The organism is Bradyrhizobium australafricanum (assembly GCF_020329495.1).
In the GTDB taxonomy this organism is placed as follows: Bacteria; Pseudomonadota; Alphaproteobacteria; order Rhizobiales; family Xanthobacteraceae; genus Bradyrhizobium; species Bradyrhizobium australafricanum.
The window spans coordinates 1-55124 of record NZ_JAGKJL010000040.1; the positions used below are offsets into that span (position 1 = coordinate 1).

The window sequence follows — 55124 nt, forward strand, 5'->3', positions numbered from 1 at the left end:
CGCAGATCCTTCGTCTGCCAGCCGTCAGTTTGTGAGATGGGCACGCCTGTCAGGCTCCCTCCCCCGCTAGCGGGAGAGGGAGCCTGACAGGCGTGCCCATCTCACAAACTGACGGCTGGCAGACGAAGGATCTGCGTCGCGCGTCGTAACAGCCCCGATTATCAACCTCTACCGGACAATCCTTCCAGTCTTTCTCGGATTATCGAAACCGGCCGCCTAATACATCTTGTGCAGCAAGGACGACCTCGATGACCGCACTTCAGCCCACAGCCGACGCAGCGAACGCCGCCGCGCTCCCCGGCCCCGCAGCGCCGGCGGCGCCTGCGATCCCCACGAAAACCTGGATCGCGGTGATCGGGGCGACGCTCGGCGCGTTCATGGCCGTGCTCAATATCCAGATCGTCAACGCCTCGCTCGCCGATGTGCAAGGCGCGATCGGCGCCGGGATCGACGACGGCGGCTGGATCTCGACCTCCTATCTGATCGCCGAGATCGTGGTGATCCCGCTCTCCGGCTGGCTCGCGCAGGTGTTCTCGGTGCGCATCTATCTGCTCACCAACGCGTTCCTGTTCCTGGTGTTCTCGGCGGCGTGCGCGCTGGCACAGGACCTGCCGCAGATGATCGCGCTGCGCGCCGTGCAGGGTTTTACGGGCGGCGTGCTGATCCCGATGGCGTTCACGCTGATCATCACGTTGCTGCCGAAGGCCAAGCAGCCGATCGGGCTCGCGCTGTTCGCGCTGTCGGCGACGTTCGCGCCCGCGATCGGCCCGACCATCGGCGGCTACCTCACCGAGAACTGGGGCTGGCAGTACATCTTCTATGTCAACCTGGTGCCGGGCGCCGTGATGATCGCGATGCTCTACGTCTCGCTCGATCCGAGCCCGATGAAGCTGTCGCTGATCCGCCAGGGCGACTGGCTCGGCATCATCACTATGGCGATCGGCCTCGCCGCGCTGCAGACCGTGCTGGAGGAAGGCAACAAGGGCGACTGGTTCGGCTCGCCCTTCATCGTCCGCCTGTCGGTGATCGCCGCCGTCGCGCTGGCCGCCTTCCTGATCGTCGAGTTCACCGTGGAGAAGCCGCTGCTCAATCTGCGCCTGCTCGCCCGCCGCAATTTCGGCTTCGGCATGCTGGCCAACTTCCTGCTTGGCATCGCGCTGTACGGCTCGGTGTTCATCCTGCCGCAGTACCTCGCGCGCATCCAGGGCTACAATGCCGAGCAGATCGGCATGGTGCTGGCCTGGACCGGGCTGCCGCAGCTCGTGCTGATCCCGCTGGTGCCGCGGCTGATGCAGCGCTTCGACCCCCGCATCATCATCGGCGTCGGCTTCGCGCTGTTCGCCGGCTCCAACTTCATGAACATCTTCATGACCAACGACTACGCCACCGACCAGCTGTTCTGGCCCAACATCGTCCGCGCCATCGGCCAGGCGCTGGTGATGGCGCCGCTGTCTGCGGTTGCGACCGCGGGCATCGAGCTGGGGAATGCGGGCTCGGCCTCCGCGCTGTTCAACATGATGCGCAACCTCGGCGGCGCGGTCGGCATCGCCGTGCTGCAGACGCTGCTGACCAAGCGCGAGCAATATCACTCCAACGTGCTGATGCAGTCGGTCTCGCTGCTGGAACAGGCCACGCGCAACCGGATTGAGCAGCTGACGCAGTATTTCATGAACCACGGCGTCGCCGACCAGGCCGCGGCCGCCCACCGCGCAATCGCGGCGATCGGCAAGGTCGTGCAGAAGCAGGCCTACATCCTCGCCTTCAGTGATACCTTCTATCTGCTCGGCGTCGCGCTGATCATCGCACTCGCGGCGACACTCTTCCTGAAGAAGCCGGGCCAGCTCGCTGGCGGCGGTGCGCACTAACCCAAGCCACAACCACGGAGAACGACCATGAAGCCCCGCATGAACTTCTACCAGGCCGCACCCGAGACCATCAAAGCGCTGGTCGCGGTCGAAAACCAGATCGCTGCGAGCGGCCTCGAGCAATCGCTGATCGAGCTGGTCAAGACCCGCGCCTCGCAGATCAACGGCTGCGCCTACTGCATCAACATGCACACCGAGGATGCCCGCAAGCACGGCGAGACCGAGCAGCGGCTCTATTTGCTCAACGCCTGGCGCGAATCCCCGCTCTACAGCGAGCGCGAGCGCGCGGCACTGGCCTGGACCGAAGCGTTGACGCTGGTGTCAGAGACGCATGCGCCCGACGCCGACTATGAGGCCGTGCGCGCCCAATTCTCGGACAGCGAGCTGGTCAACCTGACCACGCTGATCGGCGCGATCAACGCCTGGAACCGGATCGCCATCGGCTTCCGCGCGGTGCATCCGGTGAAGGCGAAGGCGGCGGCGTGAGCAGCGCGGACGATCCATCCCCGTCATCCTGAGGAGCCTGCGCAGCAGGCGTCTCGAAGGATGCACGGCCACAGACGGGCCGTCGACCCTTCGAGGGCCGCTGAAGAAGCGGCCACCTCAGGGTGACGGTGCCAAGGCGATGCGCAGACCGTAGGGTGGGTTAGCCGAAGACGTAACCCACCATTCTCTCCGCGGTGAGCAAAGTCGGTGGGTTACGCTGCGCTAACCCACCCTAGGCAGTGTCAAACCGCCGTCGCGCGGGCGAACTCGACGTAGATCTCGCGCAGGCGGTCGGTGATCGGGCCGACCTTGCCGCCTCCGACCTTCTTGCCGTCGATCGCGACCACGCCCTGCACGAACACGGAAGCGCTGGTGATGAAGGCTTCCTTGGCGGCGAGCGCTTCCTCGATCGTGAAGGCGCGCTCCTCGATGCGCAGCTGGCGTTCCTCGGCGAGCTTGACCACCGCCTTGCGGGTGCAGCCGGGCAGGATCTCGTTGCCGTTCTGCCGGGTCACGATGACATCGTCCTGGGTGACGATGAAGGACGAGGACGAGCCGCCCTCGGTGACCTTGCCGTCCTCGATCATCCAGGCTTCGCCGGCGCCGGCCGCGGCGGCCGCCTGCTTGGCCAGCACCTGCGCCAGCAGCGCCACGCTCTTGATGTCGCGCCGCTCCCAGCGAATGTCAGGCACCGTGATGACGTTGATGCCGGTCTTGGCCGAGGGCGCGTTGATGATGTCCTTTTCCGAGGTGAACATCACGAGCGTCGGCTTGACGTCGGCTTTCGGGAAGGCGAAGTCGCGCCCCTTGTCGGCGCCGCGGGTGACCTCGAGATAGACCATGCCGTTGACGAGGTCGTTGCGCGCAACCAGCTCCTTCTGGATCTCCTCGATCCGCTCCAGCGTCTCCGGCAGCGCGAGCTGGATCTCGCCGACCGAACGGTTGAGCCGCGCCAGATGCGAGGCGTTGTCGATCAGCTTGCCCTCGAGCACCGCCGCCACCTCGTAGATGCCATCGGCGAACAGGAATCCGCGGTCGAAGACCGAGACCTTGGCCTCCGAATGCGGCACGAACGAGCCGTTGACGTAAGCGATCTTTTCCACGCGAGTTCTCCTGCGGACGAAGGGGGTTTCAGGCCTTCGTATACGCAAATTGTTAACGGGGGAAAACCCTCCCGACGGCGCCCGTGAACTGCGTAAATCCACTACCGTCACCCTGAGGAGTGCGCCCTTGCGCGCGTCTCGAAGGGTCGACGGCCCGGCTGGTGGCCGTGCATCCTTCGAGACGCGCTACGCGCTCCTCAGGATGACGGGTTTGGCCAATGCGCCGCCCCTCAGTGCTGCAAGATCTTCGACAAGAACTTCTGCGCGCGGTCGCTGCGCGGCGTGCCGAAGAAGTCGGCCTTCTTGGCGTCCTCGACGATCTCGCCGCGGTCCATGAAGATGACGCGGTCGGCGACCTTGTTGGCGAAGCCCATTTCGTGGGTCACGACCATCATGGTCATGCCCTCGCGGGCGAGGTCGACCATGACGTCGAGCACCTCGCTGATCATCTCCGGATCGAGCGCCGAGGTCGGCTCGTCGAACAGCATGGCGATCGGGTCCATTGCCAGCGCACGGGCGATCGCGACGCGCTGCTGCTGGCCGCCGGACAGCTCGGCGGGAAACTTCTTCGCGTGATCCTTCAGCCCGACGCGCTCCAGAAGCTTCATGCCCTTGGCGGTGGCGTCCTCAGACTTGCGGCCGAGCACCTTCTCCTGCGCGAGGCGGAGATTGTCGATGATGCGCAGATGCGGAAACAGCTCGAAATGCTGGAACACCATGCCGACGCGCGAACGCAGCTTCGGCAGGTCGGTCTTGGGATCGTTGACCTTGACGCCGTCGAGCGTGATGTCGCCGCCCTGGATCGGCTCCAGCGCATTGACGCATTTGATCAGGGTCGACTTGCCCGAGCCGGACGGGCCGCAGACCACCACCACCTCGCCCTTGGCGACGCTGGTGGTGCAGTCCTTCAGCACCTGGAAGCTCGGCCCGTACCATTTGTTGACGTGGTTGATCTCGATCATGATGGCTCAGCTTTTTTGTTTAGGCATGACCTTGTCGGAAAACCGGTTCCCACTTTTCCGGGTCATGCCTCAGCGAACGATGGCAATGCGCGCCTGCAGGCGGCGAACGCCGTAGGACGCGATACAGGAAATGACGAAGTAGACCAGCGCGGCGAACAGATACATTTCGACCAGGCGGCCGTCGCGCTGCGCGACCTTGCTGGCGGCGCCGAGGAAATCCGGGATCGACAGCACGTAGACCAGCGAGGTGTCCTGGAACAGCACGATGGTCTGCGTCAGCAGCACCGGCAGCATGTTGCGGAACGCCTGCGGCAGCACGACGTAGCGCATCGACTGCGCGTAGGTCAGGCCGAGCGCGCTGGCCGCGGCCGGCTGGCCCTTCGAGATCGACTGGATGCCGGCGCGCATGATCTCGGAGAAATACGCCGCCTCGAACGCAATAAAGGTGATCAGCGAGGAGGCGAAGGCGCCGACCGTGATCGGCCGCGACGCGCCGGTCAGCCACTGCCCGATATACGGCACCAGGAAGTAGAACCAGAAGATCACCAGCACCAGCGGCAGCGAGCGGATGAAGTCGACATAGAAGCCCGCGATGCGCCCGAGCACCTTGTAGCTCGACAGCCGCATCAGGGCGATCAGGGTGCCGAACACCAGGCCGCCGAACGCTGCGAGCGCGGTCAAGGTCAGCGTGAAGCGCATGCCCTCCAGGAACAGGTAGGGCAGCGAGCGGCGGATGACGTCGAAATCGAAACTGCCGATCATCGTCATTTGCCCGTGATGTAGCCGGGGATCGCGACATAGCGCTCGAGGAAGCGCATCGCGGTCACCACGACGAAATTGAGGAGCAGGTAGAGCACGGTCGCCGCCGTGAAAGCTTCGAACACCTGGAACGAGAATTCCTGCATCGAGCGGGCCTGGCCGGTCAGTTCGATCAGGCCGATGGTGATGGCGACCGCACTGTTCTTGATGGTGTTGAGGAATTCGGAGGTCAGCGGCGGCAGGATGATGCGGAATGCCATCGGCAGCAGCACGTAGCGATAGGTCTGCACCGTGGTGAGGCCGAGCGCGGTCGAGGCCTGCTTCTGCCCGCGCGGCAGCGAGGTGATGCCGGCCTGCAATTGCACGGCGACGCGCGCCGACATGAAGAAGCCGACGCCGATCGCGGCGGTCCAGAACGGCGCATTCGGCAGTTGCTTCAGCCAGAGCCCGGCCGACCGCGGCAACAATTCGGGCAGCACGAAGAACCACAGGAACAGCTGCACCAAGAGCGGCATGTTGCGGAAGAACTCGACCCAGCAGAAACCGATCCACGACGCGGTCCGCGACGGCAGCGTGCGCAGCACGCCGATCACCGAGCCGGACACCAGCGCGATGATCCAGGCCAGCACCGACACCTTGACGGTGACCACCAGCCCCGACAGCAACAGGTCGAGATAGGTGCCGGTCCCCATCGGGTTCGGCTCAAGGAAAATGTGCCAGTTCCAATTGTAGTTCACAGGTCCCCCACGCGGCCGTGCCGGTCACGCCATTACGCCGGCATCGCGCGCGGCGTCTATGCAAATGTCCGGCCATTCTCCTCCAAAAATGGCCGGACATGCTAACTTTCAGGACCCCCTCCCAAAAGGGGCGACGGGTCATACGCAGCGGTCAGTTGACCAGATAGGCATCCGGATCCGGAGAGTCCGACGGCTTCGCAAACTGCTTCTTCATCTCCGGTCCAGCCGGCGAGTTGAGATTGAGGCCCTTCGGCGGGATCTTTTGGGTGAACCACTTGTCATAGATCTTCTGGCCCTCGCCGCTGGTGTAGAGCGCGGCGGTTGCGGCGTCGACGACCTTCTTGAACGGCGCGTCGTCCTTGCGCAGCATGATGCCGTAGGGCTCGGGCTTGGAGAAGGCGTCCTTGGAGATCACGTAGTCATCCGGCGACTTCGAGCCGGCGACGAGGCTCGCGAGCAGGATGTCGTCCATCACGAAGGCGACCGCGCGATCGGTCTCGACCATCAGGAAGGCCTCGGCATGATCCTTGGCCGGGATGATATTGACGCTCAGCCCGCGCGCGAGGTTGGCCTCGGTCAGCTGCTTGATGTTGGTGGTGCCGGCGGTCGAGACCACCGTCTTGCCCTTCAGATCGTCGATCGAATTGATCTTGCTCGCCTTCTTGGTGACGTAGCGGCTGGCGGTCAGGAAGTGGCTGTTGGTGAAGGAGACCTGCTTCTGGCGCTCGGCATTGTTGGTGGTCGAGCCGCATTCGAGGTCGACGGTGCCGTTGGCCATCAGCGGAATACGGGTCGCCGAGGTCACCGGGTTGAGCTTGACCTCGAGCTTGTCGAGCTTCAGCTCCTTCTTCACGGCATCGACGATCTTGTAGCAGATGTCCATGGCGTAGCCGACCGGCTTCTGGTTGTCGTCGAGATAGGAGAACGGGATCGAGGAGTCGCGGTAGCCGAGCGTGATCGCGCCGGTGTCCTTGATGTTCTTCAGCGTGCCGGTCAGCTCCTGGGCTTGCGCCTGGCTCGCGCCCAGCGCGGCGGCGAGCGCGAAGCCGATCAGATAATTGCGTGTCATACGTCTACTCCTTGCGTGGAAACGGTCGTTCTAGTGCGTGAGAATATCAGCGAGGACGGGTGCGATATAGCGGCGAAACTGTTCCGGATTCTCGCTCATCGGAAAATGACCGAGCCGCTCCATGATCGTGACGCTGGCGCCCCCTATTGCCGCTGCCGTCCGCCTCGTGTCCTCAGGCGTGCACGAGAAATCATACTCGCCCGTAAGCAGATAGAGGTTGCATACTTTAGTCTCGATTGACGCGACCCGGCCGCGCAGGTCGCCGTCGACACGGTAGAAATACAGGTCGCCCTTGAACACGCCGGGGCCGCCCTGCTTGTAGGCCCACAGCGTTTCCATCCGCGCAGGCTCCGGGCTTTGCGGGGCGATCAGCCCGGACACCAGCGCGGCGCAGACTTCGCCGCCGTGAACATCCGGCCGGTTCAGCCAGTTCGTGTCATACCACGGCGCCTGGAAATCGGCAGCCTCGAGCCCGATCAGCGCGCGGAACTCGGCGGCATATTCGATCGCAAGGTTAAGCACGATGCGGCCGCCGATCGAGCAGCCCATCACCACAGGCTTCTCCAGCCGCAGCGCACGGCAGAAAGCGCGGATGGTCTCAGTGTAGCGCGCAGTGGTGAGTTGGTATTCATCGCCGGTCCAGCTCATCGGCGGATTCGACTTGCCATGCCAGGGCATATCGAAGGCAATGATGCGGAAATTTTCGGCAAATTGCGTATCCGCGAGCAGATGGCGCCATTGCCGCGCATCCGATCCCGCGGTGTGCAGGCAGACCAGCGGAATGCCCGTGCCGTTCTCCTCGAAATAGATGCGGTGCAGTTCGCCGCCGATCTCGACGTGAACGTAGCGGCCGACCATCGGCTCGATGTGACCGTTCATGATCTTGCCGCTCATGATACGGCCGCCGCGAAATGCTGCCGCGGCAGCGCCAGCAGGTCCTTGAAGTATTGCAGATGCGCCATGAAGGGATGCAGGTCGCCTTCCAGCACGGCCTCGGCGCGCTTGGTCAGCGCCAACAGATCGTGCCAGCCGGGCTTCGGCTCGGCCTGCCAATAGGCGGACCAGGCCTGCGGGGTCGCGCGATAGGAAAAGCGCCAGGAGCGCATCAGGACCGGCGAAGGCTTAAGCTCGACGATGCGCCCGGCGCGGATCGCGGCGTGAAACGGCCGCGCCATCGGGCCGATCAGGCAGTCGCAATCGAGCAACCGCCCGCGCGCAACCAGCCGAGGGGCCTCGTCGAGCAATGCGGGAAGGCCGGCAAACGCCCTCGTCACAGCGTCGTCGGTGGCGTCAGGCGATGGCGTCATCTGTCGGGCGGCGTTCCTGCAGCGGGCGGAGCCATGATGACGGCAAGCGCGCAATCCCGCAAGGCGCCGATGCCTTTGGGTTCCCTTGATTATTCGCTTGACCAAACCCGGCTTGCCGGTCAGGCGCGCACACGCCGCGCCCTCCCGGCACAGTGCCAGGAACGGCCAATCCGTCCGACCAAAGGCCGATTGAATTCCGCGGCTCGGCAGGTCGCGCCAAATCGCGGCAGACCAATTGTCGCAGCCGGCGCTTCGAGCGCAATTCGCGCTTCCGTTGCCCGCCCCGTTCTGTCCAATGCGCTCGGTCCCAGCATACAGGGACGATCATTGCCAACACCGAACAAGACGCGGCCGCGATCGAACGCGGTCATAAGGGAGAGATCGAGATGTCGCACCGCAATCGCTTGATGGTCCTGCTCGCCGCCGCCGGCATGCTGGTGTCAACAGCGGCGCTCGCGCAGGACTATCCGACCAAGCCGATCACGCTGATCGTGCCATGGCCGGCGGGCGGCTCGACCGATATCTCGATGCGCGCGATCGCCGAGAGCGCCTCCAAGGTGCTGGGCCAGCCGATCGCGGTCGACAACAAGGCGGGCGGCGGCGGCACCGTGGGCCCCGCGACGATGGCCGCCGGCGCCAAGCCCGACGGCTACACCATCGCCCAGATCCCGATCACCGTGTTCCGCCTGCCCTTGATGCAGGAGGTGTCTTGGGATCCGGCGAAGGATTTCTCCTACATCATTCACCTCACCGGCTACACCTTCGGCGTCACCACCAACGCGGAGTCGCAGTTCAAGACCTGGCAGGACGTGGTCGATTTCGCCAAGAAGAACCCGGGCAAGGTGACCTATGCGACGCCCGGCACCGGCACCTCGCTGCATGTCGGCATGGAGCAGATCGCCCTGATGGCCGGGATCAAGCTGACCCAGGTGCCGTTCAAGGGCGGCGCCGAGACCAATGCGGCCGTGCTCGGCCAGCACACCATGCTGCAGGCGGATTCCACCGGCTGGCGGCCGCTGGTCGATGCCGGCAAGCTCCGCCTGTTGATGGTGTGGACCGGCGCGCGCTCGCCGAACTATCCCGACGTGCCGACGCTGAAGGAGCTCGGCTACCCCATGGTCTATGACTCGCCGTTCGGCATCGCCGGCCCCAAGGGCATGGACCCCAAGATCGTCGCCAAGCTGCACGATGCCTTCAAGAAGGCGATCGAGGACCCGGCGGTGATCGCGACGCTCGCCAAATACGACATGGTGCCGAACTACAAGAACACCGAAGACTACAAGAAGTTCGTGGGCGAGGTCACCGAGTCCGAGCGCAAGGTGATCGACACGCTCGGGCTGGCGAAGAAGTAAGGACTGGCCGCGAAGTCTCCGTCCGTCATTGCGAGGAGCGAAGCGACGAAGCAATGACGGGGATAGGTCGATGCCCCACCTCGCGACTTGACGAGAGCACATCCCATGACAGACCAAACCAACGTCAAATTCCGCCTTAACAACTCCGAGCTCTGGGGCGGGCTGATCGGGCTCGGGCTCGGCGCCTTCGTGATCTGGTCGGGCCTCAAGCTGAAGCTCGGCACCATCAACGATCCCGGCTCCGGCTACGTGCTGTTCTACACCGGCATCCTGATGTGCGTGTTCGCGGCCTCGATCATGATCGCGGCGATCACCGAGGGCGGCCCGACCTTCGCCTCGCGCTGGGAGAATGCGCGCTGGGGCAAGCCGGTGCTCGTCATCGTCTGCCTCACCGCGTTCGTCTTTGCGCTGGAGCCGCTCGGCTTCCTGCTGTCGGCGATCCCGCTGATGCTGTTGCTGCTCCGCGTGATCGATCCGGTGCGCTGGTCGCTGGCGATCCCGCTGTCCATCCTTGCCCCGCTCGGGATGTGGTGGGTGCTGAAGCACCTGCTCGCGATCCAGCTGCCGAGCGGCATGTTCGAGATCGGTTGAGCGCCCATGGATACTCTCGTCAACGTCGCCCACGGCCTCGGCGTCGCGCTGCTGCCGATCAACCTGCTCTACTGCTTCATCGGCGTGTTCATCGGCACGCTGGTCGGCGTGCTGCCCGGCATCGGCCCGATCTCGGCGATGTCGCTGCTGCTGCCGGTGACGCTGTCAGGCACGCCGGAGTCCGGCATCATCATGATGGCCGGCATCTATTACGGCTCGATGTATGGCGGCTCGACCACCTCGATCCTGGTCAACATCCCCGGCGAAGCGGCTTCCGTCGTCACCTGCATCGACGGCCACCAGATGGCGAAGCAGGGCCGCGCCGGCCCCGCGCTCGGCATCTCCGCGTTCGGCTCGTTCATCGCCGGCACCTTCGCGTTGATCGCCCTGATGCTGGTGGCGCCCTCGCTCGCCAGCGTCGCGATCGCGTTCGGGCCGGCCGAATATTTCAGCCTGATGGTGCTCGGCCTCGTGGTGCTGACCTTCCTCACCCAGGGCTCGATGGCCAAGGCGCTGCTGATGGCCTGCATCGGCGTCGTGCTCGGCCTGGTCGGGCTCGACAGCATCACCGCGCAGCCGCGGCTGACCTTCGGCCGCCTCGAGCTGATCGACGGCATCGGCCTCGTGCCGGTCGTGATGGGCCTGTTCGGCGTCGCCGAGGTGCTGCTCAACACCGAGCAGGCGATCAAGCGCGACATCATCAAGACCAGGATCAACCAGTTGCTGCCGAGCAAGGAGGACTGGAAGGCCAGCGCCGGGCCGGTGGCGCGCGGCACGGTGCTCGGCTTTTTCCTCGGCATCCTGCCCGGCGGCGGCGCCGTGGTGGCGTCGTTCGCCTCCTACGCGCTGGAGAAGCGGCTCTCGAAGCATCCGGAGCGCTTCGGCCACGGCGCGATCGAGGGCGTCGCGGGGCCGGAATCGGCCAACAATTCCGCGGCCGGCGGCGCCTTCATTCCGCTGATGACGCTCGGCATCCCGCCGAACGTGGTGATGGCGCTGCTGCTCGGCGCCTTCGTGATCCACGGCCTGCAGCCGGGGCCGCTGATGATTTCGCAGAACCCGACGCTGTTCTGGGGCATCGTCGCCAGCATGTATATCGGCAACCTGATGCTCTTGGTGCTCAACCTGCCGATGATCGGCATGTGGGTGCAGCTGCTGCGGCTGCCCTACAACGTGCTGTTCCCGCTGATCATCCTGTTCACGATCATCGGCGTCTACTGCTCCAGCAACAACGTGTTCGACGTCCACGTCATGATCGCGTTCGGCGTGATCGGCTATTTCATGCGCAAGCTCGGCTACGAGCCGGCGCCGCTGGTGCTCGCCTTCGTGCTCGGGCCAATGCTGGAGAACAATCTGCGCAAATCGCTGATCCTCTCGCAGGGCGACCTCATGACCTTCGTGGAGCGGCCGATCTCGGCGATCTGCCTCGCCTTTGCGCTGGTACTGCTGGTCGGCCCGCTGCTGCCCTCGCTGCGCAAGAAGCGCGAGCTGGTGGCGCTGGATGAGGGGGCGTAGGAGAGCGAGGCTGGATCGGGTTGAGAAGCAGCCGCATCGGCACTGCGCTCCCTCGCCCCGTTCTTACGGGGTCGAGACGAGCGGAGCTCGCTCTTGGAGGGTTGGGGTGAGGGGCTGCCTCCGCAAACACGGTGATAGCAGTATCTGCGGAGGCTCCCCTCACCCGCAACGCATCTGACGATGCGTTGCGGCCTCTCCCCGCGCGCGGGGAGAGGCGAAATGGCAGCTCAACCCGCTTTCACACCCCGCCCGTTCTTCGGCGCCTGGGCCAGGGCGCGGGCCAGCACCTGGGCTTCCTTCTTCAGCATGTCGGCGAGCTCGCCTTCGCGGCGGCGGATGCGGTCGGACGCGGCGCCGATCGAGAGCGCGGCGACCACCTCGCCGGCATCGTCGCGGACCGGCACGCCGACGCCGCCCATGCCGGGGAACGCGGCGTCGATCAGCACGGTGTGGCCGGCCTTGCGCGCCATGGCGATCCGCTCGCGCAGGAACTTCGGCGTGATGCGCGGCGATTTCGCCAGCCGCGGCACGATCACCTCGATCACAGCCTCGATCTCGGCATCCGGCAGCCAGACCAGCAGCGCCAGCGCGCCGGCGCCGACACCGAGCGGACGGCGGCTGCCGATCTGCAGATAGTTCGGTTGCAGCGGATGGTTGCCGACCGAGCGCGCCAGATAGAGCGCCTCGACGCCGGATCGCACCGACAGCAGCGCGGTATCGGCCGAGCGCTCCGACAGCCGGAGCAGGCTCGGCTGCGCCAGCTCGGCGATGTCGACCGAACGGCGCGCGCCGACCGCCATCACCCGCGCCTCCTGGCCGAGCTCATAGGTCTTGGCGCCGGCGACGCGACTGACGAAGCCTTCCTCGATCAGCGAATTGAGAATGCGCAGCGCCGTCGCCTTGTTCAGCGAGGTGGTGTCGGCGATGTCGGTGAGCCGCAGCGGCGAACGCTGCGCCAGCACGCGCAGGATCGCACAGACCTTCTGGATCGCGTTAAACTTGTCGGGTTGTCCGGGCTCCGGCAGTGGCCTCTTGCGGCTGGTCCGTGCGGTCGCAGTCGTTGAGGCATTCATGCCCTGGCCTTCCTTGCCGTCAATTCCAAATCCTGAACCGGGCACGACGTTTAGACGCGCCCGGCGGACATCATCCTAGGACGGATGACGTGCGCCGGACACCGTATACTTTCGTCAGATGAAACTTTGATTTCGACTATCTACGCTGCTGTGCAACAATAAGGATATTTGAATTTCGCATCACGAAATCTGATGCGCTTAGCATGATCCTTTCGAAAAACCGCTTCGCACTTTTTCGGATCATGCGCTACGCCAGCCGCAGCCTGCGGATCGTGAACAGCGCACAGAGGCTGAGGATGCAGACCGCGGTGAGATAGTAGCCCGGCGCGAGCTCGCCGATCGGCGCGAAGCCGCCCATCCAGGTCATGATCGCCGGCCCCATGCCGCCGAACAAGGTGACGCCGATATTGTAGCTGAGACCGAGCCCGGTCGCACGCGTCGCCGCCGGAAACAGTTCCGACATCAGCGCGGCGAGCGGCCCGTAGTACAGCGACTTCAGGACGCCGAGCCAGAGCACGCCGATCAGGATGATCATCGGCGTCGGCTTGCCGGTGAGCAAGAGGAAGGCCGGGAAGATCGACACCAGCAACAGCAGCGCGAACAGGATCATGTGGGTGGTGCGTCCGATCTTGTCGGAGACCATGCCTGCGATCGGCGCCAGCAGCGCAACCGCGGTCTGCGCGGCGAACGAGGCGATGAAGCCGACCGACGGCGCGAGGTTGAGCGTCTTCACCACATAGGTCGGCATGTAGACGATCAAATAGTTGACCGCGGTCGATACCGCGAGCGCCCCGATCGCGAGCATCGTGGCGAGCTTCTGCCGCGCGAGCACTTCCCTGACCGGCGATTCCTGCTTCGCCGCCGGCGGCGGGGTCGCATCGTCGACATGGTTGCGGATGTAGATGCCGACCGGGCCGATCAGAACGCCGAACAGGAACGGCAGCCGCCAGCCCCAGGACTGCAAATCCTCCGGGCTCATCAGCGAGGTCAGCAGTGCACCGAAGCCCGCGCCCAGCAGCCCGCTGACGCCCTGGCTCGCGAACTGCCAGCTCGCCACGAAGCCGCGCCGCTCCGGCATGTGCTCGACCAGGAACGCAGTCGAGGAGCCGAACTCGCCGCCGGCGGAAAAGCCCTGCACCAGCCGTGCCAGCAGCACCGCGATCGGCGCCAGGATGCCGATGGTCTGATAGGTCGGCATCAGCGCCAGCACCAGCGTGCCCAGCGTCATCAGCACGATCGACAGCATCAGCGAGGCCTTGCGGCCGTGCCGGTCGGCATAGGCGCCGAGCACGACGCCGCCAATCGGGCGGATCAGAAACGACAGGCCGAAGCTGCCGAAGGTCAACAGCAGCGAGGTGGTCGGATCATTGGCCGGGAAGAACGCCTTGGAGAGATACACCGCGAAATAGGCATAGACCGAGATGTCGTACCATTCGAGCGCATTGCCGACCGAAGTCGCGACGATCAGGCGGGTGATGTTTTTCTTCGTGGTGGCGTCGGCTTCGGAGGTAAGCGGCGTCGATGTCGATAGTGTCATCAAATTTCCTTGGCCGTGTCGGCACTCTTTCAACGCGTTGCATCCGGGCTTATCGTTCGAAGAACGGCGTTGCGTCCGCTCGCCTAAGCCCGGCCATTCACATCTTCCCCGTCATCCTGAGGAGCGGCGTCAGCCGCGTCTCGAAGGATCGACGGCCACCGGCGGGCCGCGCATCCTTCGAGGCTCGCTCCGCTCGCACCTCCAGCGACAAAGGCGAAGCCTTTGCGCGGGGATGACGGGGAAAAAGCGCGCCCGTCCTTCGACCTTAACGCTTTGCCTCGCCGAGGTCCCAGAACAGGCCGGCCATGATGGTCAGCGCCTCCTCGGTCACCGGCAGCAGGATGTGCTCGTCGGGGGCGTGCTGCGAGCAGCCCGGATAGGAATGCGGCACCCAGATCGTCGGCAGGCCGAGGCCTTCGGCGAACACGTCGTTCGGCAGCGAGCCGCCGAAGTTCGGCAGCACCGCCGGCGCCTTGCCGGTAGTGGCGCGGATCGAGTTCGCCGCCCAGTCGATCCACGGGCTGTCCATGTCGGTGCGCGAGGCGGCGAAGCGCTGCGTGCCCGAGACCTCGACCATCGGGAAACCGTTCTTGTGCAGATAGTCCCGCACCGCGTCGATTACCTCGAGATGCCGGGTGCCGACGACGAAGCGGAGCTGCAGCACCGCATTGGCCTTGCCGGGAATCGCGTTGGCGGGCTTGTCGATATTGCCCGACGACATCGCCAGCACTTCCAGCGTGTTCCATGCATAGAGCCGCTCCGCCGCGGTCAGGCCCTCCTCGCCCCAATCTTCCGCCAGCGCCGGTTCGTCCGCCGTCGGCTTGACCTCGACGTCGGCGAGCGCGGCGCGGACGCGGTTCGAGATCGGCGGCGGTTTCAGGATATCGAGCTTCATGCGGCCCTTGCCGTCGACCAGGCTCGCGATCGCGCTCGCCAGGATCGTGGCGGGGTTGGCGAGCACGCCGCCCCAATTGCCGGAATGGTTGCCGCCCTCGCGCAGATTGACGTCGAGATGGATGCGGTTGCCGCCGCGGCAGCCGAGGAAGATGGTCGGCCGCTCCGCCGACAGCCGCGGCCCGTCGGAGGCAATGAACAGGTCGGCCTTCAGCTCCTCACGATGCGCCTCGCAGACCTCGCGCAGATCGGGCGAGCCGATCTCCTCGCCGGTCTCGATGATGAATTTGGCGTTGAAGCCGAGCTTGCCGCCGCGCGCCTGCTTCACCGCACGCAGCGCCGCCATGTTGATCGAATGCTGGCCCTTGTTGTCGGCGGTGCCGCGGCCATAGACGCGCTCGCCCTTGACCGTGGTCTGCCAGGGATTGAGCCCGTCGCGCCATTCGCCGACCATGCCGTCGACGACGTCACCGTGGCCGTAGGTCAGCATGGTCGGCCGCGAAGCGTCTTCCTGATAGTCGGCGATCAGATAGGGCCCGCGGCCGGTCGGCGACTCGATCAGGTGGGTCTTGAAATCGAGTTCGGCGAAGGCCGGTTGCAGATTCTCCACCAGATAGGCGCGCAGCGCATCGGCCTTGTCGGCATTCAGGCTCTCGGTCTGGTAGCCGACCCTGCGGTCCAGTTCCTTCAAGAACTCTCCCGATTGAAAATGCTCTCGCACCTTTGCGATTGCGTCGGCCCGTGTCGCCATGATTGTTCCTTCGTCCGGTCGCGTCTTGGCATGATCGCACCGGAACGCCACGCTTTGCGTCCCGATCATGCTTCTGGAGGGGCGCAACCTATCGGGATCGGCTCGCGACCGGAAGGGCGCGAAATGCGAATGGGCCTTGCCAAAACGTGGGAAGTCGCAACAAGTTGAAGCGGGACGCCCGGCATCGACCGGGCAGCATTCGAAGCGGCGCGCAAGGTTTCGACCAAGGTTTCGACAATGACAAAACAAATCCGGCTCAACGCCTTTGCCATGAACTGCGTGGCGCATCAGTCGCCGGGTCTGTGGACCCATCCGCGCGACCGCACCAAGGACTACAACAAGCTGTCCTACTGGATCGATCTGGCGAAGACGCTGGAGCGCGGCCGATTCGACGGGCTGTTCCTCGCCGACGTGCTCGGCGTCTACGACGTGTATGCCGGCAATCCGGATGCGGCGCTGCGCAACGCGGCGCAGACCCCGGCCAACGAACCGTTGATGCTGATTCCAGCGATGGCGGCGGTGACCGAAAATCTCGGCTTTGGTGTCACCAGCAATCTCTCCTTCGAGCCGCCCTACCCGTTCGCGCGGCGGATGTCGACGCTCGACCACCTGACCGGTGGGCGGGTCGGCTGGAACGTGGTGACCGGCTATCTCGATTCCGCCGCGCGCGGCGCCGGCAAGGACAAGCAGACCGCGCATGACGACCGCTACGAGCTCGCCGACGAATATATGGAGCTGGTCTACAAGCTCTGGGAAGGCAGCTGGGAGGATGACGCCGCGATCCGCGACGTCGCGCGCGGCATCTTCACCGATCCGAGCAAGGTGCATCCGGTACACCATGACGGCAACAACTACCGACTCAACGCGATCCACCTGTCGGAGCCGTCGCCGCAGCGCACGCCGGTGCTCTACCAGGCCGGCACTTCGCCGCGCGGCCGGCAGTTCGCCGCCGAGCACGCCGAATGCGTGTTCATGTCGGGACCGTCGGCGAAGGTGATCGGCCCACGCGTCTCGGCGATCCGCGAGCTCGCCGCCGCGAAAGGCCGCAACGCGGCCGAGATCCTGATGTTCTCGATGATGTGCGTCGTGGTGGCGCCGACCGAGACAGAGGCGAAAGCGAAGTACGCCGAGTATCGCAGCCACATCAGCCATGAGGGCGCGCTGGCGCTGATGTCGGGCTGGACCGGCGTCGACTTCTCGACCTATTCGCTCGACCAGGAGGTGCGGCACGTGCAGAACGACGCCGGCCGCTCCGCGATGGACAACGTCACCCGCGCCGATCCCGACCGGGTCTGGACCGTGCGCGAGGTCGCCGAGCATGTCGGCATCGGCGGCGCCGGCCCCGTGGTGGTCGGCTCGCCCGAGCAGGTCGCCGACAAGATCGAGCAATGGTTCGAGGACACCGACGTCGACGGCCTTAACGTCGCGTTTGCGATCTCACCCGGCGATTTCGAGGACATCGCCGACATGCTGGTGCCGGAGCTCGTCAAGCGCGGCCGCTACAAGCGGGAGTATGCCAAGGGCACCTTGCGGGAGAAGCTGTTCGGCGCAGGGCGTGCGAGGCTCGATGCGACGCATCCGGCGAGTCGGTATCGGGTGAAGCGTAGCGCTGCGGCGGAGTGATCCGCGCCGTCATTGCGAGCCACCCGGTCGGCGCGAAGCGCCGCCGGATGACAGGCTCAGCGAAGCAATCCATCGTTCCGCATATGCGGGATCATGGATTGCTTCGTCGCTTCGCGCCTCGCAATGACGCGGCACACACATCTGCCCATCCTGTCATCCTGAGGAGCGCGCTCTTGCGCGCGTCTCGAAGGATCGACGGCCACCGGCCGGGCCGTGCACCCTTCGAGACGCGCTTCGCGCTCCTCAGGGTGACGGGGATGGATTGAGCACGCAGCGAAATCTCAATTCACCGCATTGCTCACCACCACCTCGATCAGCTTCGCACCCGGGCGGCTGAACGCCGACTTCATCACGCCTTTCAGCTCCTGCGGGTCGGTGACCTTGATCGCCTCGAGCCCGAGCGAGCGTGCGAGGGCGGTGAAATCGACCGGCGGATCGATGAAGTCCATGCCGACATAATTGTCGTCGCCGTGGAAGGCGAGCAGGCGCTGCTTGATGATGCGGTAGCCGCCATTGTTGACGATGACGAAGTTGAGCGGCAGCTTGTGATTGGCGGCGGTCCACAGCGACTGGATCGAATACATCGACGAGCCGTCGCCGGAATAGCACACCACCGGACGCTCTGGATTGGCGAGGCTGACGCCGACCGCGGCCGGCAGGCCCCAGCCGATGCCGCCGGATGCCAGCGCGTGATAGCCGTAGCGGTCGCGATGCGGCCTCAAGCCGATGATCTGGCGCGACGAGGTCAGGCCCTCGTCCACCAGGATCGCGTTGTCGGGCATCGCCTCCACGACCTGCAGCGCGAGCCAGTCCGGATCGATCGGCGAGGTCTGGCTCGCCTTCGAGATCTGCTCGACCAGCGCCTTGCGCTTCGCCGCCCAGTTCTTGGTCGACAAGGCCGCGAGTCCCTGCCTGGCACGCGTCTCCAGCGCGCCGCCGCCGGCTTCCTTCAACGCCGGCACCAGCGCGCGCAGCGTTTCCTTCACATCCGCCTTCACCGCGATCTCGGCGCCGTAGTTCCTGGCGAGGTCGCTGTCGACCAGGCCAACCTGCACGATCGAGAGCCCGTCCGGCAACGGATCGGCCTCGCTGTAAACGGACATCCGCAGCGGATCGCCGCCGAGCGCGATCAACAGATCATGCGGTGCCAGCACGTCGCGCGCGACCTTCTGCAGCCGCGCGATCGCGCCCATGAAGCTTGGGCTTTCAGACAGGAAATGCGAACCATAAGGCGTCGGCGATTGCCAGGCCGGGCAGCCCAGCGTCTCGGCGAGATCGGCCGCCTCGCGCAGCGCATCGCTTTTCACGATCTCGTCGCCGACGACGATCACCGGTCGCTCCGCCTTCAGGATGCGCGCGGCCAGCGCCTTGAGCGAATCCTCCGACGGCCTCACCCGGGTGTCGATCCGGGTGGAGCGGCCGAGCTCGATGCCGGCTTCGGAATTGAGGATGTCGCCGGGCAGCGAGATGAACACCGGCCCGGTCGGCGGCGTGGTCGCGATCTTGGCGGCGCGGCGCACGATCCGCGGCAGGTCTTCGAGGCGCGTCACCTCGACCGCCCATTTCACCAGCGGCGTCGCCATCTGCACCAGCGGACCGTAGAGCACCGGTTCGGTCAGACCATGGCCCTGTTCCTGCTGACCAGCGGTGAGGATCAGCGGCGTGCCGGTGAAGCTCGCATTGTAGAGCGAGCCCATCGCGTTGCCGAGGCCCGGCGCGACATGGACGTTGCAGGCGACGAGCTTGCCGGAGGCGCGGCTGAAGCCATCGGCCATCGCGACCACCAGGCTCTCCTGCATCGCCATCACATAGGTGAGATCGGGATGGTCCTTCAGCGCGTGCATGATCGGCAATTCGGTGGTGCCGGGATTGCCGAACAGATGGGTGACGCCCTCATCCTTCAGCAGCGCCAAAAATGCCGAGCGGCCGGTAATGCGATTCTTCATGTTCCCTCCAGGCCTGTCGGCGCGTTGACCGACGGGGATCGAGGGAGATGACCAAACTTGCGCAGCTGGAGCAATCGAGCGGGCGGTCATGGCCGCATTCCGCAGGCGCGCGCCTGAGGTGAAGCACTCGCTAGAACATCCCCTCACGCTCGCTGCGCTTCTTCTTTTTCGAGCGCTGCCAGACCACGCCGGGATAGCCCTTCAGCGGCACCAGCGGCTCGCCGGTGTAGGCCCATTCCTGCACTTCCTCGATCGCGATGTGATAGAGCGGCTGCCGGCCGGTGCGCCCGGAGAACAGCGCGCGCGGGATGTTGACCATGTGCGGCGACCGCGCGCGTTCGTAGATGATGGGCGTGCCGCAATTGGCGCAGAAGCTGCGCGCGGTCTTGCTTTTCGCGTCCTCGTAACGCGACAGCTCGCTCTCGCCCTGCGTGATGCGGAAGCGCTTCTTCCAGCTGCCGACATAGGTCGCATAAACCGCGCCGTGCGCACGACGGCTGGCGGCGCTGTGATCATGCCAGGCCCAGCGCGCCGGCACATCGATCTCGAAGCGTACCTTGCCGCACAGGCACTGGCCGGCCGCGGGCTTCGCCAGCGCCACTGGCTTTGGCTTCTTGGTCGGCTCGAACTCGTCGTCCGGAAACATCGCGGTCTCCCATCAAGGCACTGTAGCCCGGACGAGCGAAGCGATATCCGGGCTACGAAGAGTTAAGCCTGCGCCAATTCGTCGTGCACCGGATAATCCGTGTAGCCCTTCTCCTCGCCGGCATAGAAGGTGGCGCGGTTGTACTTGGTCAGCGGATAGCCGCGCTGCAGTCGGCGCGGCAGGTCCGGGTTGGAGATGAAGTAGCGGCCGAACGCGATCGCATCTGCATGACCTTCGGCGACCGCGCTCTGTGCGGTTTCGCTGACGAAATTGCCGGCCGTGATCAGCACGCCGCTCCACATCGGGCGGTACAGCACCATCGCGGACGGCACGTTCTGCCAGTCGACCTCGGCACGCCCGGTGCCCGAGGCGCGCGGCTCGATGAAATGCAGATAGGCGAGCCCGAGCTTGTCGAGCGCCGTGATGGCGTGGCTGTAGAGCGGCATCGGGTCAGCCTCGCCGCTGCCATTGGCGATGCCGTAGGGCGAGAGCCGGACGCCGACGCGGCTGGCGCCCCAGACCTCGGTCACCGCCTGCGTCACTTCCATCAGGAAGCGGACGCGGTTCTCGATCGAGCCACCGTACCGGTCGGTGCGCAGGTTGCTGCGCGACTGCAGGAACTGCTCGATCAGATAGCCATTGGCGCCGTGAACCTCGACGCCATCGAAGCCGGCGGCGAGCGCGTTCTTCGCGCCTTGCCGATAGGCCTCGACCATCAGGGCGACCTCGTCGGTCTCGAGCGCGCGCGGCGTCTCGTAATCGACCACCTTGCCGTCCGCCGTCATGCACTTGAACTCGGACGGGATCGCCACCGCCGACGGCGCCACCGGCAGCGCGCCACCCGGCTGGAACGAGGAATGCGAGACGCGGCCGACGTGCCAGAGTTGCAGGAAGATCAAGCCGCCCTTGGCGTGCACGGCATCCACCACCTCGCGCCAGCCCGCGATCTGGGCCTCGCTATAGATGCCGGGAACACCGGGATTGCCGAAGCCGGTCGCAACCACCGGCGAGGCCTCCGCGATCAGCAGGCCGCCCGGCGTGGCGCGCTGCGCGTAATATTCCGCGTTCATCGGCCGCGGCGCGAGGCTCGGCCGCGCCGCCCGCATCCGCGTCAGCGGCGCCATCACGACGCGATGTTCGAGCTGGTAGGGACCGATCTTGAGCGGAGAGAACAGCGACGGAGGATTCATGCCTGCCCCAATTAATCTTGTGTCATTTCCCGTTGTAGTCCGGGCATGATCCGCCCGGAAAACCGGTACCCACTTTTCCGGATCATGCCCGTTATCTAACGGGTTCATCTTGTTCATGAAAGCGGGTAGTGGCAATCTGTTGCCACGAGAACAGGTCTCCCATGTCGAAATCGAGCGCCTCATCGCTCCCCTCCCTCAGCGTCCGCATCGACCTCGATGCCGAGGACCGGATCGGGCCGGGCAAGATCCTGCTGCTTGAGCGGATCAAGGAATGCGGCTCGATCTCCGCCGCCGGCCGCGCCATGGACATGAGCTACAAGCGCGCCTGGGACCTGGTCGACGAGATCAACCGCATCTGCCGGCAGGCGGCGGTGGAACGGCAGACCGGCGGCAAGAATGGCGGCGGCGCGGTGCTGACCCCGTTCGGCCTCTCCTTGGTGGCACGCTACCGCAAGATCGAGCGCGACGCGGCAAGCGCCGTACGCAAGGATCTCGAGGCGCTGCGCAGCGACATCGGCAAGCCGAAGAAGGCCGCCGGACGCTAAACGCAGGAACCGGCGGCCGCAGCACGGGGCGCTTACGAAAAATATCGAAAACAACCCCATGCAAAGGAGCCGGCGGCGGCCGGCGTTCGACAACGCAGCTTGACGCGTCGGGCAAATCAAGGGTATTATTCTAATATTCCGAAATCATGCGAACGTTGGGGTGAGGGCTTCGCTCCGCGAGCACGCCGAGCATCGAGACCCGTACCCCCTCACCCGGATTGCATCTGGCGATGCAATCCGACCTCTCCCCGCAGGCGGGGAGAGGTGAAGAGAAACAGCGGGACCAGCCCTAAGCTGTCTTGATCCAGACCGCCTTGACGTTGAGATACTCCTCGACGTGCTGCTTGCCGGACTCGCGGCCGTAGCCGCTCATCTTGTAGCCGCCGAACGGCACCGCCGGATCCATCGCCTGGTAGCAATTGACCCAGACCGAGCCGGCACGTAGCGCCTTGGCGACCTGGTGCGCCTTGCTGACATTGGTGGTCCAGACACCCGAGCCGAGGCCGAAGGTGGTGGCGTTGGCGCGCTTGATCAGCTCGTCCGGATCCCTGAACGAGATCGCCGAGATCACCGGGCCGAAGATCTCCTCCTGCGCGATGCGCATGTTGTCCTGCACATTGGCGAACACGGTCGGCTGCACGAAATAGCCCTTCGACAGCGCGCCCTCGGCGAGGCGGCCGCCGCCGGCAAGCGCCTTGGCGCCTTCCTTCTGGCCGATGTCGAGATAGCCCGAGACGCGGTCCATCTGCTGCTGCGACACCAGGGGACCGATCTGGGTGTTGGGGTCGAGGCCGTTGCCGACCTGCAGCTTCTTGCCGAACTCGGCGACGCGGCCGACGAATTCGTCATAAACCTTCTGCTCGACGAACAGCCGCGTGCCGGCGCTGCAGATCTGGCCGGAATTGGCGAACACCGCCATCGCCGCACCCGGCACCGCCGCGTCGAGATCGGCGTCGGCGAACACGATGTCCGGCGACTTGCCGCCGAGCTCGAGCGAGACGCGCTTGAGGTTGCCGGCCGAGGCACGGATGATCGACTGGCCGGTGATGTGCGAGCCGGTGAAGGCGACCTTGTCGACATCCGGATGCGAGGCGAGCGCGGCGCCCGCGGTCTCGCCATAGCCCGGCACGACGTTGACGACGCCGGGCGGAATGCCGGCCTCCATGCAGAGCTCGCCGATGCGTAGCGAGGTGAGCGGCGATTCCTCGGCCGGCTTCAGCACCACGGTGCAGCCGGTCGCGATCGCGGGGCCGATCTTCCAGATCGAGGCGGTCAGCGGCCCGTTCCAGGGAATGATGGCGCCGACCACGCCGATCGGCTCCTTCAGCGTATAGGAGAAGATCTCGCCGGGCAGCGAGTTCTCGATGGTCTCGCCATGGATCGCGGTGGCCTGGCCGGCATAGTAGCGCAGCATGCCGAGCGCGCGCAGGCGGTTGCCGCGGGTCCGGCTGATCGGTGCGCCCATGTCGAGCGTGTCGAGCTGGGACAGTTCCTCGAAATTGGCTTCGACGAGTTCGGCGAGCTTGAGCAACATGTTCTGCCGCTCGAACGGCTTCACCTTGCTCCAGGGCCCTTCGAACGCGCGGCGCGCCGCCGCGACCGCACGGTTGATGTCCTCGGCATCGCCCTCGGCGACCGACGCGAGCAATTCACCGGTCGCGGGATTGTGCGTCTCGAACTTCTTGCCGGAGGCGGCGTCGACCCATTTGCCGTCGATCAGCATCTTCTTGTAGGAGCCATCGGCATAAGGATGGCGCGTGATCGGAATAGCCTGCGAAACAGCCATGTTTGCACTCCCTGTCAAATTGTCGGCTGGGGTCTTTTGGAAGCGTTATATCCCGAATTCTACAGCGCGAGCGCGAAACCGTAAAGCCGAGCTGGCGTTGATCAGGGCGGCGCGCACGAAAACCTCCCATGCGCGCGCGTGCATGGTACGATAGCGACTGAACCTCAGCCACACATGTGTCCGGAGACCACCGATGCCCCACCCCGTGATATCAGCCAATCATGTTGCCGTGATCACCGGCGGTGCGTCCGGCATCGGGCTTGCCGCCGCATTGCGGTTCGCGCAGGCCGGCATGAAGGTCTGCATCGCCGACCTCGGCGACGACCGGCTGAAGGACGCTGCGACAAGACTGTCATCTGCGGCGCCGGGCGGCGCGGCTGATATCATGACGGCAGCGGTCGATGTCAGCCGCGCCGACGCGGTCGCAAGCCTGGAGGCCGCGGTCGCGAAAAAGTTCGGCGGCACCGACATCCTGATGAACAATGCCGGCATCCAGCCCGGCAGTGCGATGTTCGGGCCCGCGGACAATTGGCAGCGCATCCTTGGCGTCAATCTATGGGGCGTGATCAACGGCACGCAGGCGTTCGCGCCCAACATGATCAAGCGCGGCCGGCCGGGGCTGATCATCAACACCGGCTCCAAACAGGGCATCACCACGCCGCCGGGCGATCCGGCCTACAACGTTTCCAAGGCCGGCGTGAAGGCATTCACCGAAGCGCTGCAGCACCAGCTGCGCAACACCGACGGCTGCAAGATCACGGCGCATCTCCTGATCCCGGGCTTTGTCTTCACCGGGCTGACCGCCCGCGGCCGCACCGAGAAGCCGGCCGGCGCCTGGACAGCGGAGCAGACCATCGACTTCATGATCGAACGCCTCGATGCCGGCGATTTCTACATCCTCTGCCCCGACAACGACGTGCCGCGCGCGCTCGACGAACGCCGCATCCTGTGGGCCGCCGGCGACATCGTCGAGAACCGCCCGCCGCTGTCGCGCTGGCATCCGGATTACGGCGATGCGTTCGCCGCGTTCGTGAAGGGGAAGTGAGCCGCGGGGAATCGTAGGATGGGTAGAGCAAAGCGAAACCCATCATCTCTCCCGCGGCCAGCTATTTGATGGGTATCGCTTCGCTCCACCCATCCTACGCGGCTATTTATCCCGTCACCCTGAGGAGCGCGAAGCGCGTCTCGAAGGGTCGACGGCCCGACTAGGGCCGATTCATCCTTCGAGACGCCGCTTCGCGGCTCCTCAGGATGACGGTGATAGTCCGGGGCGTGGGTTGGCCGAGCGTAACCCACCTCTTCTCCCGCCGCGGCACAATTGGTGGGTTACGCCTTCGGCTAACCCACCCTACGAAGCTACGATCTTAATTCGCGCGCACCTGTACCCTTGTCGCCGGCTGCGCCACCAGCGCCTCGCCGAGCTCGCTCTGCTGGGCGCGCGGAATCGAGAAGCAGACGCTGAAGCCGTCCGACGTCTTGAGCGTCATCATGCCCTGCGCCGGATCGGTCGACTGCTCGATCACCCAGGAATCCAGTGGATAGGCGTAGCGCAAGGTCTGGTCGCCGAAGCGGGTCTGCAGCGCCTTGCTGATCAGCCGGGGCAAGGTCATGACCAGCGCACCGACCTGGTTGATCGACAGGCGGATGGTTGCGGGCTCGCCCTTGCCGTCCACGAAGCCAAGCGAAATGGCGCAGCCATCGGACGCGACTTCGCAGGTGGTGAGCTCCTGGGTTTCGATCTGCATGCCGGCACTCCGGATCATCGTTATATTCCATTCAATATATCGCGAAGACGACCAGCGTCCAGCCCTGCTGGCGCAACCGCCGAACCAAACTCCTGCGAGTCCCGGCGCGACCGGTTGCAAGCTCGATCTGTCGCGGCTGCAGGCCGCCGGCATCCGAGTCGCCGACGCGCTCGCCGGAGGCGCCGATCTCGTCATCGTCAATCGCTTCGGCAAGCGGGAACGCGACGGCAAGGGGCTCGGCTTTGTGATCGAGCGCGCGCTCGCGCCGACATCCCCGTCGTGATCGCGGTGTCGCGCCCGAGCTTTGCGGACTGGATCAAGTTCGCCGGCGGGATGAGCGTGAAGCTCGCCTGCGACCGCCACGCGCTCGACGCCTGGTGGCACAGCGTCTCGCTGCGCGCCGCGGCCCGGACCGCACCGGATCACGTCACGGTCTGCGAGGCGTTCAAGTAGAGGCGCTTCGTAGGATGGGTGGAGCGCAGCGATACCCATCATCCCGCCGCGCGGATGCAATTGATGGGTATCGCTTCGCTCCACCCATCCTACGCGACTGCGGACTATCACCGTGAGAATTGTAGCGAGCGGCCTCCGCACGCCGTCGTCCTGGCGAAAGCCAGGACCCATAACCACCGAATCCGATTGAGAGTGCGATAGTGGCCCCAGCATCGCACAACAACAAGCGGTTGGGGTAATGGGTCCTGGCTTTCGCCAGGACGACGCTGAATACATTCACATTCTGTCAGGATGACGGGAGCGCGGCCCCGCTCACAGCGTTTCCTGCTTGTGGTCACAGTTCTTGCAGGTGAATTTGACGCGGGACTGGCCCTTTTCCGCCTGCACCCGGTTCGGCGCGCCGCATTTGCCGCAAACGGCCTCGATCCGGGTCGTGCCCTGCTTGATGACCAAGTTCCGCTTTTCCATGGTCTCGCGGATGAGGCGTTCGGCCTCCTCGCGCAGCGATTGCTTCGACATCATCTCCACCGGTCGTTGGTTAGCGGGCGGCGTCATAGCACGACCGCGTGAAGTTTTGACAGCGGGGATTGCAGCTTAATTTTCAGACAATGAGTGGGTCAACCGGCAACCGGAAATGCCGTGGTTTGATCGGTTTTGATGGCCGGCCGATGCGGAACACGTTGACGAGGTGCAGATCGGCGCCGATTTTGCCGAGCTTTCGCAGCCGGTCGTTGAAGTCAGGATGATCTGATAGCGCCGAAATCGGGCACGCCGCGAAACCGGCGCGATCGATCTCCAGCCAGGCGCGGTAGAAATGCCGACCGGTCGTGAGTGGATCCTCACCGACGGGACGGCAAAACAGCACGATCGCCGATGCCGACGCGGTCTTGGCGCCGTCGGCAAGCAACGACGCGGCGAGGCCGAGACGATCGAGCGGCTTGAACAGGCTGCCGAGCACGTAGCGCGCGGCGGTGGCCTCGACCGCATTCATGGCGAGCGCATCACGGTTGAGGCCATCGAGCAGATAGTGCGGATGGCCGGGCGACAGCCGCATCCATGCGAGCAGCTCGGCCCGGTAGTCGTCACCGCGGACAAAGGAGAATTCGGCCCGATCGGCCCAGCCGGCAATATCGGCAATCGCCCGGCGATCGCCAATGCAGATCACATCGTCGCGCGCGGCAGCCAGTTGCGCCAGCGCCGCCGCATCGTCCGGCGATGCCGCGAACTTGCCGCGCCACGACATGCGGCGTGCCACGAGGTCCGCCAGCGGATCGGGCTCGGCTCCTTGCCTGATCGCAAAGGAGCAGAGCACGGAAAGTTGCGGCGACAGCGGCTGCTCGATCGTGGTGATGCCCGTGATTGCAAAGCCACGGCGGTTGAGCGCGAGGCTCATGCCCTCCAGCGCCGTGCCGTGCGACACCAGCACGTCATGCCCCGCGGGGTCGGCGACCGGGGCGCGCACGCCGGTCGCATCGACCAGCGCCAGCCGCCCGTCGCCGAGCAGGCGCCAGCGGGTCGGCTGGATGTTGTGGACGCTCGGCGCCAGCCGCGCCTCCGCGAGCACCTCGCGCAGCAGATCCGGCGTCAGCTCGCTCATGCTGCGGCCAGCCGCTTGGTGAACAGATGCAGCCGGTGCAGCGGCGTTGCGCCGACCTTCTCGACCTGGCGCAGCGACGGACCGTTGATATCGGCGATCCAGGTGCCGCCCAGCGTGCGATAGCCGGCCTCCTGCAACGCCAGCGCGGTGCGGTAGAGCATCGCGCCGTTGAGGCCGCGATTGTGCAGGTCGCGGCAGACCGATTGATAGATCAGCACCGCGCGCCTGTTCATCACGCGGTGCTGCACGAATTTGAACGGCGCTGACAGCCCGACCCGGCCGTCGATCGCCTTGATCAGCGGATTGAGGTCGGGGATCGCGATGATCGCGCCTGCAGGCCGGCCGCGGTGATAGACCACGGTCGAAATCCGCTTGTCGATGATCCACATCATGTCGCCGGCCTGGAACAGATATTCGGCGGCGGTCGGCGGCACGAACATCGGATTGTCGGCAAAGCCGTCATTGAGGATCAGCCGCGCGTCCTCCAGCCGCACCTTGAAGGCGGAACGCTTGATCGGCTGCCAGACGAAATCCGGGTCAGTGAGCACCGCGCGCTGCTTGTCGCCGAGCAGTTGCTCCGGCTTGCCGCCGTCGAGCGCGATCACGAACGTCGTCATCGGGAAGGTCGCGGCGTAGCCGGCGCGTTCGAGATGCTGTGCGATGTGCGGCGGTGACCACATCATGTCGGTGAACGGCGCATGGTCGAAGCCGTCGGTCATCACGCCGATCTGCTGCATCGCCGTGAGATTGAAATTGCCGGCGACGCGGCTCATGCCGTGCGCCGACAGCCATTGCTCGGCGGCACGCAGCAGCGCATCGGCCACCTCGACGTCGTCGATGCAATCGAAGAAGCCGAATGCACCGTGGCGGGTGCCGTGCTTGCGGTTGGACGCGTCGTGGATCGAGGCGGCGATGCGGCCGACCGGCCGCCCATCGCGATGCGCTGAAAATAGCGCATAGCGGCCGTGGCCTTCGGTGACGAACGGGTTCTTCGCCGGATCGAACATCCGGTCGAAATCGCTCCACAGCGGCGGCACGTAGAGGCTGTCGGGCCCATAGGCATTGAGCGCGGCGTCGAATGCCGCCCTGCGGTCGCCCTCGCGGATCTCTGATGTCATTTGGCCTCCGGGGTCAACGCCAAGAGCCGGCGTACCAGCGCCAGCGCGGTTTCAGTGGCGGGATCGGCCGCGGTGACGGGCACCGCGAGCACGATCAGGTCGAGCGGATCATGTCCGAGCACGATGACATGGGAGGCATTGTTGGCCGAGATCAGCGAGACCATGCGCTCGGCCGCGGGATCGGTCGGCGCCAGCCCCCACGGCGCGTCGGACCGCCGCAGCACGCGCCGTGTCGACAGGAAGTCGTGCAGCAGCGGCGGATCGTAGAGCGCGAGCTCGTTCTCGCGAAAGCGCCGCGCGCTTTCGAAGATCGGATGCCGCGCCAGTTCGGCGATCAACTGCTCGCGGGTCTGCGCCGGCGATGCCGCGACCGAATTGAGCACGCCCGGCTCCTGCGATTCGAACAGCGCCCGCAGCGCGTCCGTCATCAACCCGATGGTCAGCACGCCGGCGATCGCAACCGCGACGAACCGGACCATCTGCGCGGCGTCGATGTCGGGCGCCATGAAGGCAGCGGCGAGGCCCAAGAGGCCCGACGAGATCAGCCGCAGCGCCATCATCGCAAGACCATGCCGGCGGGTCTCGGCGCCGCCGCCGGCGATCAGCATCACGGTCACCGTGAGCAGCGCGCCCAGCGCGCCGAGCCGCACAGGGATATCGGGAAACAGCGTGCGGAAATCGGTGAGGATAAACGGGATCACGACCAGCGCGCCGACCGCCATGCGGCCGATGCTGCGGTTCTCCGAAGCCATCAGCGCGGCGCGATCCCGCGTTGCCAGCAGCAACGCGCAAGTGGCGAAACCCAGCAGCTGGAACAGCGCCAGCGCGATCGCGTAAGGCATCGCCAGCCGTTGCAGTCCGAACAGGCCGCCAAGCCCGAGCAGGATGGCGCCCGCGAGCGCCGCAATCTTGACCGCGCGCGGCGCGTGGCGCCGCAGGATGCCTTCGGTGACGATCAGGGCGCCGAGCGGGACCAGCGAGGCCGGGATCACCGAGAGGCGGTCGAGCAGACGGCTTCCGGTCCACCAGGCCAGACCGCGGTCGAGGAACAGGATTGCGATCACGCCGAGCGCGAGCAGCAGGCGACGCGTCAACGGGCTCCTTGGATCGCGCCGGTAGAACGTCATCATCGCCACGGCGAGCCCGATGGCGCCGCACAGATTGACGATGGAATCGGCGATCACCCCGGAGGTCATTTGCTGCCAGTCAGTTCATCGATCGCCCGCCGCACCAGCGGACGCATCAGCGCGGCGACGAGCGCATTGCGCGGCTTCTCGATCGCGGGCCGATGCGGATTGAGAAACCAGCCGCGGCAATCGGTGCCCGAGGTGCGGCCGAGGATCAGCGCGACCGCCTCATAGGCCATCAGCATGCCGGTCGAGATCACCATCGGCGCGAACGACATCCGGCTGCGGCGGCCGGCCGCGACTTCGCCGGCGATGGCGAGGTCGACATAGTTGCGCGACGAGGAGTGCAGCATCACGTGCTCGATCTCGGCGCGCATCGCGGCGCGGCGGTCGTCCTCGGTGATCTCGGTCCAGGCCTTGGCCAGGGTCGGAAAGCCGAGGCGCTGCTCGGGCCGCGGATCGTGCGGACGCACTACGATCACCGACGGCAGCGGCGACATGTAGGCGTCGATCACCGTTGCATCGGCGCGCTTCGCGGTCCGGTACAGATGAACGCCGGCGGCGATATCGTCCATGCCGTTGACGATGACCGGGCACTGCGCGGCGATCCCTGCGAGCTCGCTGGTCCAGTTCTCGCCAAGCACCTCGATCTCGATGGTCGGATTGATGCGCCTCGCCGCTTCGGCGGCAACCGCCGCCTTCTCGCGCCCGACCTCGTCGGCGAAGGCGAACACCTGGCGGTTGAGGTTGGAGACCTCGAAGCGGTCGATGTCGGCGATCACGAACTTGCCGACGCCTGCGCGCGCCAGCGCCATGAAGGCCGCGCCGCCCATGCCGCCGACGCCGCAGACGAACACCCGCGCCTGGCGCAGCAGCTGCTGCTCGTGCTCGTCGATGAAGCCGATATTGCGGCCGGTGAAGGAGTAGTAGTCGAAATTCATCGCGCGGCCCCGCTATCCTGCTTGCGCGGACGCAGCGTGCCGAAGGCGCGGCTGTCGTCCATCCAGTAGACCACCGGCAGCACCAGCCGCTGCAGCGCCAGCATCGCGGACGCCGCGAGCAGCGACGGCAGCGAGCCCGAGGGCACCTCGCTCATGAGATAGCGGCGCGCGCCGGCAAGATCGACGCGGCCGAGCTGCAGCACGTCGTCGCCGCGGCCGTAATCCAGCTCGCGCGCGCAGAACTCGTTGTAGATTGCGTTGCGATGCTTCGGTGCGACCTCGAAGGTCTTCTTCAGCGCGTCCGACCCGCCGGTATAGGCGTTGGTGATGACCGAACGCGCCTCGTCGAAGCCGGCCTCCTCGCCGACGCCGAACACCGCGCGATGCCTTGCCATGATGCCGCGCGCCAATTGGAGATGCGCAAAGCTCTGTCGCGCGCCCGGCAGCGGCGACGGGTAGACGTCCGAGAATGTATCGCTGACCATGCCGACCACCGCCGGCACCTGGGTGACGTTGGAAATCCATTTCGGCCGCAGTCCGTCGCGGGCGAACAGCACCAGCGCGGTCAGGCCGTAGAGCACCCAGGACAGCCCCTGCCCGCGCACATCGGGATCGACCATGACGAGGCCGAGATGGGTGACCTCGGCCGGCTCGCCGTCGAGCGGCACGTCCATCACCGACAGCGCGTTGAACGCGATCGGCCGCCCGGTGTCTTCTTCCGAGATCAGCGTGACGACGGCGCGCGACAGCCGCTCGGGTTCGCCGGAGAAGATGCCATAGGTCAGGCTCTCCTCGGGCAGCGTCTTGGCGGCGACGATGCGCAGCTGCTCGACCAGCGCGTCGAGCTCGTCCCTCGGCAGCGACAGTCCGGGCGATTCGACGATGCGGGTGCGCTGGCCGGCCTGGGTGCGCAAGCTGAGATCGATGGTCGGCTGCGACAGCGCCTTCAGCCAGAAGCCGCCATGGCTGCGCAGACCGTCAAAGGCGGCGCGCGCCTTGCCAAGATGCTTGCCAAGGTTCTTGCTGCCGCGCGAAGCTGGCGTGGGATTGTCCGTGGACGCCATTTCTCTGTCCCTCAGGCCGATCTCTGCACTCGCCCTTGTTAAGGAGCCATGAGCGCAACCTGACGCTGTTTACCGCAGGGTAAACAAGGCCTTCCGGAAACGGAACAAGTTGCCGGTAAAGGCTTGCGAATCGATCCACCCGTCATTGCGAGCGAAGCGAGCAATCCATCTCTCCGTATATGCGGCGCGATGGATTGCTTCGTCGCTAACGCTCCTCGCAATGACGTCGAGGATCAGGCGAAAGCGGCGGGTGAGAAGCCACCCGCCGCTTCGACTTGACTTCGGCTCACCCGGCCTTGGAGACCTCCATCAGCAGGCGCTCCGCCTTGGCGTCCTCGATGCGGTTCACGAACTTGCTGCTCTCGTAATTGTCGCGCACCGTCTTGGTCAGCGTGACGCAGGTCTGGATCAGCATCACGATGCCCATCGTGAGATAGCCCTTCATCCAGAGGTCGATCGGCAGGAAGAACACGCCGACGGCGACGAGGAAGGCGGAAGCCGCAAAGGACGCGTAAGTGAAGGTAACCCAGCTGCCGCTGTGGGGTTGGATGGTCTGGTTCATGGTGGTTTCCTTGATGATAGATGGTTTGAAATTGGCTTGGTTTCAGACTTGAAGTTCGGGCTTGAGGTTTCAGCCAGCAGGCGGGCGCTTGGCTTTCAGCCGCGCCAGCACGTCGTCGGCGGTCGATTTCATGCGCGGGCCGAAGCCCTGCTCGGCGAGCTTCTCGGCGGTGGCTGATGGTCCCGAGGCAGCGTCGATCTCGACCAACGCCTCGTCGGCGGCCTGGATCTCCATCTGCCGCTCGCGCAGCCGCTTCAGCGTCGCCTCCGCTTCCGGCAACGTCGACTCGTAGGGGCGCGCCGCCTCGATGCCGCTCCGGCGCAGCGAACGCACCGCTTCCGATGCGCGGGCGAGGCGCCGGCCGCGATCGAGCTCGGCGATGCGCGCTTCGGCGTTGCCGACATGGCGCTTCAGCCGGGTGATCTCGGAGGCAAACAGCGCGCGTGCGGTCATCGCGGCATCGCGCTCGGCTTCGAGATTGGCGATCGCCTGCGCGGCTTCGCGGGCAAGGTCTTCCCGGCCGCCCTCGAGTGCCGCCGACGCGCGCTGTTCGAGATCGGCGATCCGGGCGTTGGTGGCGTCGAGCCGCCGGCCCTCCTGCTGGTCGCCGGCGATCGCCAGCGCCAGGGTCCGCTTCGAGCGGTCGACGGCGGCGGCGGCATCGCGCATCTGCTGGTCGAGGATGACCAGCGCGGTGCGGTCTTGAAGTTCCTCTTCGGCCACCGCAACGGTGCCGCGGAAAAGAGTGAAAACAGTTTTGAACATTTCATCGCTCCCTGTTATGAGCATCGCTCATGAATCTCTTGTACCACATACTGAGCATTGCTCAAGAATTATTTGAGCGACGCTCAAGATGAAGGTTAACGAAGGATTAAAGATGTCCAAGGCATTGGAACGACGAGCAAAACTGCGGGAAGCGCTGATCGAGGCGGCGGAACGGGCGATTGCGGCAAAGGGTCTCGGCGGCCTGAAAACCCGCGAACTGGCCCAGGAGATCGGGGTCGCCAATGGCGGCGTCTACAATCTGGTCGAGGATGTCGACGAGCTGATCCTGCGCGTCGGCTCGCGCACGCTGGCGCGGCTCGATGCGTCGCTGTCGCTGGCCGAGATCGGCGGGGCTGCGGCGCCGCGCGAGATGCTGGTGCGGATCGCGGTCGCCTATTGCGATTTCGCCGCCGACAATCTCGAACTGTGGCGCGCGCTGTTCGAGCATCGCATGCAGCCCGGCAAGCCAGTGCCGGAATGGGCGATCACCGAGCAGATGGAATTGTTCCGCCACATCTACAAGCCGCTCGCCGCGCTGTTTCCGCAGCGTTCGCCGGCGCAGCTCGGCGTCACCGCGCGCAGCCTGTTCTCCGCCGTGCACGGCATGGTCGCGCTCGGGCTGGAGCACAAGCTGATCGCGGTGCCGATCGGCGCATTGCGCAGCGAGATCGCCACCTTGACGCGCGCGATGGTCGACGGGCTGACGGCGAAGAAGGAATAGGCCGCGTGCCCCAAACCGCACGATGTCCCCCGCCGTGCGGTCGGCAAAGTTGCCGCAGAGCGCCGTGAATTGCAGCTGTTGCCCCAGGGGGACGCAGCGGCCGAGGTCAGAAAGGGGGAAAGCCACTTGCGGAATGACCGAACCGTAGCCATTTACCACGGATCGAGTTTCGGCCGAACGACTTGGCCTCGCCGCTGATAGCGTGCCTGACTGACGACCCTCACCCCCTGAACTTCGAATTCGCCTGCTGCGCTCGTGAGTGCGGCTCCAAACACGCATCTATAGGACGATTTTCCATGAGCATGGGAACTGTGAAGTGGTTCAACAGCCAGAAGGGTTTCGGCTTCATTCAGCCGGACCAGGGAGGCCAGGACGTTTTCGTTCATATCAGCGCAGTCGAACGCGCCGGCATGAGCACCCTCAACGAGGGACAGAAGGTCTCTTTTGAGATCGTTGCAGACCGCCGGACCGGCAAATCTGCTGCGGACAATCTGCGCGCGGTGTAAGCTGCGACAATCGGCCATGATGCTTTGACCCCGGATGAACTGGCAAAGCCTCTGGTTACGCGACCCCGCGACCGGTCACCCGGCCGCGGGGTTCTCTTTGTCAACACCGCGCGCAATGCCCGCCAGGACCAGGACTTGAACCGTCCGCCGGCGAAACGGCCTGCGCATTGAAGCAGCTGAGGTCGCGAGCGTGTCCACCAATATCGATCCAGCTCGGCAGCACGACGACATCATGTACCCGCAGGTCCTCCCGTTTCTGCTGGTCCACGCAGGGTGTCTGGCGGCGATCTGGACGGGCGTCTCATGGCAAGCGATTGCAATTTGCGTCGCCCTATACTGGCTGCGCATGTTTGCGATCACCGCCGGCTATCATCGGTACTTCTCGCATCGGGCCTACTCAACGAGCAGGGCGTTTCAATTCATCCTCGCATTTCTCGCCCAAAGCAGCGCCCAGAAAAGCGTCCTTTGGTGGGCCGCGAAACATCGACATCACCATCTTCATTCGGATACCGAGCAAGATGTGCATTCGCCGGGGCATAAGGGCTTCGTGTACAGTCATCTCGGGTGGATTTTTTATCGACAGCACGATGCAACTGATCTGACGAAAGTTGCGGATTTTGCCTCGTATCCGGAGTTGATGTGGCTTCACAGATGGGAGGTCTTGCCGGCGATCGTGGTCGCAGGTCTGTGCTTCCTCATCGCCGGATGGCCAGGGCTCGTGGTCGGTTTCTTCTGGAGCACCGTGCTGCTGTATCACGCCACGTTTTGCATCAACTCCCTCGCGCATGTTCACGGGCGCAAGCGGTACGTTACGGGCGATGACTCCCGCAACAATTGGCTGCTGGCTCTGTTTACGATGGGTGAGGGTTGGCACAACAATCATCACGCCTACCAAAGCAGTGCGCGGCAAGGCTTCCGGTGGTGGGAGATTGATGTGACCTATTATGTTTTGGTGACCTTGTCCTTGCTCGGTATTGTCTGGGATTTGAAGGCGCCGCCCACGCAGGTTCTCCGCAACGAGCAGCGCTTGGGATCGCGCGTGATAAAGCGAACGGCTGAACAACTCGCTGGTCGCTTCAATCCCGAATACATCGCGCAGGCCATCAAATCGTCGGTCCACGAAACCGGATTGTCGGTGCGGGAAGCGCTTGTTCTGTTACAGCATCGCGCCGACTTGCATCTGCCCAGCATACCAACGCGCGACCGGTTGTTGGCTGAAGCCCAGGCCATGTTCGCGAAGACGAGTTCGTTGGACGACATTGTCGACCGTGCGCATGAACTCCTGGTGGAGTCGGTTTGCCTCCTGCTCGCCGTTCCACCTCGGATGGCCGGCGCAAACCCGAAACCGCAGGTGAGCCAACCGTAACATTTTGCCTTGGCCTTTTCCCAACCTCACGGCTCCATCGTGTAGGCGCGCCCGGGTTCGAGTGCGTAGATGGTCAGGAAGCGCAGCGGCCGGTCCGGGTCGCAATTGCGAAACAGCGTGTGCGGAACCTCGGGTCGATCCTGCAAGGTCTCGCCCGCCCGATACTGGCGCGGCGCCTCGTCGCCATACGCGGACTCGGCAACGCCTTCGACGATGAAGACCACGCCGCCAACCGGATGCCGATGCAGCGGGGCGACCCCGCCGGGCGGATAGGTCACCTCGGCAACGACAAGCTCGCGATCATCGCCGGGCAAAGCGAGACGCTCAAGGGTCCTGCGGGTGACGCCGGCGAATCCGGCTTGTTGAGCTTTTGCCTGACCGTCGCTGCTTTCAGCCATTGGAACCCCTTCTTGACGCGTGAGCCTCCGTCCCGAACCGGGCTGCAGTGACTATGGGGGCGCTTCAGAGACGCAACAAGCGCCCAAGCATGTCGCGCGGGCCAGGCGAAGCCCTTGCCACCCCTGCTCCCACGTTGCAGGATTCCTGCGAGAACCTTCAGCAGTGGGCCTTGCATGAAAACGAGTATCGTCACGACGCGGGCGTCGGGGATCGCCGCCCTGGCGCTCATCTTTGCATTAAATGTCACGCCGGCATCTTCGGCGCAGCCCGTGCCGGAATGCTCGATGTCGATGACATTGGCGGATTGGGGCGAGAATTCGAGCGGCGATATCGACGTCGCCTCGGGCCAAAGCTGCCAGATCCCGATCGGGATCCGCGGCACGGTGACGGACTCCGCGATCTCGCAGAAGCCGGCCTACGGCAAGCTGAAGAAGATCAACGCGTCGACCTTCGAATACAAGGCGAAGGCCAAGTACAAGGGCAGCGATACGTTTGCCATCAAGGCGACGGGCCAGGGGCCGAAGGCATCCGGCACCTCGATCATCACGGTGCGCGCGACGATCAAGTAGTCCCTCGATCGCGCGCTGAAAAGACCGACTAGATTAGTTCGAATGGCGTTGTGCTCCCTCTCCCCGTTCTTACGGGGAGAGGGTTGGCGTGAGGGGCTGCCTTCGCGCATACGGTGATAGGTGCGTCCGCGGAGACTCCCCCTCACCCGGAATGCATCTATCGATGTATCATAGCCGAAGCTCCGCTTCGGCGTTCTTGAGAACGGCCGCCGAAGGCGGCCTATGCCTCTCCCCGCACGCGGGGCGAGGTGAACGGAGTCCGCCGCTCGTATCAGGCCGGCCGCGCGCCGGTGCGGATGATCGATCCGACATGCTGGCCGCGCAGCGCCGCCGTGAGCCGGCCGGGAACGAGGCCGTTCACGACCTGCACCCGCTCGATATGCCGCGCATTGGCCATCACCTCGAGCAGCGCGGGATCGAACGGCAGCGTGCCCTTCAGCTTGGCAAGGTCGGCGAGGCTGGCCTCGCGCAGCAGCTGTGCCTTCTTCCCCTCGGGACCATTCGGATCGTCGGTGTAGACGCCGTCGACATCCTCGACGATCGTCAGCCCGGCGGCGCCGAGCGCATCCGCGATCAGGAACGCACCGGTGTCGGCGCGATGCAACGGGATGCGCGAGACCGGGAATTCATGATGGTGATAGGGCGGAAACGCGCTGCCCACGACCGCGCGGGCCGCGGAGAGATGGATCGCAAGCTGGCTCGCGATGGTCGGATGCTCGATATAGGACACGCCCTCCGGCGCGAGCAGGCAGGCCAGGATGTGGCCGTTTTGGCCGGCTTCGCTGGCAGCGAGCGGCGCGAGCGAGCCGACCGGCAGGCCGAGATCGAGGCCGACGCTGTAGAGATGACGGGCGCGGATGCCTGCGCCGGTCAGGATCAGAAGGCGGTGCTCGGGCAGCAGCGAACGCAACTCGGCGACGATCGGCAGGATCGCCTCGTGGCCGCGATCCATGATGGAGCGGCCGCCGATCTTCACCACCTGCACCCAGGGCAGCAGCGGGATCGGGCGGCCGCCGGCAACGGGACGGGTGAGATCGCTGTCGAGCAGGGTCTGGCGCGCGAGCGGCGAGGCGACGTGCTTGATGGTGTCATCCATGGTCGGTCCCTGCTCAGTTCGCGGTGATGATGGTGCCGACATGCTCGCCCGCAAGCGCACGGGTGAGGTTGCCGGGGACGAGGCCATTGACGACCTGCACCTGCTGGACATGGCGCGCGGTGGCGAGCAGATCGAGCACCGGGAATTCGAGGATCGAATCCTGCAACCCCTTGGCCTTCATCTCGGCGACCGAGATTTTCGGGATGAAGGTCGCGCCCTTCGAAGTCTTGGGGTTCGCGGTGTAGAGGCCGTTCTCGTCCTTCACATAGATCATCGCCTTGCAGCCGAACTGTTCGGCGACCAGGAAGCATCCGGCATCGGTGCGATAGGGCGGGATCATGCCCTCGGCTGCCGGCCGCATCCAGAGGCCGTAGGGCGGCATGCCGCTGAAGATCACGGCGTTCACCTCGGCGAGATAAAGCGGCACGGCCGAAAGCCCGGCGCCGCTGACCGCGGAGATGCCGTGCCTGGCGAGCAGCTGGCCCAGCATCACCGCGTTCTGGTCGGCGACCGAGGCGCCGAGCTGCGACAGCACGCCGGCCGGCAGCCGCAGCCCGGCCGCGATCGAATAGAGGTGCCGGGCGCGGGTGCCCGCGCCGGTCCCGATCAGGATCTTGTGCGCCTTGCGGGCCGCGACGATCTCATCGACCAGCGGGTAGACGGCGGCGCGGCCGCGGTCGATGACGCTCTGCCCGCCGATCTTGATCACGGTGGCATCCGGCAGGATCCGGAAGTCCGATGCCGCCTCCGCCGTCGCCAGAAGCTGCGGATCGGTCAACGATCGCTGCATCAGCAGCGCTTCAAGCTCCGCCGTCGTATTCGCCATGAGAAACGTCCTTTCTCCAATGCGCCTGGCATTGCTTCCGTCGGCCCGCGATGTTCGATGTCTCCACCGGTGTCTCGCAAAGACCCGTGTTCGAATTGCACTGCTAACGGCAAGCCTGGCGCGTCTCAAGCCGCAACGGCGGGGATAGACCATCGCGAATGGCACCGGCGAGTGCGTGTCGCGACACCCGCTGCGAGGCCGTTCGGAACGGGATACCTATGACGTTTTGCCGCACGCGACCCGACTGATGGGTGTGACACCCATCATAGATGCTGCATTGAAATTCTGCGATCCTGAATTTGATATTAACGATTTCTTCGGAATGCGCTGATCTCAGCCGGACGATACTAATCTCAGCCTGGCCCGCCTCACGGGCCAAAATTGATTGCCTTGCACCTTGGAAATTAGCCGGTCTCGACCGGCGCACCCCACGAGGAAGCAAACCATGGCCAATTCCGCACCGGTCGTCACGATTGGTAACCACAGCCTGTTGTACAATCAGTGGCAAAAAATACAGCCATGGCTCACTTATGCCGACTCCGACGGCAATCCCGCGCAGAAATTTCAGTTCTGGGACGGCGGCACAGCTGCGAACAGCGCCTATTTCTGGACTTCCACCAACGACCATTGGGCCGCCAACACGACGATCGAAGTTTCGGCCTCTGACCTCTCCGACGTGTGGGTGCGTGCTGGTGCGGTCGGCGGCACAGAGACACTGTGGGTACGCGCTTTCGACGGGACCGATTGGGGTAACTGGACGTCTTTCACGCTCACGACGATTCCAAACACTGCGCCGGTCGTCACGGTCCCCGACGTGCAGCTGCACACCAATACATGGACGCAAGCCAAGAATTGGCTGACCTACTCCGATGCCAACGGGGATGCAGCCACCAAATATCAATTCTGGGACAGCGGCACCTCCGCAACAAGCGCCTATTTCTGGACTTCCACCAATGACCATTGGGCTGCCAACACGACGATCGAAGTGGCGGCCGCCGACCTGGCCGATGTCTGGATCAAGGGTGGCTCGACAACCGGTGCCGAGACGTTCTGGGTCAGAGCGTTCGACGGAACAGACTGGAGCAACTGGGACAGCTTCACGCTGACGTCGGCCAATACTCCGCCCGTCGTGACAGCCGGTGATCATTCCATACATATCGATCAATGGGTCACCGTCGACAACTGGTTGACCAAGACCGATGCCAATGGCGATGCGATCACGAAGTACCAGTTCTGGGATAGCGGCACCGCCGCCACCAGCGCCTATTTCTGGACACCCGACAATTCCCACTGGGCTGCCAACACGACGATAGACGTTTCGGCTGCGGACCTCGCCAATGTCTGGATCCATGGCGGCTCGACAACCGGTTCCGAGACGATGTGGGTAAGGGGATTCGACGGAACGGAGTGGAGCTCCTGGGACACATTCACCGTGACGTCGACGCCAAACACGGTCCCCGTCGCGACCATCAACGACCAGTCGCTACACGTCAATCAATGGGTCAAACCGCAAGGCTGGCTCACTGCCACCGATGCCGAAGGTGACACGATCACCAAATACCAGTTCTGGGACGCCGGCGCGGGCGCGACCAGCGCCTATTTCTGGACACCCGACAATTCCCACTGGGCTGCCAACACGACGATCGACGTTTCAGCATCCGATCTGGCCAATGTGTGGATCAAGGGCGGCTCGACGACCGGTTCCGAGACGATGTGGGTAAGGGCATTCGACGGTACCGCCTGGAGCAATTGGGACAGCTTTAATCTGACGTCGACCAATACGGCTCCGACCGCGACGATCAACGATCAAACGCTGAACGCCGCGCAGTGGGCGCAGCTCGTGAATTGGACGACGGCATCCGACGCCGACGGCGATGCAATCACCCAATACCAGTTCTGGGACGGTGGCGGCGCTGCGACCAGCGCCTATTTCTGGACGCCCGACAATTCACACTGGGCGTCCAGCACGGTCATCGACGTGTCGGCGTCCGATCTCGCCAATGTATGGGTGCGAGGCGGCACCGCGGCCGGTACCGATTCCATGTTTGTGCGCGCTTTCGACGGAACGAACTGGAGTGCCTGGGACAGCTTCACCGTGACCAGCCTGGCAAACCACGCACCCGATGCCTCGATCAGCAATCAGACCTTGCATGTCAACGAGTGGAGCCAAGTCGGCAACCTGGTGTCCTATGCTGATGCTGACGCGAATCCCGCGGCCGCCTATCAGTTCTGGGATGGCGGCGGCAACGCCAACAGCGGCTATTTCTGGACCTCTGCGAATTCCCATTGGGCAGCCAGCACCGTGATCGACGTCAATGCCGCCGACCTCGATGATATCTGGATGCGTGGCGGCGCCACCACCGGCAGTGAGACGATGTATGTGCGCGCGTATGATGGCATTGACTGGGGTGCGTGGCACGCGTTCACGCTCTCGACCATCGTCTAGCTGCCCCGGCGCGACATCGTGCAGACATGCACCGGCGAAAACGGGCATCGCGGTCCGTGTCGCGCCGGCGAATATCGGGGTACAACCTAGTTCGGCGTGAAGATCACCTTGCCCTTGAATGCCGCTGCCTGCGCGATCGCCTGTGAAAAATCCTCCAGGCGATAGGCCCCGACCACCGGCGCGCTGATCGCGCCCGATGCGACCATCGGCACCAGATGGTCGTACATTCCGGCCAATGCCTGATCGGTCGCGGTCTTGCCCCAATGGCCGAGCCAGAAGCCGCGCACCGACACTTCGTTGAAGATCACGCTCAACGGCGAGCCGGAGAACGGCTGTCCGCTCATCGCGCTGTAGATGACGAGCACGCCTTTTGGCGCGAGGCAGTTCATCAGGTTCAAGGCGGATGAGCCGCCGACCATGTCGAGCGCCAGCTGGATCGGCGCCCTGCCCGTTTCCCTGGCGACGCGCTTGGCGAGATCCGGCCCGTCGAGCAGCACGATATCGCCGCCGACCGACTTGACCTCGTCCACGACGTCCTCGCGGCGGACGATGTTGACGGTCTTGAGCCCGAGCGACTTCGCGATGGCGATCACCGCGCGCGCCGTCGCCGAGTTGGCGCCGTTCTGGATCACCCAGCCGCCGGGCGGGACTTTCACGAAATCGGTCAGCAAGAGATAGGCGGTGGCCGGATTGACCCCGATCATGGACAGTTGCTGGACATCGGCATTGTCGGGTAGCGGACGCTGCCATGACGCGGTGAACTTGACGCGTTCAGTCCAGGTCGGGACCGTGAAGGGAATCAGCGTGCGGTCGCCCTCCTTCAGATTCCTCACCTGCGATCCGGTGGCGACAACCCGCCCGATGCCCTCGATCCCGAGCGTGGCCGGCGGCGACGGCAGATAGCCGTAGCGCCCGGCGATAATCATGAAATCCGAATTGTTGATCGGCGCGGCCTCCACCGCGACCACGACCTCGTCGGGGCCGGGGCTGCCGACGTCCGGCACCTCGTTGAGCTTGACCACGTCCGCTGCACGTCCGAACGCAACGACCTGAACCGCTTTCATGGCGTGATCTCCCGATTTCGTTATTTACTTCTAAGTACAGAATATGAATTGCGTCAATAGCCCGACCTGCCTTCACGGCAAGGTGAAGGCTTCACATCCGACGCGGGAGTACATAAAAGACAGCTATGGCAAGGCCGCGCAGCTTCGATCCGGACGATGTCCTGGAAATCGCCCGCCAGATGTTCTGGCAGAAGGGCTTTCAGGCGACTTCGCTCGACGAGATCACGGCGGCGAGCGGCGTCGCGAAACCCAGCCTCTATGCGGCGTTCGGCGACAAGAACGCGTTGTTCCTGAAGGTGCTGGACCGCTATCACGACGGCATCCTCGGCTGGGCCGAGCGCGTGCTGGCGCAGCCGGGGCCCGCGCGGGACATCATCAGGCAGTGGCTTACCGGCTTCATTCCCTATTGCTCGGGCCAGAAGGGACAGCGCGGCTGCCTGTCGATCAATTCCGCGACCGACGGCTCGCTCGACCAGGTCGAGCTCCGCAAGAGCATCGAGCGCTACAACCGACGGCTTGAAGAGCTGCTGCGCGCGCGGCTGCGCAGCGATCGCGCTCAGTTCAGGAAGGGCTTTGACCCTGACGTCACCGCCCACACCATCATGGTGGTGCATGCCGGACTGCTGGCGCTCGCGCACCAGAGGCCGGATTCGAAGCAGGTGAAGGCCGTGATCGACCAGGTGATGAGCCTGCTCGCCTGAGTTTGTCGGCACCCGGCCTTCCGGCAGCGCTCGGCTGCTCTCACGAATGTGATTATATTATAATTATCATCTAATTGATGTCCCGATCTCGATGACCATGTCCGGGTTGGCTGTCATGGGCTTTCCGGATTTTGGGGATCAGATGAACAAACGGTTTTGGCGTGCGGCAATCGTTGTAGTCACCGCCCTGCTGGCGAAGCCGGCGATCGGGCCGGTGCAGGCCCATGATCACGGGCATCCCGAATTGAACGCCTGGTATGAGAGCCTGCGCAGCGTCAAGGGCCCCTGCTGCGACGGCAGCGACGCGAAGCGTGTCGATGACGCCGATTGGGACACCAAGGACGGCCACTATCGCGTCCGGCTCGAAGGCGAGTGGGTCGACGTTCCCGATGAGGCCGTCGTCGCCGGACCGAACCGTGCCGGCCGCACCATGGTCTGGCCGTATTATCTGGACGGGCACCCGAGGCCACGCTGCTTCATGCCGGGCAGCATGGGCTGAGTGCCCGCGAAAGCGCTATGCGCCCGAACCATCGGCAGGCGCGGTTCGGTCACAGCGCGAGCTGGATCCGGTCCTCGCCGTTGGCCTCCGGCTTCGCCGGCACGGCGCGGCAGATCAGCACCTCGTCGTCGCCCACCTCTGCGGTGGGCTGCTTCACATAGGTCACGGCGCCTGCCAGCAATCGCGTTCGGCAGGTTCCGCAATTGCCCTCCCGGCAGCTGAAGGCGGGGCTAAGGCCACGCGCTTCCGCCAGTTCGAGCAGCGTCCCCGCCTCCGGCGTCCAGCGCGCCTCCTTCAACGAAGTGGTAAAGGCGACCGGGACCGGCGTTGTCGCCGGCGGTCGCCGCAGCGGCGCTGCGGTGACGAGGTCGGGCTTCCGAACCAGCGATGAAGGACCGAATGCTTCGGCGTGAATCCTGCCGTCGGCAATGTTGTAGCCGCGCAGGGCGTCATAGAGCGATTGGGTGAACCGCGGCGGTCCGCACAGATAGAAGTCATAGTCGTTGAACGGCAGGACGCGCGACAACAGCGCCATGTCGATCCGTCCCGCCGCGTCGTAGTCTGTGCCCTGCTCGGCGCCGGCGACATCGCCGAGGACGCGGATGATCCGCACCGCGCCGCCGGCGGCATCCACCAGCTGCTGCAATTCATCGCCGAACGCGCGGTCCTGTTTCGCATGCGCGGCCTGGATCAGGGTCGTCGGCCGGATGCCGCGGGTGCGCAGCCCCTCATAGACCACGTGGCGCAGCATCGCGAGCAGCGGCGTGATGCCGACACCGCCGGCGAGCAGCACCGCGGGCCGCTTCTCGCGCGCATCGATCGTGAAGCCACCAGCCGGAGCGCGCGCTTCGATGATGTCGCCGACATGGATGGTGTCGTGGAGATGCTGCGATACGACACCGTCGCGCTTCACGCTGATCCGGTACATGCCGTCCGACGGCGCGACCGACAGCGTGTAGGTGCGGATGACTGGCTTGTCGATACCGGGCAACGAGAGACGGATCGGCAAATGCTGTCCCGCCCGGTGCGGAAGCAGCCCCGCGCCGTCATCCGGCTGCAAATGAAACGAGCGGATCGATCGGCTCTCGTCGACGATTCTGGTCACCTTGAACGGCCGCCACTGCGTCGCGCGCTCGGCCGCGCGGATCCGCTCGGCGGTCTGCCCCCAGTCGCCGGTCATCAGCGAATTCGGCGACCAGCCTTCGGCCCGGAACGCCCAGCGCAGCGGCAGCGCGCCGCGCCTGCGCACCACACGGCGGGCCCGGAAACTCCAGAGCCGCTCGGCGCCCTGAAACGCCGCGATCTCCGGCGAGTCCAGCATCACCTCGGCGTCACCGCTCAGCTGCAGCAGGTCGCCGGTCTCGAAATCGACAAACACCAGACCGGCCTTGCCGTTGACGAGGATGTTGCCGAGCGTGTTGAAGAACAGATTGCCGGCGAAATCCGGGATCGTCAGCGTGCCGTCGGCGGCGACGCGGACGAAGCCCGCCCGGCCGCCGCGATGCGAGACGTCGACCTGACGACGGTCCTCACGCTCGGCATAGGACGCCACGAAGAACGTGTCGGCCGCCTTGATCATGTCGCGCGCGGCCTGATCGAGCGTCGTGCTCGCTTCGATCTCTCCCGCAAAAGGTTCATCCGGCGCGCGCACGAAGGCGAAATCGCGGAGCTGGATATACTGCGCGCAATTGCCAAAGCTCTGATCGAGCTCGAAGCTGAGCGCCTTGCCTGATGCTGCGCGCAGCAGCCCGTTCGCACGGTTGCGGCGCCGCGTGTGCAGTTCGATTCCGAGCAGTCCGATCGCATCGCCCGCGCGCATCCCTTCGCTGACGGGATCGCTGGCGTCAGGCCGCGCATCGATCTCGAGGCTGCGCGGCGTCGGCGAGGAGATGAAGCCCGGCCGGCCGGCCAGCAACGAGGCCCAGGCGTCACCACTTTGGTCGACGCTGCCGACGACGATGAAGGGAATCTGCGCGAAGAAATCGCGGTGCTGGTCGGGCATGAAGTCGCGCACCGCGCGCCGGCCGACAGCCTCCATCTTCTCGGCGACGCCGACCTGCTGCTGGATCGCCTTTTCGCCTTCATGCCAGGTCGCGAGCTTGCTCTTGGTTCGTCTGTCGCTCATCGTATCGCCCTCCCCTTCGGGGTTGGACGGGCGTGCCCGACGGCACGCCCGGTCAGCAGGTCACGCAGCCGCCAGACCGACGGGAGTCTTGGCAAAGGCCACGAAGCCCGGCAGCGCCTCGATCCGCCGCAGCCACGCGTTGACGCGCGCATAGGCGGAGAGATCGACATTGCCTTCGGGCGCGCTCGACAGATAGCTGTAGAGCGCAACGTCAGCGATCGTCGGCGCCGTCCCGACCAGCCAGTCGCGACCGGCGAGATGGGCTTCGAGCCGCTTCAGTAGGACATGCGCCCGCGCGATCACGTCGTCCGGATTGTGCTTCGCGCCGAACACGGTGATGAGCCGCGCCGCAGCGGGCCCAAACGCAAGATCGCCGGCAGCAACCGACAGCCAGCGCTGGACCGCGGCAGCGCCCTTTGCATCCTGCGGCAGCCAGTCGGTCCGGCCGAGCTTGGTCGCGAGATAGACCAGGATCGCGTTGGAGTCCGGGATGATTACGCCGTCATCATCCAGCACCGGCACCTGGCCGAACGGGTTGAGCGCGAGATATTCCGGCCGCTTCTGCGCGGCGGACTTGAGGTCGACGTCGACCAGTTCGTGCGGAATTCCCAGCAGGGACAAAAACAGGCGCGCGCGATGCGCGTGGCCGGAGAGAGCGAAGTGATAGAGCTTCATGTGCCGTTCCTGATGTGGTGGACGGGTTCATTCCCGACCGCGACCTCAAGGTGGCCCATTGCAGCGATTATTATAATTGCCGTCGACGGCACTTCATTATTGCAAAAACTGCAATATCCTTCATGGCCGGGCTCGTCCCGGCCATCCACGTCTTTCCTGCTATCGAAACGAAGACGTGGATGCCCGGGACAAGCCCGGGCATGACGAAGTTTGCGGCTGCACTGACGGCCGCTCAACAGCGCGTCCGCTAAATCTCGACGATCACGTAATTGTCCTCGATGTGCACCGGGAACGTCTCGGCAACATACGGCCCCTTCTGCAACTCGGCGCCGCTTTCGACCGCGACCGGATAGGAGCGAATCCTGAACCGCTTCGGATCGAACCAGGACTGCCCGTTGCGCATGTCGAATTCCCAGCCGTGCCACGGACAGCGCAGCATCTCGCCGACCCGGTCGCGCTGATAGATGCCGGGCTCCGGCGAGGTCAGGCGCGCGACGCAGGCCGCCTTCTCCAGTGGCGCGCCTTCATGCGGACAGCGATTGAGCAGCGCGAAGAACTCGCCATTGACGTGGAACACGACGATGTCGCGGCCCTCGAGGCCAAACACCTTGTTGCCGCCGGCCGGAATCTCACTGGTGCGCGCGACGATGTGACGGGTCATCTGTGTCCTAGAATTTGTAAACCGCGCGGGCGTTGGCATTGAAGATCTTGCGACGCTCGGCGTCCGTCAGCGGCGTCTTGAAGGCGTAGCGCGCGTCGTCATAGTCCCAATGCGGATAGTCCGACGAGAACAACAGCCGGTCGATGCCAACCCATTCGATCAGCTGCCGCAGGTGCCTGGCTTCATCCGGTTCGTCGATCGGCTGGGTCGTGAACCAGAAACGCTCCTTCACATATTCGCTCGGCCGGCGCTTCAGATGCGGCACCTCGCTGCGGAAGCGTTCGAAGTGCTGATCCATCCGCCACATCGTCGCGGGGATCCAGCCGAAGCCGCCCTCGATGAACACGATCTTCAGTTTCGGGAAGCGCTCCGGAACACCCTCCAGCACAAGGCTGGTGAGGTTCGAGGCCACCGTGTGCGCGTTCGACTGATGCTCCTCGCAATAATAGGACGGCCAGCCGCCGCCGGTCGGCGCATGCCCGCCATAGCCGCCGACATGGATGCCGAGCGGCAGATCGAGCTCCTGCGCGCGTTCATAGATCGGCCAGTAGCGGCGGCGGCCGAGCGGCTCGTTGGCACGCGGCGAGACGTTGATCTGGATGTATTCGCCTGATTTGGCGCAACGCTCGATCTCGGCGAGGCCGAGGTCGGAGCCGTCCTGCCCGACCAGGATCGAGGCCTTCAGGCGCGGATCGCGATGCGCCCAGAACGCCAGTTGCCAGTCGTTGATGGCGCGCTGGATCGCGGCGCCGAATTCCAGATTCTGCTGCGAGAAGATGAAGAGGTCGAGCACCTGCAGGATGCCGAACTCGACGTCGAAGGGATCGAGATGCTGCTTGCGCATGAAATCGAGATCGGAGCCGGGCACGCCGCCGGTCGGCGGCCAGGCATCGCGCCGCGCGATCAGCGGCGAGGAGCGCGGATACGGCGTGGTGCCGATATAGGGCGTGCGCAGGTGGCTGCCATATTCCTTCAGATGCTGCTGCCAGCGCTTCGGCAGGAACTCGTTGAGGTCGCTGTGCGCGTGAAGGCTCGGATGGATGTCGCAGTCGATGATCTTCAGCCGCGTCGCCGCGGCCTTCTCCTGGTCGAGCATCGGGCGGTCGATGACGTCACTCATGCGATCCTCCTTCTTGTTTGCGCATGATCTTGTCGGAAAACCGGTTTCCACTTTTCCGGATCATGCGCGCGAATTACGAATTCAGCTTCAAACGCGGGAACGTTTCAATCGGATTGTCCTCGCACATCCGCTTGACGATGCTGTCGGGCAGATATCGCGGGATCGGATCGTCGCCGTCGAACTGCCAGTGCGGATAGTCGGATGCGAACAGGAACATCTTGTCGGAGCCGATCTGGTCGATGATGTCGGCGACGCTTGTTGCATCCAGCGGCGCGTCGAACGGCTGCATGGTGACGCGGAAATGGTCGCGGATGATCGCGGCCGGCTCGCGCTCCACCCACGGCACCTCGACGCGCACGCCGCGCCAGGTCTTGTTGGCGCGCCACATGAACGCCGGCAGCCAGCTGACGCCCGACTCCATCAGCACGACGGTCAATTCGGGATACTTCCCGAACACGCCCTCATAGATCAGGCTCAACGCCTGCGCCTGGAACGCCTGCGCCTCGGCGAGATAATATTCGTAGCGGTAGGACGGCCAGCCGATCGAGCTCGGCGCGCCCCGGTAGGCACTACCGGCGTGGATCGCGATCGGAAGCTTGTATTTCTCCGCGGCCTGATAGATCGGCCAGTAATGCCGCCGGCCGAGCAGCGTCTCGCCCTGCGAGGGCACCAGCACCGAGACGAAGCGATTGTCGCCGGCCCTGCGCTCGATCTCCTCGACCGCAAGGTCAGGCGCCTGGATCGGCACCACGATCGAGGCGCGCAGCCGCTTGTCCCTGGCAAGCCACTCGGCCGCGATCCAGTCGTTGATCGCCCTGCAGAAGTCCGCGGCCATGTAGGAATCGAATACCGCCTGCGCGCCATAGACGACGTTGCAGATGGCGTGGCTGGCGCCGAGCTGGTCGAATGCGCCGCGCTGCACCATGGCAAGATCGCTGCCGGGCTTGCTGCCGTCCGCCGGTCGCCAGTCGGCGCGGCCGGACAGCGGCATCGACGGCGGGTAGGAATTGAGGTCGAGCCCGTCGATGGCGCGGCTGACGACCTGTTCCTTCCAGTGATCGCTCAGATAGGGCAGCAGCGTGGTGCGCGTTCCCCCCACCGCGGGATGGATGTCGCAGTCGATGCGCGTGGCCGCCATGGCGTTCCCCGGATTGATCTTCTTGTCGTCGTTGTTGGCGGCATCGCTGCCACGGATCGGACTGTGCCGCCGATGGCGCGATCGTGCAAGCGGGTCCACGCGGGGCCGCCCTGCCCTGTGCGCGCACCGCCCTCACGCGAAGTTGCGGGATCGCGTGTGAATGGCGTCACCTGTTCAGTCCGCAAGACGTGCTAGCGATTCCGCGCCGCGGAAAGCGCGGATACAGGAGATGGGAATGGGACTGGGCCGACTGACGATCCTCGCATGTTCATTGTCGCTGGCCTCGTCCGCCGCATGGACCGCGCCTGCGACCACCTCGGGTTCGGTCGCGCTGGCGCTCGCCGGCGTGGTGGCGCCTTATTCGCCGTTGCCGGCCAAAGAGAAGAAGGCGGTCGTGGCGTTCTTCGGCGGCGACAGCGATGTCTCCTATGCCAGGAGGATCGTCGTCACCGCCGACAAGGTGGTCTGCCGCGCCAGCAATGTCGACATCACCTCGCGTTCCTGCGCGCTGACCTTCGGCGGCAACACCCACACAGTGAAGGGTAGCGAAGCCAACGCGATCTACGCGACCGTGGCGCTGGCCGGCGTGCCGCCCGACGGAGCCGCCGGGACGATCTACGAGGCGCTGTCGAAACTGTCCTGCACACTCGATCCCAAGGTGATCAAGGACAAGGCCGGCGGCGGCGCCGACTGCAGCTTCGAGCCGGGAAATTAGCGCCACTCTCCCTGCACGGTGACGCCCAGCCTCGCCGCGACACGGCGCGCGGTCTCTTCCCGCTGCTCTGTGATCGCGCGCACGGCCTGGCGCGACTGCTGCAGGATCTCGGGTGGCGCGGTCTCCGGCGTGCCGCTGTCGAACGGCGGCTCCGGCGCATACACCATGTAGAGCTGGATCGCGCGCGCGGCATCGTCGCCGCGCAATTCAGCCGCGAGCCGCAATGCGCCATCGATGCCTGCCGTGACTCCGGCGGCAAAGACAAAGCTTCCGTCCACCACCACGCGCTGGTTCACGGGCGTAGCGCCGAACAACGGCAGCAGATGAAACGACGCCCAATGCGTCGTCGCCCTGCGCCCCTTCAGCAGGCCGGCCGCTCCGCAGATCAGCGCGCCGGTGCAGACCGAGAAGATGCGGCACGCCCCCGCCGCCTGCCGGTTGATCCAGCCGAGCACCTCCGTGTCCTCCATCAGGGCTTGCTGACCGAAGCCGCCCGGCACATGCAGCACGTCGAGCGGCGGCGCATCGGCCAACGTCGCATCCGGTGTCAGCCGCAATCCCTTGATGTCGCGGACGGGCTCGGCGGTCTTGCCGTAGATGCGGTAGGTCGAATTCGGAATCCGCGACAGCACCTCGAACGGCCCGGTCAAATCGATTTGATCGACGCCTTCGAACAGCAGCGAACCGATCCGCAGATGAACATCATGAGCAATCATCGAACTTCCCTCGAACTTTCCTTGCGCTATGGACAAAGCGAATCTAGCGCGGCAGGTTTCGGCGATGACGCCAACCAGCCCACGTTTTTCGCCAAACCGCCGCCGCTCGATCGAAGTGCTGGCCTACCCGGCCGTGCAGCTGCTCGACGTCACCGGGCCATTGCAGGTGTTCGCGACCGCCAATGCGCTGGCGGCCAAGGCTGGCAACGCGGAGCCATATGAAGTCCGCGTCGTTGCAAAGGATGGCCCGAGCGTCGAGTCATCCGCAGGCGTCGGGCTCGCGGTGCATCCACTGCCCGCCATCGACACCGCGGTCGACACGCTGGTGATTCCGGGCGGCGACGGCGTCAACGCTGCGGCGGCCGATGCCGTCCTGGTGGACTGGGTGCGCGAACGCGCCGGGCAGGCGCGCCGCACCGCATCGGTCTGCACCGGCGCGTTCCTGCTCGCCACATCGGGCGTGCTCGACGGCCGGCGTGCCGCGACCCATTGGGGATTTTGCGCAGAGCTTGCCGAGCGCTTTCCCGATGTCCGCGTCGAGCCCGATCCGATCTTCGTGCGCGACGGTTCGTTCTGGACGTCGGCCGGCGTCACCTCCGGCATCGATCTGGCGCTGGCGCTGGTGGAGGAGGATCTCGGCCGCACGGCGGCGCTTGCCGTCGCCCGCTATCTCGTCGTGTTTTTCAAACGGCCGGGCGGACAGGCGCAATTCAGCGAAATCCTGTCGCTGCAAGCAACCGACGACAGGTTCAGCGCGCTGCACGACTGGATCAGCAACCATCTCGCCGGCGATCTCTCGCTGTCGACGCTGGCGAAACAGGCCGGCATGAGCGAGCGCAGCTTCAGCCGCCATTACGCGGAAGCGACCGGCTTGACGCCGGCACGCGCGATCGAGCGGCTCCGGGTCGAGGGCGCGCGGCATCTGCTCTCGGAAACGCGCCTGCCGATCAAGCGCATCTCGCAGCGCTGCGGCTTCGGGTCCGAGGAGACGATGCGGCGCAGCTTCCTGCGCCTGCTGTCGACCACGCCGCGGGACTATCGCGCCAGGTTTGCGCTCTGACGTGCACGGCCGGCCGCGCGGTCGACGTGCAATGATTGACGCTCAGGCGAGACCGTCTCAGCCGTTCCAGGCATATTCCTGCAACGCCGCCTCCAGCGGCGGATTGGTGACGCTGCCGGTGTAGTTGGTGATGGTCGACGCCGCCACGATGGTGATCACCTCAAGCACGAGGTCCTTGTAGAACCCGGCGGCCAGGAATCGTTCGATCTCCTCGTCGTCGAGCCGCCCACGCTTTTCGATCAGCGACCGCGCCAGCGTCGAGAGCGCGCCGAGCGTCTTGTCGGCAGGCGAGCGGCCGGCACGCATCGCGTCGACATCGGCCGGATCGAGCCCAGCCTGCAAGCCGAGCGCGGAATGCAGCGCGACCGCCCAGGCGCAGCCATTGGTCACCGCGTCGGTGAGCAGCACGGTCTGGATCTGCTGCTCGGTGAAGCTGCCGCCGTGAACCTTGTCGAAGATGCCGATGAAGCTCTGGATCAGCACGGGCGACGTCGCCATCGCCGCCGCAAGGTTCGGGATCATGCCAAACCGCGCCTCGACCTCGCGCAAAGTAGGCCTTGAGGCTTCAGGGGCAGACTCGAGTGTATGAACAGGAAAACGCGCCATCGGAAATGCCTTTCGCGGTGTTGATTGAACCCGAGGCCTCCGGACGCAGCTGAGCTGTTGCGATCCGCGCGCAGGCAACCGGATTCGATGGAAGCTATCTAGACCCGCCCTGACGCGCGCGTTCGCCAAACTCCCCACGTTCCGCGCCATCCAGGCGGCGGTGCGGGGCTCGCTGAGCTTCAGCTCCGTCCACTGTCATTGCGAGCGAAGCGAAGCAATCCATGTTTCCGCGCAACGGATGGATGGATTGCTTCGTCGCTGTCGCTCCTCGCAATGACGGTTGCAAGTCCCGCTTAGACCCCGGCACGGTCCTTCACCCGTCGCGTCACGATCCCAAGCAGGCGGCCGAGCGTGCCGGCGGCGGGGCCCTTCTTGCGCGCCAGCGCCAGCGGCGCGACGAGGCCGGTGGCGCGGTCGAGGCGAAGATAGGACACGCCGGCGGTCTCGAGCCGCGCCATCGATTCCGGCACGATCGAAATGCCGAGCCCGGCCGCGACCAGGCTGAGCGTCGACACCATCCGCGTCGCCTCCTGCGCCACCTTCGGGCTAAAGCCCGCGGCGCGACAGGCGGCGATGATGCTGTCATAGAGGCCGGGCCCGGTCGGACGGCGGTAGAGGATCAGCGGCTCGTCGGCGAGCGAGGCCAGCGAAATCCGCCGGCGGGTGTCCTTGCGGGCGCGCGGATGATGGTCCGGCAATGCGACCACCATCTCCTCGTCGAGCAGATGCGTGATCGTGAGGTTCTCCAGCCGCTCGCCTGGCGCACGCACGAATGCGGCATCGAGCCGATCGGCCTCGACGGCTGCGATCAGCTCGCCGGTCGAGGCCTCCTCGAGCGACAGCGTGATCGCCGGCGCGCGCTCGCGCATTTCGCGCATCACGCCGGTGACGAAAGGATGGAAGGCGGCCGAAGAGGTGAAGCCGATTGCAAGCTGCCCCTCCTGGCCGCGGCTCGCGCGGCGCGCGGCCTCCACCGCGAGGTCGGCGTCGCGCAGGATCGCGCGCGCCTTGCCGACGAAGGCACGGCCGGCCGCGGTCAGCTCGACCCCGCGCGGCTGCCGGCGAAACAGCGGCGCGCCGATCGCGGCTTCCAGGGCGCGGATCTGCTGGCTCAGCGGCGGCTGCTGAATGCCGAGCCGCGCGGCGGCGCGAGTGATATGGCCTTCCTCGGCGACCGCGACGGCATAGCGGAGATGGCGCAGTTCGATCATCAGGGCAATCCATATGCAACAGATATGCAAATTCGCATATGCATATATTGGATATTTGGCACGCGGCCAACTAGAGTCGGCTCAACAACAAATCGAACCGGAGCCGCCCCGCCGATGGACGCCATCCCCGCCGCGCAAACCACCAAGCATGTCGCACCTGACGTCGGCGAGTTGTTCACGGGCTTCTTCATCCTCGGATTAACCGGCTTTGGCGGCGTGCTGCCGCTGGCGCGCCACATGATGGTGGAGAAGCGCGGCTGGCTCACCGGCGCGGAGTTCACCGACCTGCTCGGGCTGTGCCAGTTCCTGCCCGGCGGCAACATCATCAACATGTCGGTCGCGGTCGGGCTGAAGTTTCGCGGCATTCCCGGCGCGTTCGCGGCGATCCTCGGCCTGATCGCGGTGCCGACCGCGGTCGTGATCGGCCTTGGTGTGATCTATGGCCGCTTCGCCGACGACCCGGTCGTCCGTCATCTGTTCGGCGGTCTCGCCGCCGCGGCGGCCGGGCTCCTGATTTCCACGGCGATCAAGATCGCCTGGCCGCTGCGGCGCGATGTGCTCGGCCTCTTCATCGGCGCGCTGTGCGTGCTCGCTATTGCCGTGTTCAGATTGCCGCTGCTGCCGACCCTGTTGATGCTCGCGCCGCTCAGCATTGTCCTCAGGTCGAGGCAGGCATCATGAGCGCAACCCTCGTCACGCTCGCGCTGATCTTCGCCGAGCTCTCGCTGCTCGCCTTCGGCGGCGGCAACACCATCCTGCCGGAGATGCAGCGTCAGGTGGTCGACGTCCATCACTGGATGACGGCGCAGGAATTCGGCGCGCTGTTCGCGCTGGCGCAGGCAGCACCCGGGCCGAACATGATGGTGGTGCCGCTGGTCGGCTGGCATGTCGCGGGCTTCTCCGGCGTGCTGGTGACATCGCTCGCCAAGTTCGGGCCGTCGTCGCTGGTGACAGGCTTCGCGCTGCAGCTCTGGGAACGCTTCAAGGACCGGCCCTGGCGCCGCACCGTGCAGGCGGGGCTGGTTCCGGTCACCGCCGGGCTCGTCACTGCCAGCGCCATCGTCATCACCCACGCATCGGCCTCGAGCTGGGGCACCATCCTGATCGCGGCTGGCGTCGCGATCGCCACCACCACGACGCGCATCCATCCGCTTGTCGCGCTCGCCGCCGGCGCGGTGCTCGGCCTGTCCGGCATCGGACAACCCTGACGCTCGGCCTGTTGCGGCGATGGCGCATCGTTCCACGCGGCGATGTGCGCGCTTTCGCCGCAATGGATGCGACGTCGCCAGCGGCTATGTTGATGATGCCATGATCGACACGCTCCGCATCGACACCCGCATTGCGCGCCGCGAATTGCGCGCCGGACGTCTGCACGCAGGCAATTAGCCGGCCGGCGATCGCGCGCCGTCCGGATTCCTCGACGTCATCAAGATCATTTCAGTCCGTCGCGTCGCGAGATATCCGCGCGCCGGCGCTCGTGCGCCTCCGATCAACCGCAAAGATCAACCGACATGACCCGAACCATTCAGAGCAGCTTTACCGCCCCGGCATTGCCGCCGATCGTGATCACCACGAGCGAGGCGCATCGCCTCAGCGCGCTGGCCGATTCCAGCATGGCGGTGTTTCCCCGCGTCGCCCAGTTCCTCGCACGCGAGACGGACCGCGCCCAGCTCGTCGCCGACGACGCCGATTTGCATGACGTGGTCCGCATGGGCTCGCTTGTCCGCTACCGCGACGACGAGACCGGCGACGTCAGGGAGGTCGTGCTCGTCTACCCACACGAAGCCGACATCGC

Annotated in this window: 55 protein-coding genes and 1 pseudogene (1 of these 56 running past the window's edge); 21 read left to right on the forward strand and 35 right to left on the reverse strand. The window is 65.2% G+C overall.

The annotated features are described in order from the left end of the window. The first annotated feature begins 248 nt into the window (after positions 1–248). On the forward strand, positions 249–1865 hold the full coding sequence (locus J6525_RS29720) for an MDR family MFS transporter (RefSeq protein WP_225647298.1): 1617 nt from the start codon (positions 249–251) through the stop codon (positions 1863–1865). A 27-nt stretch (positions 1866–1892) separates the two neighbouring features. After that, entirely contained in the window at positions 1893–2351 is a 459-nt protein-coding gene (locus J6525_RS29725; RefSeq protein ID WP_057015474.1) for a carboxymuconolactone decarboxylase family protein, read from the forward strand. Positions 2352–2593: 242 nt separating this feature from the next. Here J6525_RS29725 and J6525_RS29730 read toward each other — a convergent pair whose 3' ends face one another. From J6525_RS29730 to J6525_RS29760, 7 genes are all read right to left on the reverse strand, one after another. Further along, entirely contained in the window at positions 2594–3454 is an 861-nt protein-coding gene (locus J6525_RS29730) for a D-amino-acid transaminase (RefSeq protein WP_225647305.1), read from the reverse strand. A 230-nt stretch (positions 3455–3684) separates the two neighbouring features. Beyond that, complete coding sequence (locus tag J6525_RS29735; RefSeq protein WP_057015476.1) at positions 3685–4416, reverse strand: amino acid ABC transporter ATP-binding protein; 732 nt, start codon at positions 4414–4416, stop codon at positions 3685–3687. A gap of 69 nt (positions 4417–4485) precedes the next feature. Beyond that, a complete protein-coding gene (locus J6525_RS29740; protein ID WP_225162205.1) occupies positions 4486–5178 on the reverse strand; it encodes an amino acid ABC transporter permease in 693 nt (230 codons plus the stop codon). Between the two features lie 2 nt (positions 5179–5180). Next, complete coding sequence (locus J6525_RS29745; protein WP_050385176.1) at positions 5181–5912, reverse strand: amino acid ABC transporter permease; 732 nt, start codon at positions 5910–5912, stop codon at positions 5181–5183. A 151-nt stretch (positions 5913–6063) separates the two neighbouring features. After that, the gene (locus tag J6525_RS29750) at positions 6064–6981 is read right to left on the reverse strand and encodes an amino acid ABC transporter substrate-binding protein (RefSeq protein ID WP_225162203.1); all 918 of its coding nucleotides are present in this window, start codon (positions 6979–6981) and stop codon (positions 6064–6066) included. A gap of 30 nt (positions 6982–7011) precedes the next feature. Beyond that, a complete protein-coding gene (locus J6525_RS29755; RefSeq protein WP_225647307.1) occupies positions 7012–7875 on the reverse strand; it encodes an alpha/beta fold hydrolase in 864 nt (287 codons plus the stop codon). Continuing rightward, positions 7872–8288: a hypothetical protein gene (locus tag J6525_RS29760; RefSeq protein WP_225647309.1), complete on the reverse strand. Its 417-nt coding sequence runs from the start codon at positions 8286–8288 to the stop codon at positions 7872–7874. The genes J6525_RS29755 and J6525_RS29760 overlap by 4 nt, the downstream gene beginning before the upstream one ends. 386 nt (positions 8289–8674) lie before the next feature. On the opposite strand from J6525_RS29760, the gene J6525_RS29765 reads away from it, so the two are divergent. The 3 genes from J6525_RS29765 (at position 8675) to J6525_RS29775 (ending at position 11746) form a co-directional block, all read left to right on the forward strand. Beyond that, positions 8675–9640: a Bug family tripartite tricarboxylate transporter substrate binding protein gene (locus J6525_RS29765; protein ID WP_038384272.1), complete on the forward strand. Its 966-nt coding sequence runs from the start codon at positions 8675–8677 to the stop codon at positions 9638–9640. Positions 9641–9745: 105 nt separating this feature from the next. Further along, a complete protein-coding gene (locus J6525_RS29770) occupies positions 9746–10231 on the forward strand; it encodes a tripartite tricarboxylate transporter TctB family protein (protein ID WP_225647311.1) in 486 nt (161 codons plus the stop codon). Between the two features lie 6 nt (positions 10232–10237). Further along, complete coding sequence (locus J6525_RS29775; RefSeq protein ID WP_028341157.1) at positions 10238–11746, forward strand: tripartite tricarboxylate transporter permease; 1509 nt, start codon at positions 10238–10240, stop codon at positions 11744–11746. A gap of 227 nt (positions 11747–11973) precedes the next feature. Here the strand turns inward: J6525_RS29775 and J6525_RS29780 are convergent, their stop codons facing one another. The 3 genes from J6525_RS29780 to J6525_RS29790 form a co-directional block, all read right to left on the reverse strand. Beyond that, positions 11974–12819 (reverse strand): IclR family transcriptional regulator, encoded by an 846-nt coding sequence (locus J6525_RS29780; protein ID WP_092086729.1) that lies wholly within the window; start codon positions 12817–12819, stop codon positions 11974–11976. A 247-nt stretch (positions 12820–13066) separates the two neighbouring features. Further along, positions 13067–14356, reverse strand: coding sequence for an MFS transporter (locus J6525_RS29785; RefSeq protein WP_225647313.1), 1290 nt, complete (start codon positions 14354–14356; stop codon positions 13067–13069). 265 nt (positions 14357–14621) lie between these two features. Continuing rightward, positions 14622–16001, reverse strand: coding sequence for a M20 family metallopeptidase (locus J6525_RS29790; protein ID WP_225647314.1), 1380 nt, complete (start codon positions 15999–16001; stop codon positions 14622–14624). Positions 16002–16238: 237 nt separating this feature from the next. On the opposite strand from J6525_RS29790, the gene J6525_RS29795 reads away from it, so the two are divergent. After that, on the forward strand, positions 16239–17624 hold the full coding sequence (locus J6525_RS29795) for an LLM class flavin-dependent oxidoreductase (protein ID WP_225647315.1): 1386 nt from the start codon (positions 16239–16241) through the stop codon (positions 17622–17624). A gap of 281 nt (positions 17625–17905) precedes the next feature. Here J6525_RS29795 and J6525_RS29800 read toward each other — a convergent pair whose 3' ends face one another. The 3 genes from J6525_RS29800 to J6525_RS29810 form a co-directional block, all read right to left on the reverse strand. Next, on the reverse strand, positions 17906–19570 hold the full coding sequence (locus tag J6525_RS29800; RefSeq protein ID WP_225647316.1) for a thiamine pyrophosphate-binding protein: 1665 nt from the start codon (positions 19568–19570) through the stop codon (positions 17906–17908). 130 nt (positions 19571–19700) lie between these two features. Then, positions 19701–20216 carry a GFA family protein gene (locus J6525_RS29805; RefSeq protein WP_225647317.1) on the reverse strand — a complete coding sequence of 172 codons (516 nt, stop codon included), beginning with the start codon at positions 20214–20216 and terminating at the stop codon, positions 19701–19703. A 62-nt stretch (positions 20217–20278) separates the two neighbouring features. Then, a complete protein-coding gene (locus J6525_RS29810) occupies positions 20279–21406 on the reverse strand; it encodes an alkene reductase (RefSeq protein WP_225647318.1) in 1128 nt (375 codons plus the stop codon). A gap of 161 nt (positions 21407–21567) precedes the next feature. On the opposite strand from J6525_RS29810, the gene J6525_RS29815 reads away from it, so the two are divergent. Next, on the forward strand, positions 21568–21951 hold the full coding sequence (locus J6525_RS29815) for a winged helix-turn-helix domain-containing protein (RefSeq protein ID WP_016846469.1): 384 nt from the start codon (positions 21568–21570) through the stop codon (positions 21949–21951). A 289-nt stretch (positions 21952–22240) separates the two neighbouring features. On the opposite strand, the gene J6525_RS29820 is transcribed toward J6525_RS29815, so the two are convergent. Then, complete coding sequence (locus J6525_RS29820; RefSeq protein WP_225647319.1) at positions 22241–23737, reverse strand: aldehyde dehydrogenase family protein; 1497 nt, start codon at positions 23735–23737, stop codon at positions 22241–22243. Positions 23738–23930: 193 nt separating this feature from the next. Between J6525_RS29820 and J6525_RS29825 the strand changes: the two genes are divergently transcribed. Further along, complete coding sequence (locus tag J6525_RS29825) at positions 23931–24782, forward strand: SDR family NAD(P)-dependent oxidoreductase (RefSeq protein WP_225647320.1); 852 nt, start codon at positions 23931–23933, stop codon at positions 24780–24782. 319 nt (positions 24783–25101) lie between these two features. Here J6525_RS29825 and J6525_RS29830 read toward each other — a convergent pair whose 3' ends face one another. Beyond that, the gene (locus J6525_RS29830; protein ID WP_225647321.1) at positions 25102–25482 is read right to left on the reverse strand and encodes a hypothetical protein; all 381 of its coding nucleotides are present in this window, start codon (positions 25480–25482) and stop codon (positions 25102–25104) included. On the opposite strand from J6525_RS29830, the pseudogene J6525_RS29835 reads away from it, so the two are divergent. Further along, positions 25481–25935, forward strand: a pseudogene (locus J6525_RS29835) (DUF2478 domain-containing protein). The gene J6525_RS29830 and the pseudogene J6525_RS29835 overlap by 2 nt on opposite strands. A gap of 312 nt (positions 25936–26247) precedes the next feature. On the opposite strand, the gene J6525_RS29840 reads toward J6525_RS29835, so the two are convergent. The 8 genes from J6525_RS29840 to J6525_RS29875 all read right to left on the reverse strand — a co-directional run bounded on the left by J6525_RS29840 (position 26248) and on the right by J6525_RS29875 (position 33109). Further along, complete coding sequence (locus J6525_RS29840; RefSeq protein ID WP_024581255.1) at positions 26248–26454, reverse strand: hypothetical protein; 207 nt, start codon at positions 26452–26454, stop codon at positions 26248–26250. 82 nt (positions 26455–26536) lie between these two features. Beyond that, positions 26537–27532 (reverse strand): nitroreductase family protein, encoded by a 996-nt coding sequence (locus J6525_RS29845; protein ID WP_225647322.1) that lies wholly within the window; start codon positions 27530–27532, stop codon positions 26537–26539. After that, entirely contained in the window at positions 27529–28650 is a 1122-nt protein-coding gene (locus J6525_RS29850) for a GNAT family N-acetyltransferase (RefSeq protein WP_225647324.1), read from the reverse strand. Before J6525_RS29850 ends, J6525_RS29845 begins: the two co-directional genes overlap by 4 nt. Beyond that, complete coding sequence (locus J6525_RS29855) at positions 28647–29846, reverse strand: hypothetical protein (protein WP_225647326.1); 1200 nt, start codon at positions 29844–29846, stop codon at positions 28647–28649. The genes J6525_RS29850 and J6525_RS29855 overlap by 4 nt, the downstream gene beginning before the upstream one ends. Further along, the gene (locus J6525_RS29860; RefSeq protein ID WP_225647327.1) at positions 29843–30718 is read right to left on the reverse strand and encodes a HesA/MoeB/ThiF family protein; all 876 of its coding nucleotides are present in this window, start codon (positions 30716–30718) and stop codon (positions 29843–29845) included. Before J6525_RS29860 ends, J6525_RS29855 begins: the two co-directional genes overlap by 4 nt. Beyond that, the gene (locus J6525_RS29865) at positions 30715–31782 is read right to left on the reverse strand and encodes a GNAT family N-acetyltransferase (protein WP_225647328.1); all 1068 of its coding nucleotides are present in this window, start codon (positions 31780–31782) and stop codon (positions 30715–30717) included. Before J6525_RS29865 ends, J6525_RS29860 begins: the two co-directional genes overlap by 4 nt. A gap of 286 nt (positions 31783–32068) precedes the next feature. Beyond that, positions 32069–32344, reverse strand: a complete 276-nt coding sequence (locus J6525_RS29870) for a YiaA/YiaB family inner membrane protein (RefSeq protein ID WP_038384293.1) — start codon at positions 32342–32344, stop codon at positions 32069–32071. A 69-nt stretch (positions 32345–32413) separates the two neighbouring features. Continuing rightward, positions 32414–33109, reverse strand: a complete 696-nt coding sequence (locus J6525_RS29875) for a PspA/IM30 family protein (RefSeq protein WP_225647329.1) — start codon at positions 33107–33109, stop codon at positions 32414–32416. Positions 33110–33221: 112 nt separating this feature from the next. Between J6525_RS29875 and J6525_RS29880 the strand changes: the two genes are divergently transcribed. The 3 genes from J6525_RS29880 (at position 33222) to J6525_RS29890 (ending at position 35702) form a co-directional block, all read left to right on the forward strand. Next, positions 33222–33830: a TetR/AcrR family transcriptional regulator gene (locus tag J6525_RS29880; protein ID WP_050385268.1), complete on the forward strand. Its 609-nt coding sequence runs from the start codon at positions 33222–33224 to the stop codon at positions 33828–33830. Between the two features lie 296 nt (positions 33831–34126). Then, entirely contained in the window at positions 34127–34336 is a 210-nt protein-coding gene (locus tag J6525_RS29885; protein ID WP_028341292.1) for a cold-shock protein, read from the forward strand. Positions 34337–34568: 232 nt separating this feature from the next. Then, entirely contained in the window at positions 34569–35702 is a 1134-nt protein-coding gene (locus J6525_RS29890; RefSeq protein ID WP_225647389.1) for an acyl-CoA desaturase, read from the forward strand. Positions 35703–35728: 26 nt separating this feature from the next. Here J6525_RS29890 and J6525_RS29895 read toward each other — a convergent pair whose 3' ends face one another. Beyond that, a complete protein-coding gene (locus tag J6525_RS29895; protein WP_225647330.1) occupies positions 35729–36100 on the reverse strand; it encodes a cupin domain-containing protein in 372 nt (123 codons plus the stop codon). A 174-nt stretch (positions 36101–36274) separates the two neighbouring features. Here J6525_RS29895 and J6525_RS29900 point away from each other — a divergent pair, with 174 nt between their 5' ends. Next, positions 36275–36670: a hypothetical protein gene (locus tag J6525_RS29900; RefSeq protein ID WP_225647332.1), complete on the forward strand. Its 396-nt coding sequence runs from the start codon at positions 36275–36277 to the stop codon at positions 36668–36670. Between the two features lie 271 nt (positions 36671–36941). On the opposite strand, the gene J6525_RS29905 is transcribed toward J6525_RS29900, so the two are convergent. Then, entirely contained in the window at positions 36942–37766 is an 825-nt protein-coding gene (locus J6525_RS29905; RefSeq protein ID WP_225647334.1) for an amino acid kinase family protein, read from the reverse strand. Positions 37767–37779: 13 nt separating this feature from the next. Further along, complete coding sequence (locus J6525_RS29910) at positions 37780–38592, reverse strand: amino acid kinase family protein (RefSeq protein WP_225647335.1); 813 nt, start codon at positions 38590–38592, stop codon at positions 37780–37782. 445 nt (positions 38593–39037) lie between these two features. Here J6525_RS29910 and J6525_RS29915 point away from each other — a divergent pair, with 445 nt between their 5' ends. Beyond that, entirely contained in the window at positions 39038–41038 is a 2001-nt protein-coding gene (locus J6525_RS29915) for a hypothetical protein (RefSeq protein WP_225647337.1), read from the forward strand. Between the two features lie 86 nt (positions 41039–41124). Here J6525_RS29915 and J6525_RS29920 read toward each other — a convergent pair whose 3' ends face one another. Continuing rightward, entirely contained in the window at positions 41125–42102 is a 978-nt protein-coding gene (locus J6525_RS29920; RefSeq protein ID WP_225647339.1) for a zinc-dependent alcohol dehydrogenase family protein, read from the reverse strand. Positions 42103–42227: 125 nt separating this feature from the next. Between J6525_RS29920 and J6525_RS29925 the strand changes: the two genes are divergently transcribed. After that, the gene (locus tag J6525_RS29925; RefSeq protein WP_225647341.1) at positions 42228–42803 is read left to right on the forward strand and encodes a TetR/AcrR family transcriptional regulator; all 576 of its coding nucleotides are present in this window, start codon (positions 42228–42230) and stop codon (positions 42801–42803) included. A gap of 142 nt (positions 42804–42945) precedes the next feature. Continuing rightward, positions 42946–43302, forward strand: coding sequence for a hypothetical protein (locus J6525_RS29930; RefSeq protein WP_176937198.1), 357 nt, complete (start codon positions 42946–42948; stop codon positions 43300–43302). A 49-nt stretch (positions 43303–43351) separates the two neighbouring features. On the opposite strand, the gene J6525_RS29935 is transcribed toward J6525_RS29930, so the two are convergent. From J6525_RS29935 to J6525_RS29955, 5 genes are all read right to left on the reverse strand, one after another. Then, entirely contained in the window at positions 43352–45427 is a 2076-nt protein-coding gene (locus tag J6525_RS29935; RefSeq protein WP_225647343.1) for a 2Fe-2S iron-sulfur cluster-binding protein, read from the reverse strand. 60 nt (positions 45428–45487) lie between these two features. Continuing rightward, complete coding sequence (locus J6525_RS29940) at positions 45488–46102, reverse strand: glutathione S-transferase family protein (protein WP_225647344.1); 615 nt, start codon at positions 46100–46102, stop codon at positions 45488–45490. A gap of 247 nt (positions 46103–46349) precedes the next feature. Continuing rightward, positions 46350–46763 carry a Rieske (2Fe-2S) protein gene (locus J6525_RS29945; RefSeq protein ID WP_028341302.1) on the reverse strand — a complete coding sequence of 138 codons (414 nt, stop codon included), beginning with the start codon at positions 46761–46763 and terminating at the stop codon, positions 46350–46352. 7 nt (positions 46764–46770) lie between these two features. After that, positions 46771–47883, reverse strand: a complete 1113-nt coding sequence (locus tag J6525_RS29950; protein ID WP_225647345.1) for an amidohydrolase family protein — start codon at positions 47881–47883, stop codon at positions 46771–46773. A 73-nt stretch (positions 47884–47956) separates the two neighbouring features. Next, a complete protein-coding gene (locus J6525_RS29955) occupies positions 47957–49021 on the reverse strand; it encodes an amidohydrolase family protein (RefSeq protein WP_225647391.1) in 1065 nt (354 codons plus the stop codon). A gap of 235 nt (positions 49022–49256) precedes the next feature. Between J6525_RS29955 and J6525_RS29960 the strand changes: the two genes are divergently transcribed. Continuing rightward, positions 49257–49736, forward strand: coding sequence for a hypothetical protein (locus J6525_RS29960; RefSeq protein ID WP_225647346.1), 480 nt, complete (start codon positions 49257–49259; stop codon positions 49734–49736). Here J6525_RS29960 and J6525_RS29965 read toward each other — a convergent pair. After that, positions 49733–50452, reverse strand: coding sequence for a DJ-1/PfpI family protein (locus tag J6525_RS29965; RefSeq protein ID WP_225647348.1), 720 nt, complete (start codon positions 50450–50452; stop codon positions 49733–49735). The genes J6525_RS29960 and J6525_RS29965 overlap by 4 nt on opposite strands. 64 nt (positions 50453–50516) lie before the next feature. Between J6525_RS29965 and J6525_RS29970 the strand changes: the two genes are divergently transcribed. Then, positions 50517–51512 carry a GlxA family transcriptional regulator gene (locus tag J6525_RS29970; RefSeq protein WP_225647349.1) on the forward strand — a complete coding sequence of 332 codons (996 nt, stop codon included), beginning with the start codon at positions 50517–50519 and terminating at the stop codon, positions 51510–51512. 57 nt (positions 51513–51569) lie between these two features. On the opposite strand, the gene J6525_RS29975 is transcribed toward J6525_RS29970, so the two are convergent. Both J6525_RS29975 and J6525_RS29980 read right to left on the reverse strand, forming a co-directional pair. Then, entirely contained in the window at positions 51570–52034 is a 465-nt protein-coding gene (locus J6525_RS29975) for a carboxymuconolactone decarboxylase family protein (RefSeq protein WP_225647352.1), read from the reverse strand. A gap of 377 nt (positions 52035–52411) precedes the next feature. Then, on the reverse strand, positions 52412–53329 hold the full coding sequence (locus tag J6525_RS29980) for a LysR family transcriptional regulator (protein WP_225647354.1): 918 nt from the start codon (positions 53327–53329) through the stop codon (positions 52412–52414). 114 nt (positions 53330–53443) lie between these two features. Between J6525_RS29980 and J6525_RS29985 the strand changes: the two genes are divergently transcribed. From J6525_RS29985 to rnk, 3 genes are all read left to right on the forward strand, one after another. Then, positions 53444–54010 carry a chromate transporter gene (locus J6525_RS29985; protein WP_225647356.1) on the forward strand — a complete coding sequence of 189 codons (567 nt, stop codon included), beginning with the start codon at positions 53444–53446 and terminating at the stop codon, positions 54008–54010. Beyond that, positions 54007–54537 (forward strand): chromate transporter, encoded by a 531-nt coding sequence (locus J6525_RS29990; RefSeq protein WP_225647357.1) that lies wholly within the window; start codon positions 54007–54009, stop codon positions 54535–54537. The genes J6525_RS29985 and J6525_RS29990 overlap by 4 nt, the downstream gene beginning before the upstream one ends. Before the next feature lie 303 nt (positions 54538–54840). Then, on the forward strand, positions 54841–55124 hold the 5' portion of the coding sequence (rnk, locus tag J6525_RS29995; protein ID WP_225647358.1) for a nucleoside diphosphate kinase regulator. 136 nt of this gene lie beyond the right edge of the window; only the first 284 of its 420 coding nucleotides appear in the window; it begins with the start codon at positions 54841–54843; its stop codon lies beyond the right edge, outside the window.

Excerpts from the sequence above, each read along its gene's own strand:
- J6525_RS29880 (WP_050385268.1), top strand. The coding sequence starts at position 33,222 with ATGTCCAAGGCATTGGAACGACGAGCAAAACTGCGGGAAGCGCTGATC.
- J6525_RS29770 (WP_225647311.1), top strand. The coding sequence starts at position 9,746 with ATGACAGACCAAACCAACGTCAAATTCCGCCTTAACAACTCCGAGCTC.
- J6525_RS29970 (WP_225647349.1), top strand. The coding sequence starts at position 50,517 with ATGACGCCAACCAGCCCACGTTTTTCGCCAAACCGCCGCCGCTCGATC.
- J6525_RS29815 (WP_016846469.1), top strand. The coding sequence starts at position 21,568 with ATGTCGAAATCGAGCGCCTCATCGCTCCCCTCCCTCAGCGTCCGCATC.
- J6525_RS29930 (WP_176937198.1), top strand. The coding sequence starts at position 42,946 with ATGAACAAACGGTTTTGGCGTGCGGCAATCGTTGTAGTCACCGCCCTG.
- J6525_RS29965 (WP_225647348.1), bottom strand. The coding sequence starts at position 50,452 with ATGATTGCTCATGATGTTCATCTGCGGATCGGTTCGCTGCTGTTCGAA.
- J6525_RS29810 (WP_225647318.1), bottom strand. The coding sequence starts at position 21,406 with ATGAATCCTCCGTCGCTGTTCTCTCCGCTCAAGATCGGTCCCTACCAG.
- J6525_RS29860 (WP_225647327.1), bottom strand. The coding sequence starts at position 30,718 with ATGAATTTCGACTACTACTCCTTCACCGGCCGCAATATCGGCTTCATC.
- J6525_RS29875 (WP_225647329.1), bottom strand. The coding sequence starts at position 33,109 with ATGTTCAAAACTGTTTTCACTCTTTTCCGCGGCACCGTTGCGGTGGCC.
- J6525_RS29905 (WP_225647334.1), bottom strand. The coding sequence starts at position 37,766 with ATGGATGACACCATCAAGCACGTCGCCTCGCCGCTCGCGCGCCAGACC.
- J6525_RS29865 (WP_225647328.1), bottom strand. The coding sequence starts at position 31,782 with ATGGCGTCCACGGACAATCCCACGCCAGCTTCGCGCGGCAGCAAGAAC.
- J6525_RS29830 (WP_225647321.1), bottom strand. The coding sequence starts at position 25,482 with ATGCAGATCGAAACCCAGGAGCTCACCACCTGCGAAGTCGCGTCCGAT.
- J6525_RS29800 (WP_225647316.1), bottom strand. The coding sequence starts at position 19,570 with ATGAAGAATCGCATTACCGGCCGCTCGGCATTTTTGGCGCTGCTGAAG.
- J6525_RS29795 (WP_225647315.1), top strand. The coding sequence starts at position 16,239 with ATGACAAAACAAATCCGGCTCAACGCCTTTGCCATGAACTGCGTGGCG.
- J6525_RS29975 (WP_225647352.1), bottom strand. The coding sequence starts at position 52,034 with ATGATCCCGAACCTTGCGGCGGCGATGGCGACGTCGCCCGTGCTGATC.
- J6525_RS29765 (WP_038384272.1), top strand. The coding sequence starts at position 8,675 with ATGTCGCACCGCAATCGCTTGATGGTCCTGCTCGCCGCCGCCGGCATG.
- J6525_RS29940 (WP_225647344.1), bottom strand. The coding sequence starts at position 46,102 with ATGAAGCTCTATCACTTCGCTCTCTCCGGCCACGCGCATCGCGCGCGC.
- J6525_RS29920 (WP_225647339.1), bottom strand. The coding sequence starts at position 42,102 with ATGAAAGCGGTTCAGGTCGTTGCGTTCGGACGTGCAGCGGACGTGGTC.
- J6525_RS29820 (WP_225647319.1), bottom strand. The coding sequence starts at position 23,737 with ATGGCTGTTTCGCAGGCTATTCCGATCACGCGCCATCCTTATGCCGAT.
- J6525_RS29850 (WP_225647324.1), bottom strand. The coding sequence starts at position 28,650 with ATGACATCAGAGATCCGCGAGGGCGACCGCAGGGCGGCATTCGACGCC.
- J6525_RS29945 (WP_028341302.1), bottom strand. The coding sequence starts at position 46,763 with ATGACCCGTCACATCGTCGCGCGCACCAGTGAGATTCCGGCCGGCGGC.
- J6525_RS29735 (WP_057015476.1), bottom strand. The coding sequence starts at position 4,416 with ATGATCGAGATCAACCACGTCAACAAATGGTACGGGCCGAGCTTCCAG.
- J6525_RS29775 (WP_028341157.1), top strand. The coding sequence starts at position 10,238 with ATGGATACTCTCGTCAACGTCGCCCACGGCCTCGGCGTCGCGCTGCTG.
- J6525_RS29900 (WP_225647332.1), top strand. The coding sequence starts at position 36,275 with ATGAAAACGAGTATCGTCACGACGCGGGCGTCGGGGATCGCCGCCCTG.
- J6525_RS29840 (WP_024581255.1), bottom strand. The coding sequence starts at position 26,454 with ATGTCGAAGCAATCGCTGCGCGAGGAGGCCGAACGCCTCATCCGCGAG.
- J6525_RS29725 (WP_057015474.1), top strand. The coding sequence starts at position 1,893 with ATGAAGCCCCGCATGAACTTCTACCAGGCCGCACCCGAGACCATCAAA.
- J6525_RS29980 (WP_225647354.1), bottom strand. The coding sequence starts at position 53,329 with ATGATCGAACTGCGCCATCTCCGCTATGCCGTCGCGGTCGCCGAGGAA.
- J6525_RS29915 (WP_225647337.1), top strand. The coding sequence starts at position 39,038 with ATGGCCAATTCCGCACCGGTCGTCACGATTGGTAACCACAGCCTGTTG.
- J6525_RS29950 (WP_225647345.1), bottom strand. The coding sequence starts at position 47,883 with ATGAGTGACGTCATCGACCGCCCGATGCTCGACCAGGAGAAGGCCGCG.
- J6525_RS29990 (WP_225647357.1), top strand. The coding sequence starts at position 54,007 with ATGAGCGCAACCCTCGTCACGCTCGCGCTGATCTTCGCCGAGCTCTCG.
- J6525_RS29805 (WP_225647317.1), bottom strand. The coding sequence starts at position 20,216 with ATGTTTCCGGACGACGAGTTCGAGCCGACCAAGAAGCCAAAGCCAGTG.
- J6525_RS29825 (WP_225647320.1), top strand. The coding sequence starts at position 23,931 with ATGCCCCACCCCGTGATATCAGCCAATCATGTTGCCGTGATCACCGGC.
- J6525_RS29935 (WP_225647343.1), bottom strand. The coding sequence starts at position 45,427 with ATGAGCGACAGACGAACCAAGAGCAAGCTCGCGACCTGGCATGAAGGC.
- J6525_RS29785 (WP_225647313.1), bottom strand. The coding sequence starts at position 14,356 with ATGACACTATCGACATCGACGCCGCTTACCTCCGAAGCCGACGCCACC.
- J6525_RS29960 (WP_225647346.1), top strand. The coding sequence starts at position 49,257 with ATGGGACTGGGCCGACTGACGATCCTCGCATGTTCATTGTCGCTGGCC.
- J6525_RS29925 (WP_225647341.1), top strand. The coding sequence starts at position 42,228 with ATGGCAAGGCCGCGCAGCTTCGATCCGGACGATGTCCTGGAAATCGCC.
- J6525_RS29870 (WP_038384293.1), bottom strand. The coding sequence starts at position 32,344 with ATGAACCAGACCATCCAACCCCACAGCGGCAGCTGGGTTACCTTCACT.
- J6525_RS29855 (WP_225647326.1), bottom strand. The coding sequence starts at position 29,846 with ATGACCTCCGGGGTGATCGCCGATTCCATCGTCAATCTGTGCGGCGCC.
- J6525_RS29780 (WP_092086729.1), bottom strand. The coding sequence starts at position 12,819 with ATGAATGCCTCAACGACTGCGACCGCACGGACCAGCCGCAAGAGGCCA.
- J6525_RS29955 (WP_225647391.1), bottom strand. The coding sequence starts at position 49,021 with ATGGCGGCCACGCGCATCGACTGCGACATCCATCCCGCGGTGGGGGGA.
- J6525_RS29720 (WP_225647298.1), top strand. The coding sequence starts at position 249 with ATGACCGCACTTCAGCCCACAGCCGACGCAGCGAACGCCGCCGCGCTC.
- J6525_RS29985 (WP_225647356.1), top strand. The coding sequence starts at position 53,444 with ATGGACGCCATCCCCGCCGCGCAAACCACCAAGCATGTCGCACCTGAC.
- J6525_RS29740 (WP_225162205.1), bottom strand. The coding sequence starts at position 5,178 with ATGATCGGCAGTTTCGATTTCGACGTCATCCGCCGCTCGCTGCCCTAC.
- J6525_RS29790 (WP_225647314.1), bottom strand. The coding sequence starts at position 16,001 with ATGGCGACACGGGCCGACGCAATCGCAAAGGTGCGAGAGCATTTTCAA.
- J6525_RS29750 (WP_225162203.1), bottom strand. The coding sequence starts at position 6,981 with ATGACACGCAATTATCTGATCGGCTTCGCGCTCGCCGCCGCGCTGGGC.
- J6525_RS29760 (WP_225647309.1), bottom strand. The coding sequence starts at position 8,288 with ATGACGCCATCGCCTGACGCCACCGACGACGCTGTGACGAGGGCGTTT.
- J6525_RS29885 (WP_028341292.1), top strand. The coding sequence starts at position 34,127 with ATGAGCATGGGAACTGTGAAGTGGTTCAACAGCCAGAAGGGTTTCGGC.
- J6525_RS29910 (WP_225647335.1), bottom strand. The coding sequence starts at position 38,592 with ATGGCGAATACGACGGCGGAGCTTGAAGCGCTGCTGATGCAGCGATCG.
- J6525_RS29755 (WP_225647307.1), bottom strand. The coding sequence starts at position 7,875 with ATGAGCGGCAAGATCATGAACGGTCACATCGAGCCGATGGTCGGCCGC.
- J6525_RS29845 (WP_225647322.1), bottom strand. The coding sequence starts at position 27,532 with ATGAGCGAGCTGACGCCGGATCTGCTGCGCGAGGTGCTCGCGGAGGCG.
- J6525_RS29890 (WP_225647389.1), top strand. The coding sequence starts at position 34,569 with ATGTACCCGCAGGTCCTCCCGTTTCTGCTGGTCCACGCAGGGTGTCTG.
- J6525_RS29895 (WP_225647330.1), bottom strand. The coding sequence starts at position 36,100 with ATGGCTGAAAGCAGCGACGGTCAGGCAAAAGCTCAACAAGCCGGATTC.